Genomic DNA, 57,671 nt, shown 5'->3' on the forward strand with positions numbered 1-57,671 from the left:
CGCTATAGCGTTGGCGCGTGAACGAACGATCGGTCGGGGACGACGTCCGCGACGCCCGTGCGAGGCTCGCCCTCGTCGGCATCGACGGACCGGATGCAGAGCTGCTCGCGGCATGGGCTGCGGGGAGCGGGGTCGGCGCGATCCGCGTCGACATGGCGATGGGCCGCCCGTTCGAGCCGGATGCGCTCGACCGGTTCCGCACCGCCGTCGCCCGCCGCGAGGCGCGCGAGCCGCTGCAGCACATCACCGGCCTCGCGCCGTTCCGGCACGTCGAGCTGCTGGTGGGCCCCGGCGTCTTCACGCCGCGGCCGGAGACCGAGCTGCTCGTCGAGGTCGCCCTCGACCACCTCCGCGCAGCGGTCGCGCCGACCGTGCTCGACGTCGGCACCGGCTCCGGCGCCGTCGCGATCGCGCTCGCCCGGGAGGCGGGGGCGCGCGTCGTCGCCGTCGAGCAGAGCCCCGCTGCCTTCTCGTGGGCGCGCCGCAACATCGCCGCGCTCGCCCCGGGCATCGTGCTGCTGCACGCCGACGCGCGCGACGCCGCGGCGCTCGCGGCGGTGGGCGTGCACGCGGGCTCGCTCTCGGCGCTCGTGTCGAACCCGCCCTACGTGCCGCACGCATCCGTGCCCGCCGACCCGGAGGTGCGCGGCTTCGATCCGGCGCGCGCGCTGTACTCGGGCGTCGACGGGCTCGAGCTCGTGCGGGACCTGGCGCCGCTCGCGGCCGACCTCGTCGCCCCCGGCGGGCTCGTCGCGTTCGAGCACGCGGAGCACCAGTCGGCCGCGATCCGCGAGATGCTCGAGGATGCGGGCTTCCACGACGCGCGCACGCACCGCGACCTGACCGGCCGCGACCGCGTCACGGCGGCCATCCGCTGACGACGTCCCGATCCGGTGCGCCGGTACGATGAGCGGGTGCCCGCCATCCACGACTGCGCCGATCCGATGTCCCTGCTCGACGGCGTCCGCGCCGCCCGCACGGCCATCGCCGCCGGCCGCTGCATCGTGATGCCGACCGACACCGTCTACGGCATCGCGGCGGACGCGTTCTCGCACGCCGCGGTCGCCGGGCTGCTCGCCGCGAAGGGCCGCGACCGGGGCTTCCCGCCGCCTGTGCTCGTCGCCGACCGCGCCATGGCGAGCGCGCTCGCGGAGTCGGTGCCCGCAGAGCTCGAGCCGCTGCTCGACGCGCACTGGCCGGGCCCGCTCACCGTCATCCTGCGCGCGCAGCCGTCGCTCACCTGGGACCTCGGCGACACCGGCGGCACCGTCGCCATCCGCGTGCCCGACCACCCCATCGCGATCGGCCTGCTGCGCGAGACCGGCCCGCTCGCGGTCTCGAGCGCCAACCTGCACGGGCGCCCTGCGCCGACCGAGGCGGCTGCGGCGGCCGAGATGCTCGGCGACAGCGTCGCCGTCGTGCTCGATGCCGGCACCGTCGGCGGCACCGCCGCGGCGGGGGAGCAGAACGGCTCGACGATCCTCGACTGCTCGACCCCCGGCACGTTCCGCATCGTGCGCCAGGGCGTGCTGCCGCGAGCCGTGATCGCCGAGGCGCTCGGCGACCTGCTCGTCGACGGGTGATGCCGTGATCTTCCTGGCCGTCGCGGCCGTCGCGGCGGTCATCACGTTCCTCACCAGCCGGGTCGTGCTGCGCCTCGCGCTGCGATTCGGCATCCACCCGCCGGTGCGCGACCGTGACGTGCACTCGCGGCCGACGCCGCGCCTGGGCGGCGTGGCGATGTGCCTGGGGCTGCTCGGCGCGTTCGGCGTCGCCGCGCTCATCCCCGAGCTGTCCGGCGTCTTCGCCGAGCCGGTGCGCATCTGGACGCTGCTCGCAGGCGCCGTCGCGATCTGCGCGATCGGCGTGCTCGACGACCTCTACGACCTCGACTGGATGCTGAAGCTCGGCGCGCAGATCCTGGTCGCCGCGGGCGTCGCGATCTTCGGCGTGCAGATCGTCAGCCTCCCGATCGGCGGGCTCACCGTGCCGTCGTCGACGATGGCGATCAGCCTCACCGTGCTGCTCATCGTGCTCGTCATGAACGCGGTGAACTTCATCGACGGCCTCGACGCCCTGGTCGCGGGCACGACGATCATCGGCTCGACCGCGTTCTTCGGCTACATCTTCATCATCAGCGCCAACCAGGGCCAGCAGAACGCCTACTTCTCGCTCGCGAGCCTCATCACGTCGATCATCGTGGGCGTCTGCCTCGGCTTCCTGCCCGTCAACTGGCACCCGGCGCGCATGTTCATGGGCGATGGGGGAGCGCTCATGCTCGGGCTCATGACCGCGGCGAGCGCGATCGCGGTCACGGGCCAGATCGACCTCGCGACCATGGGCGGGCGCAGCCAGATCCTGCCGGCCTTCATCCCCATCCTGCTGCCGCTCGCGATCCTGCTGCTGCCGCTCACCGACTTCGTGCTCGCCGTCGTGCGCCGGCTCGTGAACGGCTCGAGCCCCTTCGCCGCCGACCGCAAGCACCTGCACCACCGGCTGCTCGACATGGGCCACTCCCACCTCGGCGCCGTGCTGATCTTCTACGCGTGGACCGCCGTCGTCTCGATCGGCTGCCTCATCTTCCTGTTCCAGCCCTGGTGGGTGGCGATCGGTATCATGGTCGCGGGATTCCTCGTGTGCGCGGTGCTCACCGCTGCGCCGGTCAGCCGGCGCGTGTGGCAGACGCTGCTGCGCGTGCTGCGCGAGCGCCGAGCTGCGCGCAGGGGACTCGAGCCGATCGACACGCAGCGCAGCCAGACCATCGACACACGAGGAGACAGCCGGTGACCACGACCGCGATCATGCAGCGGATCCTGCTCTGGGGAGGCATCCTCGCAGCCGCGGTCGCCGTCGTCGGCGGGGTGGTCGGATGGCTGCTCGCCGCAGGCGCCGGCCTCGCGTCCGCGCTCGTCGGCACCGCCCTCGCCATCATCTTCTGCATGCTGACGGCCGTGAGCATCCTGCTCGCCTTCAAGGCATCGCGCGGCGTCATGATCTCCGGCGCCTTCTTCGGCATCGTGCTGGGCGGCTGGCTGCTGAAGTTCGTGCTGTTCATCGTGCTCGTCTTCGTGCTCGGCGACCAGGAGTGGCTGCACCGCGGCGTGGCCTTCGGATCGCTCGTCGCCGCCGTCATCGGCTCGCTCGTGATCGACTGCGTCGTCATCGCCACGAGCCGCCAGCCGACGATCGACAGCGACGCCGACGACGAGACGCAGGGGCGCCCGGCATCGGGCGCACGGGCGTGATGGAGGCGTCGTCGGGGCCCGCTGCCGCCCACCTCTCTGATAGTGTCGTACCTGCTCCCCCCACTGCCGCGCTCAGCTTCGAGCGTGCCCGCGCGAGGGGGTGCACCGACGTCGAACCGGCGCCAGGCGCCCTGAGGTTGAGGAAGACACGCTGAACGCCTTGCTGACGCCGCTGGCTGCCGCTGGAACCGAGCCCGAGCCGTTCCATCCGCCGTCGATCGCGGACTTCTTCCCGGACATCGTGCTCTTCGCCGACCCGACGATCGAGTGGTTCGGCAGCGACGAGCCGATCTTCGGCATCAACCGCATCATGCTCATCCGAATGCTGTCGGCGCTCGTGATCATCCTGATCTTCGTGCTCGGCACCCGGAAGATGCGCCTCATCCCGACGCGCGGCCAGAGCATCGTCGAGATGGGCCTCGGCTTCGTCCGCGACGGCATCGCCTACGACCTGCTCGGCGAGAAGGACGGCCGGCGCTTCCTGCCGCTCATCACCACGATCTTCTTCATGGTGCTGTCGATGAACATCACGGGCATCGTGCCGTTCCTCAACATCGCGGGCACCGGCGTCATCGGCGTGCCGCTCGTGCTGGCGCTCGTCGCGTACGGCGCGTTCATCTACGCCGGCGTCAAGAAGCACCCGGGAGCGTTCTTCAAGAACGCGCTCTTCCCGCCGGGCGTGCCGTGGCCGCTGTACATCATCGTGACGCCGATCGAGTTCGTCTCGACCTTCGTGCTGCGCCCCATCACGCTCACGCTCCGACTCATGATGAACATGGTCGTCGGGCACCTGCTGCTCGTGCTGTTCTTCGCGGCCACGCAGTTCTTCTTCTTCTCCGCCGGTGGCTTCTACACGCTCTTCGGCGTGGGCACGTTCGCCTTCGGCTTCGCCTTCACGCTCTTCGAGGTCCTCGTCGCGGTGCTGCAGGCCTACGTCTTCGCCCTCCTGACCACTGTCTACATCCAGCTCGCGCTGGCTGAAGAGCACTGACCCTTCCGGGCAACCGGAACCGCAGAAAGGAACCACCGTGGACAACGCCACGACCATCCTCGCCGAGATCAACGGCAACATCGGCACCGTCGGCTACGGCCTCGCGGCCATCGGCCCCGCCATCGGCGTGGGCATCGTCGTCGGCAAGACGATCGAGTCGGTCGCCCGCCAGCCGGAGCTGCAGGGTCGCCTGACGGTGCTCATGTACATCGGCATCGCCTTCACCGAGGCGCTGGCGTTCATCGGCATCGCCACGTACTTCTTCATGACGAACTGAGCCACGGATGCTCACCACTCCTCTCTTCCTCGCGGAGGAGTCGGGGGAGGCCACACCGAACCCCCTGCTTCCCGCGCCGTACGACATCCTGTGGTCGGCGGTCATCTTCGTCGTCCTGCTGCTGATCTTCTGGAAGGTCATCCTCCCGCGCATGCAGGCGCTCCTCGACGAGCGCTCCGCAGCCATCGAGGGCGGCATCAAGAAGGCGGAGGCCGCGCAGGCCGAGGCCGCTGCCGCGCTGGAGTCGTACAACACCCAGCTCGCTGAGGCCCGTGCCGAGGCCGGTCGGATCAAGGACCAGGCTCGCGCCGACGCCGCCAAGATCGAGGCCGACCTCAAGGCTCGCGCCAACGACGAGGCCGAGCGCATCACCGCCCAGGCGCACCAGCGCATCGAGGCGGAGCGCCAGGCTGCCTTCACCTCGCTGAAGACCGAGGTCGGCACGCTCGCCCTCGGCCTCTCCGAGAAGGTCGTCGGCGAGTCGATGGACGACGCGCGGTCCGCCGCGATCGTCGACCGCTTCCTGGCCGAGCTCGAGCACGACGGGGCGAACCGCTAGTGGGCAGCGCGACCAGCCAGGCGCGGACCGCCATCGACGAGGCACTCGTGCGCCAGCCGCAGGCCGGCCTCGACGACGCGCGGGACCTGTTCCAGGCATCGCGCGCCATCGAGCGCAGCCCGCAGGTGCTCGCGGCGCTCGCCGACCCGGTCTCGGCTCCGGATGCGCGGGCGGCACTCGCCGAGCGCGTGCTCGGGCAGCTCGGTGCACCGGCGGTCTCGATCGTCGCGCACCTGGCGCGCCAGCGCTGGTCCGACGCCGCCGACATCCTCACCGCCATCGACGACGCGGGCATCCGCATCGCCGTGCGCGGGGCGGCCGGCGCCGACGTCGCGGGCGAGATCGCCTCGTTCTCGCGCATCGTGTCCTCCGACCCGCAGCTCGAGCTCGCGCTCGGCGGCGTGCTCGGCAAGGCCGACGACAAGGCCGCGCTGCTGCAGCGGCTCATCGGCGGGCGAGCGAGCGAGGCGACCACCGTGATCCTCGACCACCTCGTCCGCGTGCCGCGCGGCCGCCGCATCGGGCAGCTGCTCCGCGGCGCCGCGACCGAGGTCGCAGCCGCCGCCGGTCGCTCGATCGCGACCGTCACCTCGGCCCGCGAGCTCCCGACCGCTCAGCTCGACCGGCTCCGCGCCGGCCTCGAGCGCCAGTACGGCCGCACGCTGCAGCTGCAGCAGGTCGTCGACCCGGCCGTCGTCGGCGGCCTCAGGGTGGCGATCGGCGACGACGTCATCGACGGCACCGTCCGTTCCAAGTTCACCGACCTGCGCCTGAAGCTCGGCTAGGTCGAAGGCATTCGAAGAGGAAGACACATGTCAGAGCTCACCATCAGCCCCGACGAGATCAAGGGCGCACTCGCCGACTTCGTCTCGTCCTACGAGGCATCCACGTCGACGACGGCCGAGGTCGGCCACGTCATCGACGCCGCCGACGGCATCGCCCACGTCGAGGGCCTGCCCGGCGTCATGGCCAACGAGCTCGTGCGCTTCGCGGACGGCACGCTCGGCCTCGCGCAGAACCTCGACGAGACCGAGATCGGCGTCGTCGTGCTCGGTGAGTTCGGTGGCATCGTCGCCGGCATGGAGGTCACCCGCACCGGTGAGGTCCTCTCGGTCCCGATCGGCGAGGGCTACCTCGGCCGCGTCGTCGACCCGCTCGGCAACCCGATCGACGGCCTCGGTGAGGTCGCCTCGAGCGGCCGCCGCGCCCTCGAGCTCCAGGCGCCGGGCGTCATGCAGCGCAAGTCGGTGCACGAGCCGCTCCAGACCGGCATCAAGGCCATCGACGCGATGATCCCGGTCGGCCGTGGCCAGCGCCAGCTGCTCATCGGCGACCGCCAGACGGGCAAGACGGCGATCGTGATCGACACGATCATCAACCAGAAGGCCAACTGGGAGTCGGGCGACGTCAACAAGCAGGTCCGCTGCATCTACGTCGCGATCGGCCAGAAGGGCTCCACGATCGCCGCCGTCAAGGGTGCGCTCGAGGACGCCGGCGCCATGGCGTACACGACGATCGTCGCGTCGCCCGCGTCCGACCCGGCCGGCTTCAAGTACCTCGCGCCGTACGCCGGCTCGGCCATCGGCCAGCACTGGATGTACGAGGGCAAGCACGTCCTCATCATCTTCGACGACCTGTCGAAGCAGGCAGAGGCCTACCGCGCCGTCTCGCTGCTGCTGCGCCGCCCGCCGGGCCGCGAGGCATACCCGGGTGACGTGTTCTACCTGCACTCCCGCCTGCTCGAGCGCTGCGCGAAGCTGTCCGACGAGCTCGGCGCCGGATCGATGACGGGCCTGCCCATCATCGAGACGAAGGCGAACGACGTCTCGGCGTACATCCCGACCAACGTGATCTCGATCACCGACGGCCAGATCTTCCTGCAGTCCGACCTGTTCAACGCCAACCAGCGCCCTGCGGTCGACGTCGGCATCTCGGTCTCGCGCGTCGGTGGCGACGCGCAGGTCAAGTCGATCAAGAAGGTCTCCGGCACGCTCAAGCTCGAGCTGGCGCAGTACCGCTCGCTCGAGGCGTTCGCGATGTTCGCCTCCGACCTCGACGCCACGTCGCGCCGCCAGCTCGACCGAGGCGCTCGCCTCACCGAGCTGCTGAAGCAGCCGCAGTACTCGCCGTACCCCGTGGAGGAGCAGGTCGTCTCGATCTGGGCCGGCACGAACGGCAAGCTCGACACGGTGCCGGTGAACCAGGTGCTGCAGTTCGAGTCGGAGCTGCTCGAGCACATGCGCCACAACGGCACGGTGCTGTCGACGCTGCGCGAGACGAACGTGCTCGACGACGCGACGCTCGCGAGCCTCGAGTCCGAGGTCGACGCGTTCGTCAAGAACTGGCAGTCGAAGCCGGAGTCGAGCATCACCGACCCGGGCACCGAGTCCGACACGCCGATGGTCGAGGACGTCAACCAGGAGCAGATCGTCAAGGGCCGTCGCTGACGCGAGCTCGCTGAGGAGGCGACATGGGAGCCCAGCTCCGGGTCTACACGCAGAAGATCAAGTCTGCGCAGACGACCAAGAAGATCACGAAGGCGATGGAGCTCATCGCTGCATCGCGCATCCAGAAGGCGCTCGCACGCGTGCACGCCTCGACGCCGTACGCTCGCGCGCTGACGCGCGCCGTCAGCGCGGTCGCCACGTACTCCAACGAGGCGCACCCGCTGACGGTCGAGCGGCCGGAGCTCAAGCGCGCGGCGATCGTCGTGCTGACGAGCGACCGCGGCCTCGCCGGCGCGTTCAACTCGCAGATCCTGCGCGAGGCGAGCGAGCTGCGGGCGAAGCTCGAGGCTGAGGGCAAGGAGGTCGACCACTACCTGGTCGGCAATAAGGCCGTCGGCTACTTCCGCTTCCGCAAGCGCACCGCGGTGCGCGAGTGGACGGGGCAGTCGGAGACGCCGAGCCCGGAGCTCGCGCAGGAGATCGCCGATGCGGTGCTCGAGGCGTACGTCTCGGAGCAGGTCGACGAGATCCACGTCGTCTACAACCGCTTCGTCAGCATGATGACGCAGGACCCGACCTCGGTGCGGCTGCTGCCGCTCGAGATCGTCGAGGCCTCGGGCGCCGAGAGCGCCGAGCAGTTCCCGCTCTACGAGTTCGAGCCGGAGCCCGCGGGCGTGCTCGACGCACTGCTGCCGGTCTACGTCGAGAGCCGCATCTTCAACGCCCTCCTGCAGTCGGCCGCCGCGAAGCAGGCAGCCACGCAGAAGGCGATGAAGTCGGCCTCCGACAACGCCGACAAGCTCATCACCGACTACACCCGCCTGCGCAACAACGCGCGCCAGGCCGAGATCACGACGCAGATCTCCGAGATCGTGGGCGGCGCGGACGCCCTCGCCTCGGCGAAGTAGCCACGAAAGGCAAGCACCATGACCATCACTGACACCACAGAGGCCTCGCAGAAGCAGGCCGGCGTCGGCCGCGTCGCTCGCGTGACCGGGCCCGTCGTCGACATCGAGTTCCCGCACGACGCCATCCCCGGCATCTACAACGCGCTCAAGACGACCGTCGACTTCGGCGACGGCACCGAGCCGCAGGAGATCACGCTCGAGGTCGCGCAGCACCTCGGCGACGACCTCGTGCGCGCCATCGCCCTCAAGCCGACGGACGGCCTCGTCCGCGGCCAGGAGGTGCGCGACACGGGCGACCCGATCATGGTGCCCGTCGGCGACATCACCAAGGGCAAGGTCTTCAACGTCATCGGCGAGCCCCTCAACCTCGGTGAGGGCGAGACCCTCGAGGTCTCCGAGCGCTGGTCGATCCACCGCAACGCGCCGTCGTTCGACCAGCTCGAGTCGAAGACGCAGCTGTTCGAGACCGGCATCAAGGTCATCGACCTGCTGACGCCCTACGTGCTCGGCGGCAAGATCGGCCTGTTCGGTGGCGCCGGCGTCGGCAAGACGGTGCTCATCCAGGAGATGATCCAGCGCGTCGCGCAGGATCACGGCGGTGTCTCGGTGTTCGCCGGTGTCGGCGAGCGCACCCGTGAGGGCAACGACCTCATCCACGAGATGGAGGAGGCGGGCGTCTTCGACAAGACCGCCCTCGTCTTCGGCCAGATGGACGAGCCGCCGGGCACGCGCCTCCGCGTCGCGCTCTCGGCGCTCACGATGGCGGAGTACTTCCGCGACGTGCAGAACCAGGACGTGCTGCTCTTCATCGACAACATCTTCCGCTTCACGCAGGCCGGCTCCGAGGTCTCGACGCTGCTGGGCCGCATGCCCAGCGCCGTCGGCTACCAGCCGAACCTCGCCGACGAGATGGGCATCCTGCAGGAGCGCATCACGTCGACCCGCGGCCACTCGATCACGTCGCTGCAGGCCATCTACGTGCCGGCTGACGACTACACCGACCCGGCCCCGGCCACGACGTTCGCGCACCTCGACGCCACGACGGAGCTCTCGCGAGAGATCGCGTCGAAGGGCCTCTACCCGGCCGTCGACCCGCTCACCTCGACGAGCCGCATCCTCGACCCCCGCTACCTGGGCAACGACCACTACCGCGTCGCGACCACGGTCAAGCAGATCCTCCAGAAGAACAAGGAGCTGCAGGAGATCATCGCGATCCTCGGTGTCGACGAGCTCTCGGAGGAGGACAAGATCGTCGTGTCGCGTGCACGCCGCATCCAGCAGTTCCTCTCGCAGAACACCTACATGGCGAAGAAGTTCACCGGTGTCGAGGGCTCGACCGTGCCGCTCAAGGAGACCGTCGAGTCGTTCGACGCGATCGCCAAGGGCGAGTTCGACCACGTGGCGGAGCAGGCGTTCTTCAACGTCGGCGCCATCTCGGACGTCGAGGCCAAGTGGGCGCAGATCCAGAAGGAGAACGGCTGATGGCTCTCGCCGTCAGCATCGTGTCGGCCGCGGCCGAGGTCTGGTCGGGCGACGCCTCGCAGGTGGTCGCGCGCACGACCGAGGGCGAGATCGGCATCCTGACGGGCCACGAGCCGCTGCTCGCCGTGCTCGCCGAGGGCCAGGTGCGCGTCACCGACGCGTCCGGCACGGTGCACAAGGTGGATGCCGAGGACGGCTTCCTCTCGGTCGACCACGACCGCGTGGAGATCGTGGCCAGGAACGCCAAGCTCGCGTGATCGTCCTGCTGCCGCCCAGCGAGACGAAGGCGGCAGGCGGGACGGGTGATCGCCTCTCGACGGCCGGTCTGGGATACCCCGGGCTGGCCGTCGCCCGTTCGCGGGCACTGGCGGCGCTCGACCGCCTCGTCGCCGAGGGGCAGGACATCTCGACGCCCGCGAAGGCGCGCGCCGCGGCCGACAACGCCGCCGTGCGCACGTCCGCGACGATGCCCGCCATCGAGCGCTACACCGGCGTGCTCTTCGACGCGCTCGACGCCGCGTCGCTCGCGCCCGATGCGCGCGCGTGGCTCGACAGCCACGTCGTCGTGCAGTCGGCGCTGCTCGGCTTCCTGCGCGCCTCCGACCGCATCCCCGCCTACAAGGTGTCCGAGCACACGAAGCTGCCGGGGGAGCGGATGCGCGATCTGTGGTCCGGTGCCGGATCGGTCATCGAGGGCTTCGCGCTCGACCTGCGCTCGAAGGCCTACGCGTCGCTCGCGCCCGTCGCGGGCGCCGTGCCGGTCGAGATCGTCTCGCCAGACGGCAAGGCGCTGAACCACTGGAACAAGGCGGGCAAGGGCGCGCTGGTGCGCGCGCTCGCCGAGTCGCGCGTCGTGGCGGACTCGGCGGATGCGCTCGTCGCGTGGGCCGCGTCGTCGGACGTGCCGCTCGCGCGCACGGATGCCGGCCTGCGCCTGACGGTGCAGGATCCGCGCCTCGTCGCCGCCCGCTGACCAGCAGCATCGGGGTACAGCGCACGTGCGGGTACGTGCTCCTAGCATCGCTGCATGCCAGATGTACCCCAATCCGACGCCATCGCCGCCGCTGCCGCCGACTTCGGATGGTCGGAGCTGCGGCCCGGGCAACGGGAGGCGGTCCAGGCCGCGCTCGACGGGCGCGACGTGCTCGCGGTCATGCCGACCGGCCACGGCAAGTCGGCGATCTACCAGCTCGCCGCCGGCCTCACCGATGGCCTCACCATCGTGGTGTCGCCGCTCATCGCGCTGCAGCGCGACCAGGTCGAGCAGCTCGGCGAGCTGGGCGCCGATCCCGCCGTCGCTGTGAACTCGTCGCAGCGCGCGACCGAGACCCGCGAGGCATGGGAGGAGCTCGAGGCCGAGGAGGCCGGCTTCCTCTTCCTGGCGCCCGAGCAGCTCGCCCGCGATGAGGTCGTCGAGCGGCTCCGCGGGCTGCGCCCGACGCTGTTCGTCGTCGACGAGGCGCACTGCGTCTCCGCGTGGGGCCATGACTTCCGTCCGGACTACCTGCGGCTCGGCCACGTGATCGAGGCGCTCGGGCATCCGACGACCATCGCCCTCACGGCCACGGCCGCGCCGCCGGTGCGTGACGAGATCGTCGAGCGCCTGCGGATGCGCGACGCGCACCAGGTGGTGCGGGGCTTCGACCGCCCGAACATCTTCCTCGAGGCGCACCGGGTGGCCGACGACGACGAGCAGCGGCGGGCGGTCGTCGAGCGCGCGAGCGCCGAGGCGAAGCCGGGGCTCGTCTACGTCGCCACCCGCAAGCAGGCGGAGCAGCTGACCGACGAGCTGCGGGCGGCCGGCATGCGCGCGGAGACGTACCACGCAGGGCTCTCCCGGGCCGAGCGCGAGCGGGTGCACGACGCCTTCACCGACGGCAGCGCCGAGGTCGTCGCCGCCACCTCGGCCTTCGGCATGGGCATCGACAAGGCCGACGTCCGGTTCGTGCTGCACGCCGCGGCGCCCGAGTCGCTCGACGCGTACTACCAGGAGATCGGGCGCGCGGGCCGCGACGGCGAGCCGGCCCTCGCGGCGCTCTACTTCCGCCAGGAGGACTTCGGGGTGCACCGGTTCCGCACCGGGGGCTCGGCCGATACCGACATGCTGTCGAAGGTCGCCTCGCGGATCCGGCGCGCGAAGCAGCCGGTGCCGCCCGAGCGGCTGCGGGAGCGGCTCGAGGTGGGAGCGAGCCGGCTCACCTCCGCGGTCAACCTGCTCGAGCAGACCGGCGCGCTCGAGACCAACGGGGACGGCGACCTCGTGTGGCGCGAGGGCACCGTCAAGCCCGCCGTCGCCGAGGCGGCGAGGCTCGCGGAGGCGCGGCGCCGAGTCGACCGCTCGCGCATCGACATGATGCGGGGCTACGCCGAGACGGGCGGCTGCCGCAGGCGGTTCCTGCTCGGCTACTTCGGCGAGGACCTGCCCGAGCGCTGCGGTGCGTGCGACACGTGCCGGAGCGGGTCGGCCGCGCGCGTCGAGGAGGCGCGCGGCGAGGGGGACGCGGACGCGAGCTGGCCCGTGGGGCTCGAGGTGCGCCACGAGGCGTGGGGCGAGGGCAGCGTCGTCAGCGAGGACGGCGACCGCATCACCGTGCTGTTCGACGAGGAGGGCTACAAGACCCTCGCGGTGGAGGCGATCGAGCGCACCGGCGTGCTGCAGCCGCTGCCCGCTGCTTAGCCGCCACCAAGGAACCGTCAAGGTGCGCCTCACGGCGCGGCGGCACGATGCCGGAGGGCACGCATCGGCGGCCCGATCATCCGCTCGAGAATCCGGTTGACTATGGCCATGACCCCGACCAGCCCGCGCACCCCGCTCGTGCGCCCCGACGGGATGCCCGTCCGCGCGCTCGTCGTCGACGACGAGGTCAACCTGAGCGAGCTGCTGCGCATGGCGCTGTCGAACGACGGGTGGGAGGCGCGGACCGCGGGCAACGGGCAGGAGGCGCTCAACGCCGTCCGCGAGTTCCAGCCCGACATCATCGTGCTCGACATCATGATGCCGACGATCGACGGCATGGAGGTGCTGCGCCGCATCCGCGCGACGGGCAACGACGTGCCCGTGCTGTTCCTGACCGCGAAGGACGCGGTCGAGGACCGCATCGCCGGCATCGACGAGGGCGGCGACGACTACGTCACGAAGCCGTTCAACCTCGAGGAGGTCATCGCGCGGCTCCGGCGGATGGCGCGCCGCCACGTCGCGATCGCCGACGTCGACCCGCGGCTCCAGGTGGGCGACCTCGTGCTCGACGAGGAGACCTACGAGGTCGAGCGTGCAGGCACGGCCGTGACGCTCACCGCGAAGGAGTTCGAGCTGCTGCGGTTCCTGATGCGCAACCCGCGGAGGGTGCTCAGCAAGGCACAGATCCTCGAGAGCGTCTGGAGCTACGACTTCGGCGGCAAGTCGAGCATCGTGGAGATCTACATCTCGTACCTGCGGAAGAAGATCGATCAGCTCGGCGAGCCGATGATCCACACGGTGCGCGGGGTCGGCTACACGATCAAGCCGACGTGAAGCGCCGCGCCCCCCGTCGCGCCTGGACGCTGCGCCGCACGATCGTGACCGGCGCGAGCGTCCTGGTCGCGCTCGCGCTCCTCCTCACGAGCATCATCACGATGTCGGCGCTGCGATCGGCCGAGATCGAGCGGCTCGACGAGCAGGTGCTCGCAGGCCTGGACTTCGCCGCCGGCCCCCGGGGCGAGCCCGACGGCGGTCCCGGTGGACCCGGCGGCAGCGGCTTCGAGCCGGCCGCGCGGATCGGCACGCTGCAGGTGGTGGTCGACGGCGCAGGCACCGCGACGAGCGCCACCTACGCGGGCGTCGACGGCGAGGAGGTGCCACTGGCGACATCCCAGCTCGAGGCGCTCCTCGCGGCCGACCTCGGCGAGCGCGCGCCCACGACCATCGACCTCGGCGGTGAGCTGGGGACCTTCCGGGTCGCGGCGGAGGCCCGAGACGGCCGCACCATCATCTCCGGCAGCTCGCTCGACGACGTCGATGCGACGACGGGCGCGATCACCGGCATCCTGGCGGTCGTGATGGGCGCGGCGCTCATCCTCGTCGTCGTGGGCCTCGCCCTGGTCGTCACGCGCGCGCTGCGGCCGCTCGAGCGCGTGACCGGCATCGCGCAGCGCGTCGCCGAGCGGCCGCTCGCGGCCGGCGCGGTGGAGCTGCCGGACCGCGTCGCCGCCGCAGACACCGACCCGCACACCGAGGTGGGGCGCGTCGGGCTCGCGCTCAACACGCTGCTGTCGCACGTCGAGACCTCGCTCGCAGCACGCGAGCGCAGCGAGCAGCAGCTGCGCCGCTTCATCGCCGACGCGAGCCACGAGCTGCGCACGCCGCTCGCCTCGATCCGCGGCTACGCCCAGCTCTCGCAGGGCGAGGACGCGCCCATGACGCCGACGCAGGAGCGCTCGCTCGAGCGGATCAGCGCTGAGGCGGTGCGCATGAGCTCGCTCGTCGACGACCTGCTGCTGCTCGCGCGGCTCGACGCCGGCCAGCAGCTGCGGCGCGATCCCGTCGACCTCGCGCTCGTGCTCGTCGACGCCGTCAGCGACGCGCACGCAGCAGCACCCGACCACGAGTGGATCCTCCACGTCGACGAGACCGTCGAGGTGCGCGGTGACGAGGGCCGCATCCGGCAGGTGATCGCGAACCTGCTCGGCAACGCCCGCGCGCACACGCCGGCGGGCACGACCGTCACCGCGTCGCTCGCGCACGACGCGACGCACGCCGAGATCCGCGTCCTGGACGACGGGCCGGGCATCGACCCGGCGCTGGGGTCGCGCCTCTTCGAGCGCTTCGTGCGCGGCGATGCGTCGCGCCACCGCGCGGCGGGCAGCACGGGGCTCGGGCTCTCGATCTCGCAGGCGATCGTCGCCGCGCACGGCGGCACGATCGAGGTCGACAGCGCGCCCGGACGCACGGAGCTCATCGTCCGGCTCCCGCTCAGCTGACCGCGCGGCCTAGCATCGAGCCGTGACGAACCGGCCAGAGACCCTCGATCGCATCCGCGCGGCGTTCGAGCCGCTGCCCGTGCGGCTGCAGCCCATGTTCGGCGAGCAGGCCATCTACTGCGACGACCGGATCTTCGGCTTCGTCTGCGACGACACCCTGCTGCTCAAGCTGGTCCCGGAGGCGGGCGAGCTCACCGAGCACCTGCCGCGCGGCGAGGCATACCCGGGATCGAAGCCCTACGGGATCGTCGACGACGACGCGCTCGACGACACCGACTGGCTCCACGAGGTCGCCCAGACCATCGCGAGCACGCAGCCGCACAAGCCAGCGAAGGCACGGCGGCCGCGACCCTGAGGGCCAGTGCATAGCCGACGCACTGCTGGCGGCTCGACGGCGCTCATGCGCGACCAAGCATCGCTTCTGCTCCGGGTAGGGAGCGATCCGTAGACCTGGAGGCATGCACTCCGCACCGCCCAGCACCGCTGTCCGCCGCCCGCTCTCCACTCGCATGCGCCTCGCGATCGCCGGGGCCCTCGTCGCGTGCATGACCGTCGTCGGCGGCGTCGCGTGGGCGCTCGACCGCTTCGTCGTCGAGCACGTCGAGGTCGTGAGCGCCTCCGCCGCAGAGGGGTCGTCGGCGGTCACCACGACGACCGAGGCGGCCGCGTTCGCGGTCACGACCGAGACGGTCGGGAGCGGCACCGACGCGGCGGTCGTCACGACCGCCGTCATCGACCTCGATGCCATGACCCAGCTGCGCAGCGCGTTCGCCGACGACGCCTTCGGCGAGAACATCACCGAGCTGCCGAGCGTGATCGCGGAGGGCGTCGGCGCGAGCCTGGCGATCAACGGCGACTACTACGGCTTCCGCGACTCGGGCATCGTCATCCGCAACGGCGTGCTGTACCGCGACGAGGGCGCGCGCGAGGCGCTCGTGCTGTACCGCGACGGCACCGCGGCCATCGTCGACGAGACCGCCACGACGGGCGAGGAGCTGCTCGCGGACGGCGCGTGGCAGACCCTCTCGTTCGGGCCGGCGCTCGTCGAGGACGGCGAGGTCGTCGCAGGCATCGACGCCGTCGAGGTCGACACGAACATCGGGAACCACTCGATCCAGGGCGACCAGCCCCGCACCGCGATCGCGGTGCTCGCCGACGGCAGCGCCGCGTTCGTCGTGGTCGACGGCCGCAGCGACGCGAGCGCGGGCATGACCCTCTCGGAGCTCGCCGCCTACGTGCAGGGGCTCGGGGCGGTCACCGCGTACAACCTCGACGGCGGCGGGTCCTCGACGATGGTCGTCGACGGCGAGGTCGTCACCGAGCCGTCGAACGGCGGCGAGCGCGCCACGAGCGACATCCTGTACGTGGCCGGCTGATGGCCGTCGTCCTGATCTGCGCGCTCGACCCCGACGAGCGCCTCGAGCTGCTCGTGGAGGCGCTCGCGCCCCGGCACGTCGTGGTCGTCGACGACGGCAGCGGCCCGGACTCCGCCGCCGTCCTCGCCGGGGTGCGGCGGCGCGGCGCGACCGTCCTCGCGCACGAGCGCAACCGGGGGAAGGGCGCTGCGCTCCGCACCGGCATCGCGCACGTGCGCGCTGCCCACCCGGGCGCCGACATCGTCACCGCCGACTGCGACGGCCAGCATCGGCCCCAGGACGTCGCCGCCGTCGAGGCCGCGATCGTGCCCGGTGCCATCGCCCTCGGCGAGCGCCGCTTCACCGGGGCGGTGCCGGTGCGCAGCCGGGTCGGCAACACCGTCGCCCGCTCGCTCTTCGCGCTCGCCTCCGGCGTCCTGGTGGGCGACGCGCAGACCGGCCTCCGGGGTCTCCCGAGCGACGCGCTGCCGTGGATCGCAGCCGTGCCGGGCGATCGGTTCGACCACGAGCAGCGCGTGCTGCTCGAGGCGTCGAGGCGGCGGGTGCCGCTCTGCGGCGTACCGATCGCGACCATCTACCTGGCCGGCAACGCGTCGTCGCACTTCCGTCCGCTCATCGACTCCGCGCGCGTCGTCGCGCCGCTGCTCGCGCCGATCGGCCGCTTCCTCGCGCTCGGCGCCGCCTGCTTCGCGCTCGACGCGCTGCTCGTCGTCGCGCTGTCCGCGGTGCTCGGCGTCGCCGGCATCGCGGCCGTGCTGGCACGGGCCGCGAGCGGCGCCCTGCACTTCGCCGCCGGCCGCCGATGGGTGTTCGTCGCGGCCGGCTGCGTCCGTGCCCAGGCGCGTCGCTACGCCCTGCTCGCGGCGGGCACGATCGCCGTCGGCGCGACCGCCCTGCAGCTCGCGGTCTCCGCCGGCGCGGCGCTCCTGCCGGCGAAGGTCGGCATCGACCTGGCGCTCGCCGCGGCGACCTACCTCGCGCAGCGCTTCGGCGTCTTCGCGCCCGTCCAGGACCCGACCCCCACGACCGAACCGCACCCGCAACGCTTGGAGCACCAGTGAACGACATCCTCATGATCGGCATCGACGCGATCGCGATCGCCATGATGGCCTTCGGCCTCTACTTCCGTCGCCACCGCCGCCGCGACCTGCTGGTCGCCTTCGTCGGCGTGAACGTCGGCGTGCTCGCCGTCAGCCTCGTGCTCGCGAGCGCCACCGCCTCGATCGGCGTCGGGCTCGGCCTCTTCGGCGTGCTGTCGATCATCCGGCTCCGCTCGACCGAGATCTCGCAGCGCGAGGTGGCGTACTACTTCGCATCCCTCGCGATCGGCCTCGTCGCGGGCCTCGGCGGCAGCAGCCTGCCGGTCGCGATCGGCCTCATCGCGCTCGTCATCGTGGCGATGGCGATCGTCGACCATCCGCGGCTGCTCGCGGGGCACCGCCAGCAGATGGTGCGCCTCGACCGCGCGGTCGTCGACGAGCTCGAGCTCGTCGCCGAGCTCGAGCGGCTCACCGGAGGCCGGGTCCGCCAGGCGACCGTCGTCGAGCTCGACCTCGTCGACGACTCGACGCTCGTCGACGTGCGATGGAGCCCTGCTCCGCGCGCGCGGCAGGCGGTCGCAGCATGAGCGGCGTCGCGCAGGCGCTCGGCCGCCTCGAGCCGGTCTCGCTCGACGAGCTCACGGCAGCCGCAGCGCTGCTGACCCGCGTGGACCGCAAGTACGCGCTCGACGCGGGCGATGCCGGCGCCGTGCTCGGCCGGCTGCCCGAGGGCACCCGGGCGCTCGAGATCGACGGCGAGCGCTCGCTCGCGTACGCATCCTGCTACTTCGACTCGCCGGACCTGCTCGCCTACCGCCTCGCCGCGCACGGCCGGCGGCGCCGCTTCAAGCTGCGCACCCGCACCTACGTGGACGCCGGCCGCTCCTACCTCGAGCTCAAGACGCGCGGCGGCAGGGGCACGACCGTGAAGGAGCGCATCGAGTACGCGCTCGACGACCGCGAGGTGCTCACCGACGACGGCCGCGCCTACGCCGACGAGGGCCTCGCGGCGATCGGCCTCGCAGCGCCACCGCTCGCCCCCGTGGTCGAGACGACCTACCGGCGCACGACCCTGCTGCTGCCCGACGGCGCCACCCGTGCGACCGTCGACACGGAGCTCGCCTGGCAGCTCGACGACGGCACGACGATGCGGACGCCCGGCCTCGTCATCGTCGAGACGAAGGCCTCGAGCGGCGCCGGTCCCGTCGACCGGCTGCTCTGGCGCGCCGGGCACCGTCCCGACCGCGTCAGCAAGTTCGCCACAGGCCTCGCCGCGCTGCGCCCGGACCTGCCCTCGAACCGCTGGCACGGCGTGCTGCGCCGGTGCTTCGCCGATGCCGAGCGCATCGCCGCATGACGACCACGACCGACCATCATCACCACCACCACCAGGAGAGACCCATGGACACCACCAGCATGCGCACCGGCCGCCTCGCACGCCTCCGGCGGCGCGGGTTCGCGCCCGCCCTCGCGATCGTCGCGAGCGGCATCCTGCTCGCCGGCTGCACCGCGGTCGAGGCCGGCCTGACCCAGGTCGCGGCCGGGGCGAGCGGCACCAGCGGCACGACGACGTCGGTCGTCAGCGCGACCCTCGACGAGCTCGCATCGGCGAACGAGGACGGCACGGTCGTGCGCGAGGACGAGTGGAGCGTCGACGACGCCATCGACGTCACGCTCGCCGGCACCGGCGCGACCGCGGCGAGCGGCGTGACGAGCGCCGACGGCATCGTCACGATCACGGAGGCCGGCGTCTACCGGCTCTCCGGCTCGCTCGACGGCCGCATCGTCGTGGCGGCTCCCGAGGACGCCCAGGTCGTCCTCGTGCTCGACGGCGCCGCGATCGCCTCGGACGCCGGCCCGGCCATCGAGGTGCAGACGGCGGACGACGTGGCGATCCACCTCGCCGAGGGCAGCGAGAGCTCCATCGTCGACACCTCGACGTACGCCGAGGACGCAGAGGCGAGCGCGGCCATCTTCTCGGAGGCGGACCTGACGCTCTCCGGCACCGGCTCCCTGCGCCTCGAGGCATCCGGCGACGGCATCACGAGCGAGGACGACCTCGCCGTCGTCGGCGGGACGATCGCCGTCACCGCCGCCGACGAGGCGCTGCGCGGCAAGGACTCGATCCAGGTCGAGGACGGGACGCTCGCCCTCTCCGCCGGCGGCGACGCGCTGCAGAGCGACAACGCGGACGAGGCGGAGCGCGGGTGGATCCGCATCGAGGGCGGCACGATCACCGCCACGGCCGGCGACGACGGCCTGAACGCCGTGAGCGACATCCTCGTCGCGGGCGGCACGGTCACGGTCGACGCCACGGGCGACGGCCTGCACGCCGACGTCGCGCTCGCGATCGCGGGTGGCACGATCACCGTCGAGGGCTCCGACGAGGGCCTCGAGTCGGCGCTCGTGCAGATCGACGGCGGCGCGGTGGACGTGACGGCTGACGACGACGCGATCAACGGATCCGCGGGGTCGTCGGCGGCAGACGCGGGCGCGGGCGGGATGGGCGGCGGCATGGCCGACTCCGGTGAGCTGGTCGCGATCACCGGCGGCGAGGTGACGCTCCGCTCGGGCGGCGACGGCCTCGACTCCAACGGCTCGATCGAGGTCTCGGGCGGCACGGTCGTGGTCTGGGGGCCGTCGAGCGACGGCAACGGCGCGCTCGACGCGAACGGGGGGCTGACCGTCACCGGCGGCACGCTCCTCGCGGTCGGCGCCGCGGGCATGGCGGAGTCGCCGGACGCCGCGTCGACGCAGCCGTGGCTGCAGGCGCAGGCGACCGGCGACGCCGGCTCGACGATCGAGGTCCTGGACGCGGAAGGCGCGACGATCGCGACGTTCGACGCCGAGGCGGCGTTCTCGAACGTGGTGTTCTCGGCCGCCGGGCTGACCGGAGACGCCGCGACGGTCGTCGTCGACGGGACCGAGACGGCCGTGACGCTCGGCACCGCGACCGGCGGTGGCGGCGGCATGGGCGGCCAGGGCGGAGGCGCAGGCGGCGGCATGGGCGGCCCCGGCGGCCGCCCGTAGCGGCGCGGCCTCGATGCCGACGGGTCCTAGGGTGGAGGCATGACGCGCACGCTCGGGAACAGCGGCATCGAGGTCTCGCCCATCGGCCTCGGATGCAACAACTTCGGCCGCAGGGGCACGGCGACGGAGGATCAGGCGGGCACCGACGCCGTCATCCACGCGGCGATCGACCACGGCATCACGCTCTTCGACACCGCCGACATCTATGGCAACCCCGCCACGACCTCCGAGACGCTCATGGGCGTCGCGCTCGCGAAGGCGGGGAGCGCCGGGCGCGACAAGGTCGTGCTCGCGACGAAGTGGGGCCACTCCGGCTTCGCGATCGAGGGCACCGAGTCGTGGGGCCCTAAGGGCGCGCGCACGTACATCCGCAACGCCGTCGAGGCGTCGCTGCGCCGCCTGCAGACCGACCGGATCGACCTCTATCAGCTGCACACGCCCGACGATTCGACGCCCATCGAGGAGACGGTGCGCGCGCTCGACGAGCTCGTCGCCGAGGGCAAGATCCGCGCGTACGGCCACTCCAACTTCTCGGCCGAGCAGATCGGCGAGGCGGCCGAGGTCGAGAGCGAGCACGGCTTCGTCTCGGCGCAGGACGAGTACTCGCTCGTCGCCCGCGAGGTCGAGCGCGAGGTGCTGCCCGCCGTGCTCGAGGTGGGGATCGGCTTCCTGCCCTACTTCCCGCTCGCCAACGGCCTGCTCTCGGGCAAGTACTCGCAGGGCACCGGCCCCGAGGGTGCGCGGCTCACGGCGCTCAAGCCGCAGCTGCTCGAGGAGACCGACTGGTCGCGCATCGCCGAGTACGAGCGGATCGTCCGCCGCGCCGACCGCACGATGCTCGACGCCACCTTCCAGTGGCTGCTCGCGCAGCCCGCGGTCACGAGCGTCATCGCCGGCGCGACGCGCCCCGAGCAGGTCGCGCAGAACGCGGCGGCCGGCGGCGGCGAGCTCGAGGCCGAGACGGTCGAGGAGATCTCGGCGCTCTTCGCCTGAGCGGGCGGGCTCACCGCAGCGCGGCGTAGCCCTGCTCGTCGCGCGCGTTCGACGCGGCCCGGATGGTGCCGTCGGGCTCGTGCGACGCGAACGAGAGCCGGCCGAGCGACCACGGGCCGGCATCCGTCACGACGTGCCCGCGGCGGCGGAGCTCAGCGATCGTCGCGTCGCCCAGGCGCGACTCGACGTGCAGGCCGCCGGGCTCCCACGTGCGCGGCTCGAACGACGACACGAGGTGCGTGACGTGCCACGAGGGCGCGTCGATCGCCGCCTGCGGGTCGAGGCCGAGCACGCGCAGTCCCAGCAGCATCGCCAGCTGCCACTGGTCCTGCTGGTCGCCGCCAGGCGTGCCGAGCGCGGCGGTCGTCCCGTCGTCGTCGACGAGCATCGTGGGGGAGAGGGTCGTGCGCGGGCGGATGCTCGGCGCGAGGCTCGTCGGCAGGCCGGGCTCGAGCCAGAGCATCTGCGCCCGCGTGCCGAGGCAGAAGCCCAGCTCCGCGATCGCGGGGCTCGACTGCAGCCAGCCACCGGAGGGGGTCGCGGATATCACGGTGCCCCACCGGTCGACGACGTCGATGTGGCAGGTGTCGCCGCGAGTGGGCTCGCCGGTGCCGGCGGCGCGGGTCGCCGGCGCGCCCTCAGGCATGCGCGCCAGGCGCGGGTCCCCGCGGAGCGGGCCCGGCCGCAGCTCGAGCGAGGCCGTGCCGTCGATGAGCGCCCTGCGCTCGGCGAGGTAGTCCGCGTCGAGCAGCCGCGACAGATCGGCGCCGTCGCCGAACCAGGCGTCCCGGTCGGCCAGCGCGAGCTTCGTCGCCTCCGCCGCGACGTGCACGAGGTCGGCGTCGAACGCCTCCGCGCGATCGGGCAGCAGCGGGTCCATGATGCCGAGCGCAGCGAGCAGCGCCGGGCCCTGCGACCACGCGCCCGCCTTGTGCACGGTCGTGCCGCGCCACTGCATCGCGACCGTGTCCTCCCAGGTGGGCCGCCAGGCGGCGAGGTCGTCGCCGGTGAGGAGCCCCGCGTGCGCAGCGCCGGTGGAGTCCATCGCCGGCTGCCGCGCGTGCCGGTCGATCGCCTCGGCGACGAAGCCCTCGCTCCAGGCGGCGATCGCCGCATCGCACGCGGCCTTGCGGCCCTTGCCGCGGCCGGCGTCGGCGAGCCGGCGGTAGGTCTCGGCGAGCACCGGGCTGCGGATGACGTCCCACGCGGCGGGGGCGGGGTCGGCCCACAGCGCCGCGGAGGAGGCCCAGTGCTCGCGGAAGAAGTCGGCCCGCCCGGCGATGGTGCGGGCGACGCGGGGGAGCACGCGGTGGCCGCGCTCCGCGAGCTCGATCGCGAACGCGAGCACGTCGGCGGGCGCCCAGGAGCCGTGGTCGCGCACGAGGGCGAGCCACGCGGGCACCGCGCCCGGCACGACCGCCGCGAGCAGCCCGGTGCCGGGGATGTGCTCGATGCCCTCCGCGCGCATCCGCTCGATCGTCGCCGACGCAGGCGTGACGCCCTGACCGGCGAGCACCTGCGGCGGCTGCCCCGGGCGACGGACGATGGCGGGCAGATCGCCGCCCGGTCCGTTGAGGTGCGGTTCGACCACGTGCAGGACGAAGCCCGCGGCGGCCGCGGCGTCGGCGGCGTTGCCGCCGCGCTCGAGCACGGCCATGCCGCTCGAGGACGCGAGCCAGTGCGTCGACGCGACCGCTCCGAACGAACCCTGCAGCGGCGGTCTGGTGCGCATCATGGGCCACAGGCTAACCGGCGCGCGCTGACCTCCGGCCGGAGGCGTACCCTCCCGTCGCCGTTGTCCACAGCCGGGTGCCCGCGGCAAGCGACGGATGACGCGGGTGCCGCAGAGTGCGCGCCATGGACACCGTCCGCATCAGCACCCCGCAATCCCTCCTCCGGCTGCTGCCGCGCCTCGTCGGGGCGCCCGAGCCGCCCGCGCTCGTCGCGCTGCCGTTCCGCAGCGGCAGGTCGGGCATGCCGATGGTGCTCGACCTCCCCGCCCGGCGCTCCGTCCCCGCGATCGCCCGCGCGATCCGCACGGGGGCGCAGGGCGCCGACGCCGTGGTGCTCGTCGCGTGCCTCGCCGAGCCGCTCGGCGCGGCGCCGCTGCCGCTCCATGCGGCGCTCACGACCCTCGCCGAGCGGCTCGCGCGCGACGGCATCCGCTGCCTCGAGCTGCTCGCGCTCGCGCCCGACGCGTGGGGCGACTACGCGATGCCCGAGGGCGCCCGCGGACCGCTCGCCGAGCTGGACCTGCTCGACGACCCGGCGCCCGGCGTGCCGGAGCTCCCGCCGCTGCCCGGTGCGCCGAGCGGCACCGACGGCCCCGCGGCGCTCGCCGTCGCGCGGTGGCTCGACGCGCTCGGCGTCGTCGAGGTCGAGGCCGCGGCGCAGGCGGCGATCCCGGCGCTCGAGCGCGCGGTGGACCTCGCGCCGCGGCTCGATGCCGGTCCGGGGCCGCTCGGCATCGACCCGGCGAAGGCCGCGGCCGTCGCCGTCGCGCTCGTCGCCCGGCCGGTGCTGCGGGACATCGCGATCGAGCTGGCCCTCGACGGCCCCGACGCTGCCGCGGCGACGCTCGCCGCCATCGACCGCGACGGCGCGCTCGCCGCCGACGACGCGGCCGAGCGCTTCCTGGGCTGCGGTCCGGCGCCCGATGCCGACCGCCTCCACGAGCGGCTGCGCCGCTGGACGGCCATCGCCGAGGCGACGCCGCTCGACGCGCGGGCGCCGCTGCTCGTGATCGTCGGCTTCCTGCACTTCTTCGTCGGCCGGGGCCGCACCGCCGGCCGCTGCGCCGAGCTCGCGATGGCCATCGACCCCGGCCTCTCGATGGCGCCGCTGCTGCGCGACATCGTCGACGCGAAGGGCGCTCCCGACTGGGTGCTCGGGCAGAGGTCCGGGGAGTAGCGTCGCGGCATGACGAGCGAACGCGTGCACGACGTCCTGGTGGTCGGGGGCGGCAACGGCGGCCTGTCGGCGGCCGCCCACCTGCTCCGCAAGGGCTGCAGGGACGTGGGCATGATCGAGCCCGCCGACCGGCACGTCTACAAGCCGCTGCAGCACTACGTCGGCACGGGCCGCGCGCGCCCGGAGGAGCTCGTCCGGGACCAGTCCTCGCTCGTGCCCGACGGCGTCGAGTGGTACCGCACCGCCGCGGTCGCGATCGACCCGGTGCGCCGCATCGTGCGCTGCGCCGACGGCCGCGAGGTGCGCGGCGCCGACATCGTGCTCGCCCCCGGCGCCCGGATCGACTGGTCGCTGCTCCCCGGCGCGGAGCGCGCGCTCGCCGAGGGCACCGCGATCACGACGTGGGACGACCGCGAGCTCGACCGCGCGCGGTCCCGCATCGCCGCCCCGACGAGCGGCCGCGCGATCTTCCACGTGCACGGCCAGCCGGCCTCCGGCCAGGAGACCGCCTTCAAGCCGCTGTTCATCGCGTGCGACACGTGGCGCGCCGCCGGCGTGCTCGACCGCATCGAGGTCGTGCTCGTCCACGAGGGCGCACGGCTCCACCAGGTGGAGGCGATCGAGCGCGAGATCCGCCGCCACCTCGACGACTACGGCGTCGACGCCCGGCTCGGCACCCGCCTCCAGAGCATCGACGGCGACGCGGTCGCGCTCGTCGGCCCCTACGGCTCCGGCACCGAGCACGCCGACCTCATCGTGCTCCACGCCCCGTACGCGCCCCACGCGTTCATCGCGGCGTCCGGGCTCGACGCCGAGGGCACCGGCGGCTTCGTGGCCGTCGATCCCGAGACGCTCCGCCACCCCGAGCACCCGCGCATCTGGGCGGTCGGCGACGGCGCCGACCTCGGCGACGCGCGCACCGGCGGCGCCCTGCGCAAGCAGGTCACGACGGTCGTCGAGAACATCCGCCGCGCTCGTGGCGGGCAGCCGCTGCAGCGGTACGACGGCTACACCGTCGCACCGATCATGACCGCGCGACGCAGCCTCTCGTTCGGCGAGTACGACCGGGAGCTCCGCGTGCGGCGCAGCCTGCCGGTGCCGGACGAGATCCGCTCGAGCCCGCTCTGGTACGCGCTCGACCGCTACGCGCTCCCGCAGGTGTACTGGCACCGGATCCTCAAGGGCCGGCTCTAGCTGGACGGCGTGCGCGCGCGATGCGGGCGCATCAGCCACGGCATGGAAGACTGGGGATCGTGACCCACATCGGAGCGGCGACCGGCGAGCACGCCACACAGGGGCCTGAGGGCCGGCAGTTCGCGGTGCGCTGGGCAGGCGCCACCGACACCGGCTTCCGGCGCCAGCACAACGAGGACTCGCTCGTCACGCAGCCGCCGGTGTTCGCGGTGGCCGACGGCATGGGCGGCCACTCGCACGGCGACCTCGCGAGCAAGGCCGTCGCCGAGCAGCTGGGCGGCCTCGGCTCGCTCGAGTCGGTCGAGCCGATCGACGTCGTCGAGGCGCTCCGCCGCGCGACCGACGAGATCGAGAAGCTGGGCGACGGCGAGGGATCCGCCGGCACGACCGTGACCGGCTGCGCGTTCGCGATGCACGAGGGGGCACCGCACTTCGCCGTCTTCAACGTCGGCGACTCGCGCACCTACGCGATGCTCGGGGAGCGGCTCACCCGCATCACGATCGACCACTCCGTCGTGCAGGAGCTCATCGACGCCGGGCTCCTCACCGAGGAGGAGGCCGAGACGCACCCGGAGGCCAACGTCGTCACGCGCGGCGTCGGCGCCGGCATCGACCCGGTGCCCGACTACTTCCTGCTGCCGATCATGCCGCAGCTGCGGCTGCTCGTGTGCTCCGACGGGCTGACCAAGGAGGTGCACGACATCGAGATCGAGCGCATCCTCTGGGAGCACGACGAGCCCGCCGCCGCCGCCTCCGCGCTCGTCTCCGCCGCCCTCGACAGCGGCGGCCGCGACAACGTGACCGTCATCGTCATCGACGTGACGAAGGCGCCGACGGTCGACGACGTCGACCGCACCGTCCCGCGGACGACGCTGCGCGACGAGGAGACCAGGCGGTCCTGATGGCGAGGCGGCTCCCCTCAGCGCCGCCGGTCCTCCCCGGCTACTCGCACCTGCACGTACTGGGCACGGGCGGCTACGCCGACGTGTTCCTGTACGAGCAGGCGCTGCCGCGCCGCCCCGTCGCGGTCAAGGTGCTGCTCGCCGAGCTCGTCGACGAGGACGTCCGCCGCTCGTTCCGCAGCGAGGTCAACCTCATGGGGCGGCTGTCGTCCCATCCGGGCATCCTGACGGTCTTCGGGGCGAGCGTCGCGAGCGACGGCCGGCCCTACCTCGTGATGGAGCTCGCGAGCCCCGAGCTCGGCGAGCGCTTCCGCACCGAGCCGCTCGCGCCCGAGGCGGCGCTGCGCGTCGCCATCCGGGTCGGCGCGGCGATCGAGACCGCGCACCGCGCGGGCGTGCTGCATCGCGACATCAAGCCCGCGAACATCCTGACCACCGCGTTCGGCCACCCGGTGCTCAGCGACTTCGGCATCGCCGGGCTCCAGCACGACGCGACCGAGACCGCGGGCGTCTCCGTGCCCTGGGCCGCCCCCGAGGTGCTGCGCGGCGAGACGGGCGGCACGATCGCGACCGAGGTGTGGTCGCTCGGCGCGACCCTCTTCTCGCTCGTCGCGGGCCGCAGCCCCGCCGAGCACCCCGGCAGGGCCAACGACCACGCCGCCCTCACCGAGCGGATCATCGCCCACGACCTGCTGCCGTCCCGCGCGATCCCGGCGCCGCTGCGCCGCGTGCTCGACCGCGCGCTCGCGGCGAGGCCCGCGGACCGCTTCGAGAGCGTCGAGCAGATGCTGCTCGAGCTGCAGGGCGTGCAGCGCGAGCTCGGGTTCGACGAGACGCCGATCGAGGTCGAGGTCGACGCGTGGGCGGCGGCGCCGCTGCCCGAGACGGCCTCGGACGAGGACGCCGATGCCCTGCGGCTGCGCCAGCGCCGCTCGCGCCGGTCGCCGGGCATCACCGGCAGCCGCATCGACATCTCCGCCTCGACCGGCAGGCGGCAGCCGCAGCAGCCGAAGCGGTTCGCGGTCGGCCTCGGCGTCGGCCTCGCGAGCGTCGTCGTGCTCGGCATCGTCGCCGTCGCGGCCGTGGCGCTCTCGAGCGTCTCGCAGCGCATCCCGGTGGTCGCCGACGTCGCCGTGACGCCGGAGTCGGGCCGCGTGGTGTTCGCATGGCCAGACCCCGGCCTCGTCGACACCGACACCTACCACGTGCGCACGTCGACGGGCGATGCGCTCATCCAGGGCGGGCGCGAGTTCACGATGACCGGTGACGCGGGGGAGCGGCTCTGCATCGACATCGCGGTGAACCGCGACGGCTCGACCGGCGACGTCACGACCGCGTGCGGGGAGCCGCTGCCGTGAAGCGGCGCACCGCCGGCGCCGCGCTGGGCACGCTGCTCGTCGCCGGCGTCGTCGCCGGTGCGGTGCTGAGCCCGGGCTACGTCGCGGTGCAGCCGCAGCTCGACGGGTCGAGCGTCTGGGTCGCCAACGGCGGTGCCGGCGCGATCGGGCTCGCGAACACCGCGAACGGCACCATCGAGCGCATCGTGCGGGTCGGAGGCGTCGACGAGGCGCACCAGAGCCCGAGCGGCACCGTCCTCGTCGATCGCGACGCCTCCACCGTGCGCGTCGTGCGCGACGGCGAGGCGCAGCCCGGGCCGGCCGTTCCGATCGTCGCCGGCGCGGTCGTGGGCGTGCGCGACGACCGCGTCGTCGTCACCGCGCCGAGCACCGGCGACGTGTGGCGCACCACGACCGGCGCGATCGCGGAGGGCGCGCAGCTCGGCGAGCCCGTCGTCGCGCTCGGCCGCGGCGGCGTCGCGGTGCTCGGCGAGCACAGCCTGCTCGCCGCCTCGCCCGGCCTCGGCCGCGTGCTGCGGTTGGACGAGGCGGGCGAGACCGTCGCGAGCGAGCGCGCCCCCGTCTCGCCGTCGGCGCCGGCCCTGCAGCTGACGGCGCTCGGCGACGAGTGGGTGCTCTTCGACGCCGGATCCGGCGTGCTCTCGACGCGGACGTGGCAGACCTCGGTCGAGGGGGAGGACGTGCGCCTGCAGGAGCCGGGGCCGAGCGCGAGCGCCGTGCTCTACGCGACCGGCGACGCGCTCGTGCGCCAGGCGCTCGGGGTGCCGACCCAGGAGGTGCTCGCATCCGGCTCCGGCGGCGTGCCGGCCGCGCCGGTCGTGCGCGAGGGATGCACGTTCGCGGCCTGGAGCGACGGCGTCGGCTGGCGCGACTGCGCCGACGCAGAGCCGGTCGTGCTCGGGCTCGACGAGGTCGCGCTCGACCCCGACCTGCGCATCCTGCAGCGCGGCAGCGCGACCGCGCTCGTCGACGACGGCAGCGGCGACGCGTGGGCGATCGACCACGACGGCGAGCGGATCGTCGGCTGGGAGACCGAGGGCGACAGCCCCGCCCCGGAGCAGCCCGCGGAGGGCGAGACCGTCGAGGAGGTCGTCGAGGCCGCGCCCGCCCCTCCGATCGCCGAGGACGACGCGCTCGGTGCACGGCCGGGCGCCGTCACGCTGCTGCCGGTGCTGCTCAACGACACCGACGTGAACGGCGACCCGATCGTGCTCACCGAGGTCGAGTCGGACCGCGCCGACGCGGCCGCCTCGATCGCGCCCGACGGCCGCAGCATCCGCCTCGAGGCGCCGGAGGAGGGCGTGACGCGGATCGCGTACGAGATCTCCGACGGCACCGCGACGGCGGCTGCGGCCGCGACCGTCACCGTGCGCGGCGGCAACGAGCCGCCCGTGCTCGAGCGGCCCGTGCAGGCGACCGTCGCCGCCGGCGGCACGCTCGCGCTCGACGCGCTCGACGGCTGGGTCGATCCCGACGGCGACCCGCTCGCGGTCGTCGACGCGACGGTCGACGCTCCCGACAGCGTGAGCGTCCGGGCGGACGGGCGGCTCGAGTTCCGGGACGGGCTCGCGGGCGCGCAGCGCGAGATCGAGGTGACCGTCTCGGACGGGCGGTCGACGTCGACGGAGGCGATCGCCGTGACCGTGCACGCCGGGTCGGTGGCGATCGCCGCGCAGCCCGTGACCGCGGTCACCCGCGTCGGCCAGCGCCTCGTGCTCGAGCCGCTGCTCGCCGCGCAGGGCGGCGCCGGCCCCCTCAGCCTCCACAACGTCGTCGCGGCGTCCCAGCCGGTCGAGCCCAGCTTCGCCGACGACACGATCGTCGTCACGCCGACCGAGCCCGGCCTCCTGCGGTTCGACTACGTCGTGACCGACGGCCAGGCCACGCAGGAGGGCGCGGTCGTCGTCCGGGTGCTCGACGGCGCCGACGCCTCGTCGGCGCCCGTGACCATGCCGGAGCGGGTCGCGCTCCCCGCGATCGGCACCGTCGCCATCGACGTCGATCGGCTCGCGCACGACCCCGCCGGCGGCGTCATCGCGCTGCGCACGGCCGAGAGCGACTCGGCCGCGGTGCGGGCAGAGGTCGTCGACGCCGAGCGGCTGCGGCTCACGCTCACCGACGACCTCGCCGAGCAGGCGACGGTGCGGTACACCGTCACGAACGGCGTCGCCACGACGACCGGCGAGGTGCTCGTCTCGTCGGCCGCCGCCGCATCGGTGCAGCCGCCGATCGCGCGCGACGACGAGGTGACGCTGCGCCCTGGCGGGCTCGTCGAGATCCCCGTGCTCGTGAACGACGAGCAGCCCGACGGGCTCGCGCTCACCCTCGACACCGAGATCGTCGCCCCGCCCGAGGCCGGCATGCTCTTCGTCGACGGGGAGCGGATGCGGTACGTCGCGGGCGACGCGGCCGGCACCTTCACCGCCACCTACGGCGTCCGCGGCCCCGACGGCCAGACGGCGACCGCCGACATCACGCTCCGGGTCGCGGCGCAGGCGAGCACCACGAACGCCGCGCCAGACGCGCCGACCGTGGAGGCGCGCGTCGTCGCGGGCGCGAGCATCGACATCCCGCTGCCGCTCTCGGACGCCGATCCGAACGGCGACCCCGTGCAGCTGCTCGGCCCGTCGTCGGCCCCGGCGCTCGGGTTCGTGACGCGGGAGGGCCGATCGACGCTGCGCTACCAGGCGGGCGACTACTCCTTCGGCACCGACGCCTTCCGCTACCGGGTCGTCGACGACCTGGGCGCGGTGAGCGAGGGCACCGTGCGCGTCGCGGTCGTCGAGCCGGACGCCGCACTGCCGCCGGTGCTGCGCCCCGACGAGGCGGTCATGCGCCCCGACTCCACGCTCGTCGTGCCGGTGCTCGACAACGACAGCGACCCCGCCGGGCTCCCGCTCGAGATCGTGGGCGTCGAGACCGGCTCGCCGGGTGCGTCCGCCGAGGTGCGCGACGGCGCCGTGCTCGTGACCGCGGGGCTCGAGGCGACGAGCATCGGGGTCGTGGTGACCGTCGAGAACGCCGCCGGCACGAGGTCGTCGAGCTGGCTGCGCATCGAGGTCGACCCCGCGGCGCCGCCGCCGGTGGCCGACGTCGACGACGTGCAGGTCGACATCGAGTCGATCGCCGACGCCGACGCGGTGCGCATCTCGCCGCTCGCGCACGCGTCCGTGCGCGACGGCCGCACCGACGTGCTCGAGGCCGACCTCCCCATGGCCGTCGAGGGCGTCGCGCTCCGCGACGACGGCACGATCGAGATCGCCGTCGCCGACCGCACGCGCTTCGTGCCCTTCTCGGTCTCGCGCACCGACGCGCCCGGCGAGGTCGCGACCGCCGTGATCGCCGTGCCCGGCAGGCTCGATGCGCTGCCGCAGCTGCGGCCGGGCGTCGCGCCGCTCACGGTGGCAGCCGGGGAGACGCTCGAGATCGACATCGACGCGGTGGTCGTCACCGTCGACGGCGACGGCGCGCTGCTCACCGACGCGAGCGCCGTCGAGGCGTCGCCGACCGACGGCTCGAACCCGGTCATCGACGAGCGCACGCTGCGCTTCGTGCCGCCGCCCGGCTACTTCGGCCCGGCGAGCATCACCTTCGAGGTGACCGACGGCGACAGCCCCACCGATCCCGACGGACGGGTCGGCAGGATCGTGCTGCCGATCGAGGTGACGGCGGGCGACGACGTGCCGCTCACGGTGCTCGGCTCCTTCGTGCAGCTCGAGCCCGGCAGCGAGCGCACGATCGACCTCGCGCGCGTCACGCGCGCCCCGGACCCCGCGCGGCTCGCCGCCGCGACCTGGTCGCTCGTCGACGGGACGCCGGAGGGCTTCGAGGCGTCGGTCAGCGGCTCGGCGCTCACCGTGCGCGCGCTGCCCGACACCGATCCCGGCACCACCGCCGAGCTGCAGGTGGGTGCGCGCGACGGGGCGGGCGCCGGCGTGCCCGGCACGGTCGTGCTGTCGGTCATCTCCACCACGCGGCCGCTCGTCTCACCGGTCGCCGACGCGGTGACCCTGCAGCGCGGCACGAGCGGGCAGGTGGCGCCGCTCGAGAACGACGAGGCGTCGAACCCGTTCCCCGACGCGCCGCTGCGGATCGGCGCGCTCCGCGCCACCGGCGCCGCCGCGCGCGGCATCGACGCCGGGCTGCAGGACGGCGCCGTGACGCTGTCCGCCCGCCCGGGCGCCGTGATCGGAGCGACGATCGTGCAGGTGCTCGTGCTCGACATCACCGGCGATCCGCGGCGCGGGGTATGGAGCCCGATCACGATCACCGTGCAGGACGTGCCGGATGCGCCGGCGCCCCCCGTGCAGGTGTTCGACGAGCACGTCGACGGCGTCGTGAGCATGGCGATCGACCCGCCGGTCGACAACGGCAGCCCGATCACCGGCTACCGCGTCGTCGGTCCCGGCGTCGACGTGGCGTGCGGTGCGCAGCCGCGATGCACGATCGAGGGGCTCCAGGCCGGTGTCGAGCTGCGGCTCCGCGCGATCGCGACGAACGCGCTCGGCGAGAGCGAGCAGTCCGCCCCCTCCGAGCCGGTGCACGCCGACCGGCTGCCGGCCCTCGTGCAGGGCGTGGCCGCGGTGCCCGACGCGGAGCCCGGTGCCGTTCGCGTCGCGTGGCGCGCCGTGCCGCAGCCGCAGGGCGGCACGCCGATCGAGGCGTACCTCGTGCGCATCACGGGCAGCGGCACGGATCGGCTCGTGCGGGTCGGCGCGGCCGAGCGCACTGCGGTGATCGCGGGGCTCACGCCCGGTCGGCCGTACGCGATCGAGGTCGCGGCGGCCAACGACGCGGGCGTCCCGGACGACGCGTGGCGCTGGCCCGCCGCACCGGTGCCGTTCACCGCGGTCGGCGAGCCGGGCACGGCGCCCGTGCTCATCACCGACCGCAGCGGCGGCAGCGTGACCGCGCGCTGGTCGGCGGTCGACGCCGGCGGCGCCGCGAGGGTGCGCTACACCGCCCGCATCGTCGCCGCGGCCGACGTCCCGTCGCTCGGCTGCTCGAGCGCCGGCACGGGGGAGCCGGCGGGCACCGCGGCGCTGAACGCGACCCTCACGATCGCCGAGGGCGCGCGCGCCGTCGTCGCCGTCACGGCGGACAACGGCTGGCACTGCGCCGTCTCGGTCTCGGACCCCGTGTTCGGGCGGCCGTCCCCCGTCGCGCCCTCCGACGTCACCATCGCGGCGGGCGAGGCGCAGGTGCGCGACGACGCCCGCGACGTGCAGATCGTCGCGATCCCGTCCGCCGCCGACGGCCTCTGGTTCGAGGCGCGCACCGTGCAGTCGCCGCAGGCGACGGATCCGGTCTGGCAGCGGATCGGCGTGGGGTCGTGGGTGACGCCCACCACCACCTCCTTCACGTACGGGCGCGAGGCCTCCGTCGACGTGCGCGTCTGCGCGCCGTCCGGCGCCGGCTCCGGGGCCGTCTGCTCCGAGCCGACGACGGTGGGCAGCGCGATGCCGCTCAGCCTGCGGGCGACCGTCGACGCGTGCACGCCGCTCGTGCCGCTCGACGCGCGCGCGCCCGTCAACGCCACCTCGGATGCGCGGGGGAGCGTCGTCGCCCGGTACCTCGTCGACGGCCGGTGGACCGACGAGCGGCCGTCGACGTCGCGGGTGCCCGCCGGGGCGACCAGGGTCGAGGCGTGGGGCGTCGTAACCTATCTGGAGTCCGATCCCCTCCGGGATCCGTCGCCCACCGTGGCGGGCTGCGGGCTGTGAACAGAGGGGAGCCGCCCGTGGGCGTCGACGTCGCGAGCATCCAGGAGCTGTCCGAGCGAGTGGTCGAGCGGGTCGAGCGGGTGCTCGTCGGCAAGCCGCACGTCGTGCAGCTGTCGCTCACCGCGATGCTGAGCCACGGCCACCTGCTCATCGAGGACAACCCCGGCACCGGCAAGACGTCGCTCGCCCGCGCGCTCGCGGCCTCGATCTCGGGCACGGCGACGCGCATCCAGTTCACGCCCGACCTGCTGCCCGGCGACATCACCGGCGTGAGCGTGTGGAGCCAGGGCGCCGGCGAGTTCGAGTACCGGCAGGGCCCGGTGTTCGCGAACGTGGTGCTCGCCGACGAGATCAACCGCGCGAGCCCCAAGACGCAGTCGGCGCTGCTCGAGGTGATGCAGGAGGGCCGGGTCACGGTCGACGGCGTGCCGCACTCGGTGCCGCAGCCGTTCATGGTGATCGCCACGCAGAACCCGATCGAGCACGCCGGCACCTACGAGCTGCCCGAGGCGCAGCTCGACCGGTTCGCCCTCAAGGCGTCGATCGGCTACCCCGACCACGCGTCGACCCTCCGCATCCTCGCCGACTCCGGCGACGAGGTCTCGCCGGACGACATCCGCCCGGTGACGGATGCGGCGACGGTGCAGGCGATGGCGGCCGTCATCCGCGGCGTGCATGTCGAGCCCTCGATCGTCGACTACGTCGCGCGGCTCGTGGAGGCGACGCGCGAGGCCGACGAGGTGCGCCTCGGCGTCTCGGTGCGCGGGGCGCTCGCGCTCGTCCGCACGGCGCGGGCATGGGCGGCGATCCACGGGCGCGACTACGTGACCCCCGACGACGTCAAGGCGCTCGCGGTGCCCGCGCTCGCGCACCGCCTGGTGCTGCAGCCCGAGGCGGAGTTCGACGACGTCCGGCCCGAGAGCATCGTGCAGCAGCTCATGCTCACCGTGGCGCCGCCCAGGCGCTGACATGCGCTGGCTCGACGGCGCCCTGCGCGCGCTCACCCCGTGGGGGTGGACGCTGCTGGCGACCGTCGTGATGGGCATCGTGCTCGCCCGCACGCTCGGCTGGAGCGAGGCGATCGTCGCGGCCGTCGCGGCCGGATGCCTCATGCTCGGCGCGATCCCGTGGATCGTCGGCGAGCGGTGGGCGCGCGCCAGGATCGGCCTGAGCGCCGAGCGCGTGCCGGTCGGCTCGGAGGCGCTCGCGCTCGTCGAGATCGCCCGTCCGTCGCGCGCCGCGACGCCCCGCCAGGTCGACCTCAACGTGGGCGACGAGGAGGCCGTGCTCGAGATCCCGCCGCTCGAGGTCGGCGCGAGCGTGCTGCGCAGCGTGCCGCTCGACACCTCGAGGCGCGGGCTGCGCACGATCGGCCCTGCCACGATCCTCCGCACCGACCCGTTCGGCGTGCTCGAGCGTCGGCACCACCTGACCGAGACGCGCACGCTCGTCGTGCACCCGCGCGTCGTCCGGCTGCCGGGCGGTGCTGGCGGCATCGTCCGCGACCTCGACGGCGAGGCCGCCGCCGAGCGCACCGCCGACGACGTCTCGTTCCACAGCCTGCGCGAGTACTCGCCGGGCGACGACCGGCGGCTCGTGCACTGGCGCTCGAGCGCGCGGCACGGCACCCTGCTCGTGCGCCAGTTCGAGCCGTCGCGCCGCGCCGACACGCTCATCGTCGTCTCCACCGACCCCTCCGAGTACGACGGCGACGACTTCGAGCTCGCGCTCTCGCTCGTCGGCACCCTCGCGCTCGCCGCGATCGCGGACCGTCGCACCGTGCGCGTCGTCGAGAGCCCGGCGACCGAGCGCGGCGCGGCGCAGCCGATCGACGCCGCCACGCGCGAGCGGCTGCTCGACGCGCTCGCGGTGCTCGAGCCGCGCAGCGCCCACGGCATCGCGCAGGCCTCCCGCGCCTCCCGCGGCGGGGCGCCCGGCAGCGTCGCCTGGCTCATCACCGGATCGACCGTCGCGCCGCGCACGCTCCGCACCGCCGCGAACGGCATGCCGGCGGGCGTGGTGTCGATCGTCGTGCGGGCGGCCGTCGGCGCGGCGCCGGCGCGCTCGCGGCTCGGGGACGCCGACGTCGTGACGGTCGGCGCGATCGAGGACCTCGCCCGCGGCATCCGCCAGTCGAGGTCGCCGTGATCGCCCGCGCACCCGGCGCGGGCCTCGTGATGCTCGCGATCGCCGCCGCGTGCGTGCCGATGTGGTGGATCTTCGGCACGCCCCAGCTCGTCGTCGCGCTCGCCGTGGCGCTGCTCGTCGGCGCCGCGATCGCGGCGGTCGGCGCCTGGCGCCGCTGGAGCAAGGCGCTGCTCGCGACCATGGGCGTCGTCGCGCTCGCGCTGCTGGCGGTGCCGCTCGCCGCCCCGCAGCGCATACCGCGCGGCGAGTGGCTGCCCGCCTTCGCCGACGCGAGCGCCGCGCTCGTGCTCGCCTGGCGGCGGCTGCTCACGATCGGCCTGCCCGTCGGCACGGGCGACTCGCTGCTCATGGCGCCGATCGTGCTCGTGCTCGCGGGCACGATCGTCGCGGTCACGCTCGCGCTGCGATCGCGCCGCGCGGAGGCCGCGGCGCTCGTGCCGGCGCTCCTCGCCATCTGGGCGATCCTCTGGGGACCGACCGACCTGCCCGCGCCCTGGCTCACGGGACTGCTGACGATCGTGCCGATCACGGCGTACGTGACGGTCGTGCGGCAGGCCCGCCGCCGCAGCCGGGCGCCGCGCGCCCTGTCGTCGCTCGCGCGCCGCGTCGGTGCCGGTGCGCTCGTCGCGCTGCTCGCGGGCGGCGGCGGGGCGGCAGCGGGCGCCCTCCTGCCGCTGCCCGAGCGCGTGGTGCTGCGCGGCGACAGCGCGTCGTCGGTGACGCTCGAGGGCGCCTCGCCGCTCTCGGGCTACCGCGCGAACTGGGCGATCGACGCGCGCGAGGCCACGCAGCTGACCGCGACCGGCCTCGAGCCGGGCGACCGCATCCGCGTCGCCGCGCTCGACGACTACGACGGCGAGGTGCTCGGCGTCGGACGGGCCGCCTTCGAGCGCGTCGCGAGCGCCGAGGAGGGGCGGGGCCGCATCGTCGGCATCACGATCGGCGAGCTGCGCGGCCCGTGGCTGCCGAGCGTCGGCGTGGCGTCGGGGATCCGGTTCGTCGGCCCGCGCTCCGACCTGCTCGCCTCCGGGCTCCACCGCGACGCGGCGCTCGGCGCGCTCGTCGTGGCCCCGGGGCTCGGCGCCGGCGACGGCTACCAGCTGCTCGTCGAGCCCGGCACGCCGGTGGTCGCTGGCGAGGGCGTGGCGGCGCTCGAGCCCGCCGATCCCGCGCAGGGCTCCGAGGTGCTCCCGGACGCGATGCTCGAGGCCCTCGCCTCGTGGACGGGCGAGGCGAGCACGCAGGGCGAGCGGCTCGCCGCCATGGTCGACGGCCTCCGAGCCGCGGGCTACGTCAGCCACGGCGTGCTCGAGGAGGAGGCGCCGTCGCGCCCCGGCCACTCGCTCGAGCGGCTCGAGGAGCTGTTCCGCGAGCCGATGATCGGCGACGCCGAGCAGTACGCGACGGCCGCGATGCTGCTCGCCCGGCAGCTCGGCTTCGACGCGCGGGTCGTGGTCGGCTACACGCCCGACGTGGTCGCGGCCGGCGTGCCGACCGTCGTCCGCGGCGCCGACGCGGATGCCTGGATCGAGGTGCGCACCACCTCCGGCTGGGTCGGCATCGACGTGGTGGCGGACGAGCGGCCCATCCCCGAGGAGGAGGACGGCGCGCCGTCGGTCGTCGAGGAGCCGCCCGCGCAGCAGGCGCCGGTGCCGGCCCCGGGAGGACAGGAGCAGGGCGCCGACCCAGCGGCGCCGAGCGCGCCGCAGGACACCGGCGACCCGGCCTCGCGGCTGCTGGCCGTGCTCGGCGCCGGCGCCGCCGTGCTGGGGCTGCTCGCCCTCGTCGCGGCGCTGCCCGTCGGCCTCGTCGTCGCGAAGGTCGTGCGGCGCCGGAGGCGGCGGCGCGCGGACGCGCCGCGCGACCGCGCGGAGGGGGCATGGACCGAGCTCGTCGATCGGCTGCGCGACCGCGGCGAGCCGCCGCAGCCCGACGGCACGCGGCTCGAGCAGGCGGCCGCCGACGAGCGGATGCGCGAGCTCGCCGCCCGCGTCGACCGGGCGGTCTTCGCCGCGGCGCCGCCGACCGACGCCGAGGTGGACGACGCGTGGCGGCTGAGCGACGACGTGCTCGCCGCCCGCGACGCCGGCGCGGGCAGGCTGCGCCCGCTGCTCGCGAGCCTCAACCCGGCGTCGCTCGTGGGCCGCTGAGGCCGCTCTCCACAGGGTCGGGACGGCCGACGACGGCCCGCCCTCCGCGGCGGCCATCCTGCCGGCATGGAGACGCGCATCGCCCTGCCGCGGGCACCGTCGGAGCCCGAGCCCGCGTCGTTCCCGCTGCTCGCGAGCCTCGCCCCGGTGCTCGGCGCCGGCGCGCTCTGGCTGCTGCTGCAGACGCCGACGGTGCTCGTGCTCGCGCTCCTCGGCCCCGTGATCGCGCTCGCGAGCCTCGGCGACGGGCGACGTGTGCGGCGCCGGCGTCGGCGGCGCGAGGAGGAGCGCTGGCGCGCGGAGCTCGCCGCGGTCGCCGACCGGGTCGATGCCGCGCTCGACGAGCGGCGTGCGGCGCTCGCCCGCGCGCATCCGGGACCTCGCGCGCTCGCGGCCCGGCCCGCGCACGATCCGCACCGCTGGCGGGCGGTGGCGGGCGATGCCGGCCTCCCGATCGTGCTCGGCATCGGCGCGCTGCCCTCGGGCGTCGCCGTCGACGGCGCGGTGCCCGCGAGCGACCGGCTCGTGCGCAGCATCGGCGCCGCGGCCGAAGCCGAGCGGCTGCGCTCCGCCGCCGCCACGCTGCTCGGGCCGGTGCTCGTCGATGCGAGCGATGGGCTCGGGCTGGTCGGGCCCGCGCCCATCGCCCTGGCCGTCGCTCGAGCCGCGGTCGTGCAGCTGCTCGAGACCGTGCCGCCGGATGCCGCTGCGCTTATCGCGCCGGACGACCCGGCGTGGGACTGGCTCGCGGCGGCGCCGCACCAGCTCCACCGCGAGCCGGGCGCGACCGTGCGGCTCGTGGGCGAGGGGTTCGAGGCGACGGTGGCGATCGCACCGGTAGCGTCGGCACTGCCGCGCGAGTGCCGCGTCGTGGTGTACGTCGCGCTCGACCGCGCGCGGCTGCGTCCGTCGGATTCCGGCGACCGCACGTGCGCTCCGGTGGCGCTCGCCGAGCGGGAGGCGGCGGCCGCGGTCGCGCTGCTCGCGCGTGCCGCGGCGCACGCGGGCATCCGTGGTGCGGGCGGGACCGGGCGCGTCGAGCTCGAGGCGCTGCCGGTCGCGACCGGCGGGCTCGCCGCGATCTTCCTCGCCGACGACGCGCCGATCGAGCTCGACCTCGTGCGCGACGGCCCGCACGCCGTCGTCGGCGGCACGACCGGCTCGGGCAAGAGCGAGCTGCTGCTCGCCTGGGTCGCCGCCATGGCGACGGGCAGGTCGACCGCCGAAGTCGCGTTCCTGCTCGTCGACTTCAAGGGCGGCGCCTCGTTCGCGCCGATCGCGGCGCTCGCGCACTGCGTCGGCGTCATGACCGACCTCGACGAGGCGGGCGCGAGGCGCGCGATCGAGAGCCTGCGGGCCGAGCTCCGGCGGCGAGAGCGGATGCTCGCGGCCCAGGGGGCGCGTGCGGTCGACGAGGCGGCGGGGCTCGGGCGGCTCGTGATCGTCGTCGACGAGTTCGCGGCGATGCTGCAGGAGCTGCCCGACCTGCACCGGCTGTTCGTCGACCTCGCCGCGCGCGGTCGCTCGCTCGGCGTGCACCTCGTGCTGTGCACGCAGCGGCCCGCCGAGGCCGTGCGCGACGCGCTGCTCGCGAACTGCGGCATCCGGATCTCGCTGCGGGTGACCGAGCCGCACGACGCGCTCGCGATCACCGGCACCGCCGAGGCGGCCGCGATCCCGCTCGAGGCGCGCGGACGATGCGTCGTCCGCGTGAGCGGCGGCGCGACGTGCACGGCGCAGGGGGCCATCGCCTCCCCGGCGCACCTCGCGCGGCTCGTCGCCGCTGCTGCCGGGCAGCCGCGCCCGCCGCGGCCGTGGTGCGAGCCGCTGCCCGAGCGGCTCCCGCTCGCGGCCGTACCGGGTGACGGCATCCGCCTCGGGCTCGTCGACCTGCCGGCCGAGCAGCGCGTCGCCCCTGCCCGGTGGCGGCCCGCGACCGACGGGCCGCTGCTCGCGATCGGCGGCGCGGCGAGCGGCAGGACGGGGCTCGCCGACCTGCTCGCGACGCAGCTCGGCTGCCCGGTCGTCGACCGCGAAGATGCGCTCTGGGACGCGCTGTGGGAGCCGCAGACGGAGCGCGCGGGCGCCGCGCCGCTCGTCGTCGACGACCTCGACCTGCAGCTCGCCCGGCTGGCGGAGGAGCAGCAGGCGATCGTCGTGCAGCTGCTCGCGCGCAGGATGCGCGAGGGGGCGCCGGTCGCGCTCACCGCGCGGCGCGCCTCGAGCGCGATGGGGCAGCTCGCGCCGCTCGCCGAGCTGCGCATCCTGCTGCGGATCGCCAGCCGCCAGGAGCACCTCGTGGCGGGCGGCGCCGGCGCGCTGCACGACGGCACGCTGCCACCCGGGGCGGGCTGGCTGCGCGACGAGCGCATCCAGCTCGCGATCGCGGAGGAGCGGGCGCCGCGCCGGGCGCCGCGCTCGGTGCCGATGCCGACCGGCCGCGCTGCGATCGTGCTCGGGCCGGCCGCGGCGATGCCCGCGGTCGCCCGCGAGGCGGCGCGGCCCGGCCAGCCCGGCGACGTCGTCGCGGGCACCGTCGCCGAGTGGGAGGCGGCGTGGGGCGAGCTCGACCGGCTGCGGGCAGACCGGCCGGTCGTCGTGCTCGGCGTCGACGAGCGGGCGCTCCGGCAGGTGCTGCGCAACGCGCCGCCGGCGCCGCCGATGCGCGCAGCACCCGCGTGGGTGCTCGCCGACGGGCGCCTCGAGCGGCTGCGCTACCCGAGCAGCGAGGCGACCGGCACGGCCTGAGCGCCGAGCGACGAGGCGACGCCCGGGTGGACGACCTGCCCGCCGCTCGTGTTGAGGCCCTGTGCGAGACCAGCATCCGCCCGCAGCGCCTCGCGCCAGCCGAGGTCGGCGATCCGCGTGGTCGCCGCGAGCGTCGCATTCGTGAGCGCCGACGTCGAGGTGCGCGGCACCGCGCCCGGCAGGTTCGCGACGCACGCGAAGACCGAGCCGTGCACGCGGAACGTCGGCTCGCGGTGCGTCGTCGGCCGCGAGTCGGCGAAGCAGCCGCCCTGGTCGATCGCGATGTCGACGAGCACCGAGCCGGGGCGCATGCCCTCGACCATCGCGCTCGTGACGAGCTTGGGCGCCTTCGCCCCGGGGATGAGCACCGAGCCGATCACGAGGTCGGCGTCGGCGACCGACTCGGCCACGGTGACGAGGTTGGAGTGCAGCGTCTGCACCCGTCCGCCGTAGACGACGTCGAACTGGCGCAGCCGCGGCAGCGAGACGTCGAGCACGGTGACGCGCGAGCCGAGGCCGACCGCCATCTCGACGGCCGCGGTGCCTGCGACGCCGCCGCCCAGCACGACGGTGTGACCCGCGCGCGTGCCCGGCACGCCGCCGAGCAGCAACCCGGCGCCGCCCGCCGGCGCGGTGAGGAGCGACGCGCCCTGCGTGACCGAGAGCCGGCCGGCGACCTCGCTCATCGGCGCGAGCAGCGGCAGCGACCCGTCGGGCGCGCGCACCGTCTCGTAGGCGATCGCCGTCGTGCCGCGCTCGAGCAGCGCCTGCGCGAGCTCCGGGGACGCCGCGAGGTGCAGGTAGGTGAAGAGGGTCAGGTCGTCGCGCAGGAAGCCGAGCTCCGCGGGCGTCGGCTCCTTGACCTTCACGACGAGCTCCGAGGCCCACGCCTCGGCGGCCGTCGCGACGGTGCGCGCGCCGGCCGCGACGTAGGCCTCGTCCGGGATCCCGCTGCCGAGGCCCGCGCCGGCCTCGACGACGACCTCGTGGCCACGGGCGACGAGCTCCGCCGCACCGGCGGGCGTCAGCGCGACGCGCGCCTCGTCGGCCTTGGTCTCGCGCGGGACCCCGACGAGCATCACACGGACTTCGTCGAGGCGATCGCGCGGCCGATGACGTCGACGGCCTCGCGCAGCTGGTCGTCGGTGATCTTCAGGCTCGGCAGGAAGCGCAGCACGTTGTAGTCGGTGCCGGCCGTGAGCACGAGCACGCCGTCGAGGCCCGCCGCCTGCGAGATCGGCGCGGTCGGGATGGGCGCGCCCGACTCGGGGTCGATGAACTCGATCGCGAGCATCGCGCCGCGACCGCGCACCTCGATGATCTCGGGGTGCTGCTCGGCGAGGCCGTCGAGCAGCGGGCGCAGGACGCGCTCGATGCGCTGCGCCTCGGCGTTGAGGTCGTTCGCCTCGATCTGCTCGAAGACCGCGACCGCAGCGGCGCACGCGACCGGGTTGCCGCCGAACGTGCCGCCGATGCCGCCGACGTGCACGGAGTCCATGATCTCGGCGCGGCCGGTGACGCCGGCGAGCGGCAGGCCGCCCGCGATGCCCTTCGCCGAGAGCACCATGTCGGGCACCCAGCCCAGCTGCTCTGAGGCGAACGTCGTGCCGGTGCGGCAGATGCCGGACTGCACCTCGTCGGCGATCATGACGACGCCGTTCGCGGTGCACCACTCCTGCATCGCCGGCAGGTAGCCGTCGGCGGGCACGATGAAGCCGCCCTCGCCCTGGATGGGCTCGATGACGAGGCACGCGAGGTCGGAGACGCCGACGTGCTTCTCGAGGTAGTACTGGGTGCGCTCGGCGGCCTCGACGCCGTCGAGCTGGTCCTGCAGCGGGTAGGAGCCCGGCGCGTGGAAGATGTCGGACGCGAGCGGGCCCATGCCGGTCGCGTACGGGGCCGGCTTGTAGTTCATGGTCATCGTCAGGTTCGTGCGGCCGTGGTAGCCGTGCTCGACGACGGCGACCGCGCGGCGGCCGGTGAACTTGCGGGCGACCTTGACGCCGTTCTCGACGGCCTCCGAGCCGGAGTTGACGAAGAACGTCTTCTTGTCGTGGTCGCCGGGGGTGTGCGCGGCGAGGTACTCGGCGACGCGCACGTACGGCTCGTAGGGCGTGGTCCCGAACAGCGAGTGCGTGAGCTTGCCGACCTGCTCGCGCACGGCGGCGACGACGGCGTCGTTCGTGTGGCCGACGGTGGTCACGCCGATGCCGCAGCCGAGGTCGATGAAGCGGTTGCCGTCGACGTCGGTGATGATCGCGTCGTGCGCGGACTCGATGAAGACGGGCAGCTGGTGGGGGATGCCCTGCGGCACCGCCTTGGCCTTGCGCTCGAGCAGCGCGCGGCTCTTCGGGCCGGGGATCTCGGTGACGACGGAGCGGGACGGCGCGGAGATGGCGATGTCGGTCATGCGCTCGATCCTACGCCGGGCAGCGAGCCGGGAGCGTGCGACGCCTACGCTGATGCCATGCCGATGCAGCACGCCTACGCCGTCGAGGTCGAGTGGACCGGGGCCGGCGACGAGGGCACGAGCACGTACCGCTCCTACGCTCGCGACCACGTCGTCCGCGTCGACGGGCTCCCCGACATCCTCGGCTCCGCCGACAGGACCTTCCGCGGCGATCGCGGGCGCCACAACCCCGAGCAGCTGCTGCTCGCCGCGCTCGCGCAGTGCCACATGCTCTCGTACCTGCACCAGGCGGCGAGCCGCGGCATCGTCGTCACCGCCTACCGCGACGCCGCGACCGGCACGATGGTGACCGAGGGCTCCGGCGGCCGCTTCACCGAGGCGGTGCTGCACCCCGTCGTGACGATCACCGACGCCGCGCGGGCGGCGGATGCGCTCGACGCGCACGGGCAGGCCGGCCGCGACTGCTTCATCGCTTCGTCCGTCGCCTTCCCGGTGCTGCACGAGCCCACCATCGTCGTCGCGGGCGAGCAGGGGGAGCGCTGATGCGCCGCCGCGTCATCATCCTCGGCTCGACCGGGTCGATCGGCACGCAGACGCTCGACGTCATCCGCGCCAACCAGGACCGCTTCGAGGTCGTCGGGCTCGTCGCCGGCAGCGACCGGGCGGGGCTCGAGGCGCAGCAGGCGGCCTTCGGCGGCGAGGCGGCCCTCGGCGCCGACGCGGCCGTGACGATGATCGAGTCGGTCGACTGCGACGTCGTGGTCAACGGCATCACCGGCTCGGTCGGGCTCGCGCCCACGCTCGCCGCGCTCGACGCGGGCAGGACGCTCGCGCTCGCGAACAAGGAGTCGCTCATCGCCGGCGGCGACCTCGTCATGCGGCGGGCGGCGCCCGGCCAGATCGTGCCGGTCGACTCGGAGCACTCGGCCATCGCCCAGTGCCTGCGCGCGGGCGACCACGGGGAGGTGCGTCGCCTCGTGCTGACGGCATCCGGGGGGCCGTTCCGCGGCTGGTCCCGCGAGCGGATGGCCGACGTCGACCCCGCGGAGGCGCTCGCCCACCCCACGTGGGACATGGGGCCGATGGTGACGACGAACTCCGCGACGCTCGTGAACAAGGGACTCGAGGTGATCGAGGCGCACCTGCTGTTCGACGTCCCGCTCGCGCAGATCGACGTCACGGTGCACCCGCAGTCGATCGTGCACTCGATGGTCGAGTTCGCCGACGGCTCGACGATCGCGCAGGCCTCGCCGCCCGACATGCGGCTGCCGATCTCGCTCGGCCTCGACTGGCCGCACCGGGTGCCCGGCGTCGGGGCGCCGCTCGACTGGACGACCGCCTCGAGCTGGACGTTCGAGCCGCTCGACGAGACCGCCTTCCCCGCGGTGGCGCTCGCGAAGCGGGTCGGGCAGCTCGGCTCCACCTACCCGGCCGTCTTCAACGCCGCGAACGAGCAGGCGGTGCACGCCTTCCACGCCGGCGAGATCGGCTTCCTCGACATCATCCCCGCGATCGAGCGGGTGCTCGAGCAGCACGAGCCCGGCGAGCTGACGCTCGAGCTCGTCCTGCAGGCGGAGCGCTGGGCGCGCCGCGTCGCCGACGACGTCTGCGGCGTCGGCCGGTAGCCCTAGGCCCGCTCGACGACCACCACGACGCCCGCCCGGTCGATCGCCGCGACCACCTCGGCCGCGTCGTCCCACCAGCGGGCGTAGTGGTTCGGATCGCGGTTGATCTGCACCGCGTGCGCGACGAGCGTCGGCTCCATCGCGTCGCGCCCGCCGACCTCCGCGAGCGCTCGGTAGAAGAGCACGGCCGAGCCGTAGGCGTCCATGCGCACCTCGTAGGGCCCCCACGGGTCGCGCTGCTGGAACAGGCCGCGCGAGTCGGGGCCGGCGTCGTCGCCGCGGTCGAGCACCCGCAGGCTCGACTCGCCCATCGCGGTCATCACCGCGACCTGCACGTCGCGCTCGGTCATGCCGAGGTCGCGGCCGGCGCGCATGACGATCGCCGCGTGCTCGAGCTGCTCGCCGCTCCACGACCCGACGGGCCCGGGCACGCCGCCCTCGACGGTCGCCGTCTGCCGGACCGGGTCGGCGTCCGGCCGGGTCATGATCCAGGCGAGCAGCAGCACGAGCGCGAGGCCGACCACGCCGAGCACGATGCCGCGGCCGTCGGATGCCTGCTTGGGGATGCGCTCGGCGACCGCCCTCGCGCGGGTCGATGCTGGGGCGCCTGCCATGCGCCACAGCGTAGGGACATCGGCTATGCGGCTAGCCTGAGCGGCGATGGAACCCGTGCTGCTCTACATCGTCGGCGTGCTCGTCGTCGTCATCGGCCTCGCCGTATCGATCGGCCTGCACGAGCTGGGCCACCTGTGGCCCGCGAAGGCGTTCGGCGTGCGCGTGGGCCAGTGGATGATCGGCTTCGGCCCGACCCTCCTCTCGTTCCGCAAGGGCGAGACGGAGTACGGCGTCAAGGCCATCCCGCTCGGCGGCTACATCTCGATGTCGGGCATGTTCCCGCCGCTGCGGCCGGGCGGGGAGTCGCGCGACGCCTCGACCGGGTTCCTCGACACGCTCGTGCAGGACGCGCGCGACTCGAGCGCCGAGACGATCCACGAGGGCGAGGAGCACCGGGCCTTCTGGCGGCTCGCGACCTGGAAGCGCATCGTCATCATGCTCGGCGGGCCGACCATGAACCTGCTGCTCGCGACCGTGCTCTACGCGCTCGTGCTGTGCGGGTTCGGCATCGCCGTGCCGTCGACGACCGTCTCGGCGGTCTCGGAGTGCGTGATCTCGGCGACCGAGGAGCGCACCGAGTGCGCGCCCGGCGATCCCGAGGCGCCCGGCGCGGCCGCCGGCATGCTGCCAGGCGACACGATCGTGCGCATCGACGGGCAGCCCGTCGCCGGCTGGGCCGACGTGCAGGCCGCGATCCGCGACCGCGCCGGCGTCGCGACGTCGTTCGACATCGAGCGCGACGGCCGCGAGCTCGCCCTCGAGGTCACGCCGCTCGCCACCGAGCGCTACGTCTTCGACGACCGCGGCGAGCGCGTCGAGTCGGGCGGCGCCCCGGTCACCGAGACCATCGGCTTCGTCGGCGTCGGGCCGCTCTACGTCATCGAGCAGCAGCCCGCATCCGCCGTGCTCCCCGCGGTCGGCGACAACGTCGTGCGCGTCGGCGAGCTCATCCTCAACCTGCCGCAGCGACTCGTCGACGTCGCCGAGGCCGCGTTCGGGCCGGGGGAGCGCGACCCGAACGGCCCCATGTCGGTCGTCGGCGTCGGGCGCATGGCGGGCGAGATCGCCGCGCTCGACCAGGTGCCGGTGCTCGAGCGCGTGAGCGCGATGGTGCAGCTGCTGGCGAGCCTCAACGTGGCGCTCTTCGTCTTCAACCTCATCCCGCTCATGCCGCTCGATGGCGGCCACGTGCTGGGCGCCATCGTCGACGCCGTGCGCCGCGGGTGGGCGCGGCTGCGCGGCACGGTCGCGAAGCCGCTCGACACCGCGAAGTGGGTGCCGGTGACGCTCGTCGTCACCGGCGTGCTCGGCGTCATGAGCGCGCTGCTCATCTACGCCGACATCGTCAAGCCGATCAGCGTCTTCGGCGGCTAGGCCTTCTACGCGCTGCGGGTGCCGACCGCGATCAGGTACTCCTTCTCGAACCGGGCGCGGCCGTCCGAGCCGCGATCCCACTCGTCGCAGAACGCGTCGAGGGCGGCGTCGAATTCCTCTGCCCTGCCCTCGCGCTCGGCGTTCGCGCGGGCCGCGATCGTCGGGCCGTAGTTGGCCTTGAAGTGCACGGCGTAGTCGCGCGGCTGCGCGAAGGCGGTGATCTGGAGCGTGTCGCGCTCGAGCGTGTGGAACCGGACCCGGTCGCCGAACAGCTCGGCGAGGTGCGCCTCGCTGCCCCAGAGCGGCGGGGGCTGCGCGCCCGAGGGCGGCGGCGCCGCGAACGGCTTCATCGTGCGGAAGAGCGCACCGAGCATCCCCTCCGGCGTCCAGCTCAGCAGCGCGACGGTGCCGCCGGGCGCGCACACGCGCACGAGCTCGTCGGCCGCTGCCTGGTGGTGCGGGGCGAACATGACGCCGATCGACGACAGCACGACGTCGAACGACGCGTCCGCGAACGGCAGAAGCTCGGCGTCGGCCTCCACCCACGCGAGCTGCAGCCCGGCCTCCTCGGCACGGCGGCGGCCGGCCTCGAGCAGCTCGGGCGTGAGGTCGCTCGCCGTCACCTCGGCGCCGGCGGCGGCCGCGGGGAGCGACGCGTTGCCGGTGCCGGCCGCGACGTCGAGCACGCGCGCGCCGGCCTCGACGCCCGCGGCGGCCACGAGCCGCGGCCCGAGGGGCAGCAGGAACGTCTCGACCATGGTCGGGTAGTCGCCCGAGGCCCACATCGTCCGATGCTTCGCCTTGAGCGCCTGATCATCCGGTTCGGGCACCATCCGCATCCTCCATCCCGTGGCCGCGAGCGGCAGGGGCTGCGGTGCAGCGGGCTCGTGGGCACCGCCCACTGAACTCCGGTCGCCGCGTCGCCACCAGATGCGATCGTGGCAGCGGCTATCCCTGCAGCGGCGTGCCCTGGTGGAACCGCTGGCGCCAGCTCCCGTCGGCGCGCACCCACAGCGAGCTGCGCAGCGCCTCGGTCGCGCCCGTGCCGCGCCAGACGATGAGGAGCGCGTCGGCTGCGACGCGGTGGGCGGCGAGCAGCTCGAGCTCGACCGGCGAGGGGAGCGGGGCGACCTCGGCGAGCAGCTGCTCGCGGCTCCAGCGGCGGCCCGACGCGCCGATCTCCTCCCACTCGGGATGCAGCAGCGCCGCGACGCGCGCGCGGTCGGCGCGCACGTCGTCGCGCAGCAGCTCCCGCTCGAGGCGCACGACGGCCGCCTCGTCGGGGTCGGCGGCGGGCTCGGCGGCCGGGAGGACGTCGTCGGCCCCGAAGCCGTCGAGGTCGTCGAACAGGCCGACGGACGTCGACGGCCGAGCGGGTGCCGGCGTGGGCGCTGCGGGTCCCGGCGCGGGCGTGGCAGCGGCAGGCGGCGCGGGCGCGCGCGTCACGCCGCCGAACCCGGGTCCCGCATCCGGCACCGCGCCGCGCTGGTAGGCGGTCGCGGCGCCGTTCGCGAGCCGGTCGGCCTCCTCGTTGAGCGGATGCCCCGCGTGGCCGCGCACCCACTCGAAGCGCACCACGCCGCCGGCCGCCTTCCGCGCCGTCATGAGGCGGTCGAGCTCCTCGAGCAGCTCGCGGTTCATCACCGGCTTGCCGTCGGCCTTCCGCCAGCCCTTGCGCTTCCAGCCGGGCATCCACTGCGTGATCGACTTGATGACGTACTGGCTGTCGCACAGGATCAGCAGCTCGTCGACGCCCTCGGTCTGCTGCAGCAGGTCGATCACCGCCGAGAGCTCGCCGATGTTGTTCGTGCCCTGCCGCTGGCCGCCGGCCGCCCAGCGGGCATCGTCGATGTACCAGCCCCAGCCGGTGGGCCCGGGATTGCCGAGGGAGGAGCCGTCCGCTGCTGCCGTGATCACGCCTCGATCATCGCAGTCCCGGACCCGGCGACCGGCCCGGCGGTCGGGCGGCGCGGCTCTCAGGGCCAGCGCGCGTAGGCTTGCGACCATGGCAGCCATCAATCTCGGCAAGCCCGAGCCGCTCACGCTCGCGCCCCGTCGCAAGAGCAGGCAGATCAAGGTCGGCAAGGTGCTCGTCGGCGGTGACGCGCCCGTCTCGGTGCAGTCGATGACCACGACGAAGACCACCGACATCAACGCGACGCTCCAGCAGATCGCCGAGCTGACGGCGACCGGCTGCGACATCGTGCGCGTCGCGGTGCCGAGCCAGGACGACGCGGATGTGCTGCACATCATCGCGAAGAAGAGCCAGATCCCGGTCATCGCCGACATCCACTTCCAGCCGAAGTACGTCTACCAGGCGATCGACGCGGGCTGCGCCGCCGTGCGCGTCAACCCGGGCAACATCCGCAAGTTCGACGACCAGGTCGGCGAGATCGCGAAGCGCGCGAAGGCCGCGGGCGTGAGCCTGCGCATCGGCGTCAACGCCGGCTCGCTCGACCCGCGCCTGCTCGAGAAGTACGGCAAGGCGACGCCCGAGGCGCTCGTCGAGTCGGCGGTCTGGGAGGCGAGCCTGTTCGAGGAGCACGACTTCCACGACTTCAAGATCTCGGTCAAGCACAACGACCCGGTCGTCATGGTGAAGACCTACCGGATGCTCGCCGAGCGCGGCGACTGGCCGCTGCACCTCGGCGTCACGGAGGCGGGCCCGGCGTTCCAGGGCACGATCAAGTCGTCGACGGCCTTCGCGATCCTGCTCGCCGAGGGCATCGGCGACACCATCCGCGTCTCGCTCTCGGCCCCGCCCGCCGAGGAGATCAAGGTCGGCCTGCAGATCCTGCAGTCGCTCAACCTCCGCGAGCGCAAGCTCGAGATCGTGTCGTGCCCGTCGTGCGGCCGCGCGCAGGTCGACGTCTACTCGCTCGCCGACGCGGTCACCGAGGGCCTCAAGGACGTGCAGGTGCCGCTGCGCGTCGCCGTCATGGGATGCGTCGTCAACGGTCCGGGCGAGGCCCGCGAGGCCGACCTCGGCGTCGCGTCCGGCAACGGCAAGGGGCAGATCTTCATCAAGGGCGAGGTCGTCAAGACCGTCCCCGAGGCGCTCATCGTGCCGACGCTCATCGAGGAGGCGCGGAAGCTCGCCGCCGAGCAGGGCCTGCCCGCGGGCGAGGCCACCGTCGTCACGGCCTGAGCCTGCCGTGACCGCCGCAGGCGCACCGCACCCGTCGCAGCGCCGCACCCTCGTGGTGCTGTCGGCGGTGCAGGCGCTCGGCGGCGTCGCGAACGGCGTCGCCCTGGGCGTCGGCTCACTGCTCGTCGCGCAGGTGACCGGGCGCGAGGAGCTCGCCGGGCTCGCCGCGACGCTGCTCACGCTCGGCGGCGCCGGGCTCGCGCTGCCGCTCGCGCGACTCGCGCACCGGCGCGGCCGGCGCATCGCCCTCACCGCCGGCGCGCTGCTCGCGCTCGTCGGCACGGTGCTGCTCGCGGTCGGCGGCGCGCTCGGCTCGCCGTGGATCGTGCTGCCCGGCTTCCTGCTGCTCGGCGGCGCGATGGCCGTCAACCTGCAGTCGCGCTTCGCCGCCACCGACCTCTCGCAGCCGTCGCGGCGCGGGCGCGACCTCGCCCTCGTCGTCTGGATGACGACGATCGGCGTGATCGTCGGCCCCAACCTCATCGCGCCGGGCGACGCGCTCGGCACGGCGCTCGGGCTGCCGCACCTCGTCGGCGCCTACGTCATCTCCGGCGCCGCGACCGCGCTCATGGCGGCGGTGCTGTGGCTGCTGCTGCGGCCGGACCCGCTGCTCGAGAGCCGCGCCGACGCGCCCGCCGCGGTCGGCCCGACCGCTCGGCTGCGGCTGCGCGACCACCCGCGCGCGGTCGCGGCCGTCGTCGCGGTCGCCGCCGCCCACGCCACGATGGTCGGCGTGATGGCGCTCACGCCCGTGCACCTCGAGCACGCCGGCCACGCGCTCGCGCTCATCGGCTTCACGATGAGCGCCCACACCGCCGGCATGTACGCGCTCTCGCCGGTCTTCGGCTGGCTGACCGACCGCGTCGGCCCGCGCGCGACGACGCTGCTGGGCGCCGTGATCCTGCTCTCGTCGGTCATCGCGAACCTGCTGCTCGGGCCCGACCTCGCGCCCGTGGGGCTCGCGCTGCTCGGCCTCGGCTGGAGCGCCGCGACGGTCGCCGGGTCGACGATCGTCGCGGGCGCCGTCGTGCCGGCGCTGCGGCCGGCGCTGCAGGGGCGCAGCGACCTCGTGATGGGCCTCGCGGGCGCCGCCGCGGGGGCGGCGGCCGGTCCGCTGCTCGGGCTCGCCGGCTACGGCGGCCTCAACCTCGCGATGCTGCCGGTCATCGCGACGGTCGCGATCGCGGCGGTGCTCGCCACCCGTCGGACGGGCGGCGGCGCCGACGACGACGCTCCGTCCAGCGGCCGTCCAGCGGCTCGCACCGGCCGCCGGGTACCGTGAGCGAGGCGACCGCCGCCGCCACCATGCCAGAAGGAGCGCCCGTGTCGAACGCAGTCCCCGGCCGGGACCCCATCACGCCCGAGGAGCTGGAGCGCGCGAAGCGCATCATCCGCGCGGTCGAGCAGTCGTTCCAGTCGACGGTCGTCGGCCAGCACCAGCTGCTGCGCTCGCTGCTCGTCGCGCTGCTCACGGGCGGCCATGTGCTCATGGAGTCGGTGCCGGGGCTCGCGAAGACCACCGCCGCCGCGACGCTCGCGCGATCGGTGACGGCGTCGTTCCACCGCATCCAGTGCACCCCCGACCTGCTGCCGAGCGACATCGTCGGCACCCAGATCTACGACCAGCACTCGGGCGACTTCCGCACGCAGCTCGGGCCGGTGCACGCCAACTTCGTGCTGCTCGACGAGATCAACCGCTCGAGCGCGAAGACGCAGTCGGCGATGCTCGAGGCGATGCAGGAGCGCCAGACCTCGATCGGCGGGGAGACGCACCGGCTGCCGGAGCCGTTCCTCGTGCTCGCGACGCAGAACCCGATCGAGCAGGAGGGCACCTACACGCTGCCCGAGGCGCAGCTCGACCGCTTCCTGCTGAAGGAGATCCTCACCTACCCGTCGCCGACGGAGGAGGCCGAGATCGTGCGCCGCGCCGAGACGGGCGTCTTCGAGGCACCGGACGAGCCGGTCGCGTCGCTCGACGACGTGCGCTTCCTGCAGGCGCTCGTGAAGCGGGTCTACGTCGACCAGGCGATCACGAACTACGTCGTACAGCTCATGTACGTGACGCGGCACGCGAAGGACTACATCGGCGCGCAGCTCGCCGGCTACATCGAGTACGGCGCGAGCCCGCGCGGCTCGCTGTCGTTCGCGCAGGCGTCGCGCGCGCTCGCGCTCGTGCAGGGCCGCGACTGGGTGATCCCGGAGGACGTCAAGGACCTGCGGCACGCCATCCTGCGGCACCGCCTCATCCTCGGCTACGAGGCGGAGGCCGACGGCGTGACGAGCGAGGAGATCATCGACGCGATCTTCGCCGCTGTGCGGACCCCGTAGGACCCGTCGTGGAGCGACGACTGCGCAAGGTGAAGACCACCATGTCGATCCACGCGCACCGCCGCACCCTCGAGCTGCTCGACGGCGAGTACGCGTCGATCCACCACGGCCGCAGCCACGACTTCGACGACCTGCGCGAGTACCAGCCGGGCGACGATGTCAAGGACATCGACTGGAAGGCGACCGCGCGCAGCCACGTGCCGCTCGTGAAGCGGTACATCGCGTCGCGGCAGCACACCCTGCTGCTCGTGGTCGACTCCGGCCGCAACATGGCGGCGACGGCGGAGTCGGGGGAGACGAAGCAGGAGATCGCGATCCTCGTCGCGGGCGTGCTCGGCTACCTGGCGACCCGGCACGGCGACCGCGTCGGCCTGCTCATGGGCGACGCCGACCGGCTCGAGAGCATGCAGGAGGGCGGCTCCGAGTCGCACCTCGAGCGCATGCTGCGCCGCGTCGACGAGACGATCGCGCTCGAGGGGCCGCGCTCCGACCTCGAGGGCGTGCTCGGGCAGGCCGTGCGGCGGATGCGCCGGCGCTCGATCATCGTCGTGATCGCCGACGACCTCGCCTACACGCACGACCTCGACGTGCACCTCGGCAGGCTCCACACCCGGCACGAGGTGCTGTGGGTGTCGATCGGCGACGCCGACCTCATGTCGCGCCACCGCGACCACCGCGAGCTCGTCGGCGTCGACTCCGGGCTCGGCCTGCCGCCGTTCCTGCGCCGCGACCGCGGGCTCCGCAGGGCGTTCGACGAGGCCACCGCCGAGCGGCGCCAGCGGCTCGAGGCGGGCCTGCGCACCCTCGGCATCGCCTCGGTGCGCATCGGCGACAGCGCCGGCGCGATCGGCGGGCTGTTCCGGCTGCTCGAGAGGCACCGCCGTGCGCGCCGCTGATCTGGTCCACTCCCTGGCGGCGGCGCTCGCGCAGCTGCCGGCACCCGACACGTACGGGCCGTTCGGCTACGGCCCGTGGTGGCTGCTCGGCGCGGCCGCGCTGCTGCTCGTGCTGGCCGCCTACGCCTTCGCGTGGCTCTGGACGCGCCCCCGCGGCATCCTCGAGCCGCCGCCCCCGCCGCCCGTGCCGATCGACGTGCGCAGCGTCAAGCAGAAGTACCTCGGGATGATCGAGGAGGTCGCCGAGGAGCACGAGCGCGGCGATCTCGACGCCCGCGGCCTCGCGCAGCGGCTCAGCCTCGTGCTGCGCTTCTTCGCGCACGAGTCCACCGGCGTCGTCGCCGAGGTGATGACCCTGCGCGACCTGCAGGGCGCCGACCTGCCGAGCGTGCACGGCGCGGTCGAGCAGTACTACCCGTCGTCGTTCCGGCGCGCGGCGAAGCACGACCCGGATGCGGCGATCGCCTCCGCGCGCCAGGTGGTGTCGACGTGGATGTGACGCTGCTGTGGCCGTGGGTGCTCCCGATCGCGATCGGCATCGGGCTGCTGCTCGCCGCGCTCGGGCTCTGGCTGCCGCGGCGCAAGCGCGATCGCGGCCTGCCCGTCGCCCACGTCGACCGGATGACGTCGCTCGCCGCGTTCCGCGGCGCGCTGCTGCGCTACCGGCTCTGGATCGGCGGCGCGCTCGTCGCGTCGCTCGTCGGGGTCGCGGTCGCCGGCGCGATCGGCTCGCGCCCGTCCGGCATCAGCGCGAACCAGGAGGAGGACTACAAGCGCGACATCGTGCTGTGCCTCGACGTCTCCGGGTCGATGGTCGACGTCGACGCCGAGATCCTCGGCGTCTACCAGCAGATCGCGTCCGAGCTCGACGGCGAGCGCATCGGCATGCGCATCTTCGACGCGTCGAGCGTCATGGCCTTCCCGCTCACGAGCGACTACGAGTACATCGCCGGCCAGCTCGGCCGCTACCAGCGGGCGCTGAGCGGCACGCTCGGCCCCGACGAGCAGTTCAACTACCTCGCGGGCACCGCGAGCGGCCTCGGCGCATCCCTCGTCGGCGACGGGCTCGCCTCGTGCGTGCTCGACTTCGCCGACCTCGAGGCGAGCGAGCGGCCGCGGTCGATCATCCTCGCGACCGACAACGTCGTGAACGGCCAGCAGATCTTCTCGCTGCCGCAGGCCGGCCAGCTCGCCGTCGACAACGAGGTGCGGGTGTACGCGATCAACCCGTTCGACTTCGGCGGCGACATGGCCTCGCAGGAGCTGCGCGAGGTCTCCGAGGGCACCGGCGGCGCCTACTTCGCACTCGACTTCGCCCAGACCGTGCCGCAGATCGTCGACCGCGTCAATGCGATCGAGGCCGGCTACATCGAGACCCCGCCGCAGGTGCAGATCATCGACCGGCCAGGCGCCCTGCCGCTCATCGTGCTCGTGCTCGTCGCGGGCGTCTGCCTCGCAGCCTGGAGGGTGCGCCTGTGATCACCTTCCACCCGACCCTGCCGATCGTCGTCGCCGTGCTCGGCGTCGCGATGCTCGCGCTCTGCCTCTGGCAGCTCGTCGCGGTGCGCGGCCGCCGCCTCGCGTGGCTGCGGCGCTCGCTGCTCGTGCTGCTCGCGGTCGCGATGGCCTTCCGGCCCGCCCTGCCCGGCGGCGAGGTGCCCACCGCGACCATCCAGGCTCGCGTGTTCATCATGATCGACACGTCGCAGTCGATCGCCGCCGAGGACTGGGGGAGCGACCCTCGGCTGACCGGCATGCAGGAGGACGTCGTCGAGATCGCGCGCGCCTTCGCCGGCGCCGACCTCTCGGTCATCTCCTTCGACTCGCAGGCGATCCTGCGGGTGCCGCTCACCGACGACGGCTCCGCCGTGATCGAGATGGTGCGGGCGCTGCGCCCGGAGATCGCGCAGCAGTCGCGCGGCACCTCCGTCGCCGTCGCCCACGACCTGCTCAAGACCGAGCTCGAGCGCAGCCAGGCGGCCGAGCCGGACTCGCCCGCGATCGTGTTCTACCTCGGCGACGGCGAGCACACCGCCGAGGATCAGCCGCAGTCGTTCGACGACGTCGCCGGGCTCGTCGACCGCGGGCTCGTGCTCGGCTACGGCACCGAGCAGGGCGGGCGGATGCGGGTGTCGAGCTTCGACCCCGCCGCGCAGGACCAGTACGTGCAGGACCCCGCCGGCGGCGACGCGCTCTCACGCATCGACGAGGGGCAGCTCGGCGCGATCGCCGACCAGCTCGGCATCACCTACCTGCACCGCGCGCCGGGCCTGCCCATCGCCGACGCGCTCGGCCCGATGGCGGCGGCCGACGGCGAGGCGAACCTCGACCGCACCGAGGAGGCGCGGCTCGAGATCGCCTGGGTGCTCGGCGTGCCGATCGCGCTGCTGCTCGCGTGGGAGGCGCTCAGCCTCGCCCGCTCGCTCCGCGGGACCCGCGGGATCCTCAGCAGGGAGGGGTCGCGATGACCCGCCGTCGTCGTGTGCTCACCGACGGCCAGCGCCGCACGCTGCGCTGGTGGCTCATGCTCGGGCTCATCCCCGTGGCGCTCGCGGTGCTCGTCGTCGCGACGAAGCTCATCAGCGTCAACGTGCTGTCGCAGACCGCGATCGACCGCTTCGAGGCGCGCGCCTACGCGCAGGGCGCCGAGGCGGCCCGCGGGCTCGACCTGTGGAACTGGGTCGAGCCGTGGAAGGGCCCGTTCGACCTCGGCGTGAGCCTGGCGATGGCCGGATCGCTCGAGGAGGGCCGCGCGGCGCTCGAGCGGTCGCTCGAGCTGCACGGCGAGCCCGTCACGCCGCCGCAGGTGCACGAGCACTGCATCATCGTCGCCTCGCTCGTCACCACGATCGAGAAGCAGGGCGACGTCGCGCGCGAGGCCGACGACGCGCAGACCGCGAACGGCTTCTACGGCGAGGCGCTCGCGCTCATCGACGGGGTGCCGGACGGCTGCCTCGACGAGCCGCTGCCGAACGAGGCCGACACCGCCGAGCAGCTCGAGGCCGCGACCCCGCGCATCGAGGAGAAGATCGAGGACCCGTCCGGCGACGGCGACGGCGAGGGCGAGGGCGAGGGCGACAGCGAGGGCGAGCCGCAGACGCCCGAGGAGCAGCTCGAGGAGCAGAACCAGGACGCGCAGGAGGAGCAGCAGCAGCAGGACCAGTACGACCAGGGCGAGGACGGCGGCGGCACCGGCGTCGACCGCCCCTGGTGAGCCCGCGACACCGTGAGCCCGCGACACCGGCGAGTCCCTAGACTCGCAGGGTGATCCGCCTCTCCGAGCTCTTCTTCACCACCCTCCGCGAGGACCCGGCCGAGGCCGAGGTCGCGAGCCACCGGCTGCTCCTGCGCGCGGGCTACATCCGCCGCGCCGGCGCCGGGCTCTACTCGTGGCTGCCGCTCGGCCTGCGCGTGCGCCGCAACATCGAGCGGGTCGTGCGCGAGGAGATGGAGGCCGCGGGCGCGCAGGAGGTGCTGTTCCCCGGCCTGCTGCCGCGCGAGCCCTACGAGCGCACCGGCCGCTGGACCGAGTACGGCGACGGCATCTTCCGCCTGCAGGACCGCAAGGGCGCCGACCACCTGCTCGCCCCCACGCACGAGGAGGTCTTCACGCTGCTCGTGCAGGACCTCGTCTCGAGCTACAAGGCGCTGCCGCTGACGATCTTCCAGATCCAGGACAAGTACCGCGACGAGGCGCGGCCCCGCGCGGGCCTGCTGCGGGCGCGCGAGTTCACGATGAAGGACGCCTACTCGTTCGACGTCGACGACGCCGGCCTCGACGCCTCCTACCAGCGCCAGCGCGACGCCTACGAGCGCATCTTCCAGCGCCTCGGCCTCGAGTACGTGATCGTCTCGGCCGACGCGGGTGCGATGGGCGGCTCGAAGTCCGAGGAGTTCCTGCACCCGACGCCCGTCGGCGAGGACACGATCGTGCGCTCGGCAGGCGGCTACGCCGCGAACGTCGAGGCGTTCGAGACGGTGGCGCCCGAGCCGCTCCCCATCGAGGGCCAGCCCGCGGCGGTCGTGCGCGACACCCCCGACACGCCCACGATCGACACCCTGGTCGCCGACGCGAACGCGCGCTTCCCGCGCGAGGACGGCCGTGCATGGACGGCGGCGGACACGCTGAAGAACGTCGTGCTGCGGCTCACGCACCTCGACGGCAGCCGCGAGCTCGTCGTCATCGGCCTGCCCGGCGACCGCGAGGTCGACCAGAAGCGCGTCGAGGTGGCGTTCCAGCCCGCCGACGTCACCGCGGCCGACGAGGACGACTTCACGGCCAACCCGGGCCTCGTGAAGGGCTACATCGGGCCGTGGTCGACCGCGGGCGCGGTGCTCGGCGAGGAGGCCTCGACCGGCATCCGCTACCTGCTCGACAAGCGCGTCGTCGACGGCTCGAGCTGGATCACCGGCGCGAACGAGCCGGGCAAGCACGTCTTCGGGCTCGTCGCGGGCCGCGACTTCGCGGGCGACGGATGGGTCGAGGCCGCCGACGTGCGCCCCGGCGACCCCGCGCCCGACGGCTCCGGTCCCGTCACGCTCGAGCGCGGCATGGAGGTCGGCCACGTCTTCCAGCTCGGCCGCAAGTACGCCGAGGCGCTCGGCCTCAAGGTGCTCGACCAGAACGGCAAGCTCGTCACCGTCACGATGGGCTCCTACGGCATCGGCGTCACGCGCAACCTCGCGGCGATCGTCGAGCGGTCGCACGACGAGAAGGGCATCATCTGGCCGCGCGAGATCGCGCCGTTCGACGTGCACGTCGTCGCCACCGGCAAGGACGCGCGCGCCTTCGAGGTCGCCGAGACCGTGATCGCGGGCCTCGAGGCGCGCGGGCTCGA

50 protein-coding genes (1 of these 50 running past the window's edge) are annotated in these 57,671 nt (G+C 74.0%); 44 read left to right on the forward strand and 6 right to left on the reverse strand.

Going from position 1 to position 57,671, the window contains the following annotated elements; translation table 11 throughout:
- Window positions 1-17: 17 nt before the first annotated feature.
- From prmC to ACVWW9_RS09675, 23 genes are all read left to right on the forward strand, one after another.
- Window positions 18-878 (forward strand): peptide chain release factor N(5)-glutamine methyltransferase, encoded by an 861-nt coding sequence (gene prmC, locus ACVWW9_RS09565; RefSeq protein ID WP_456515304.1) that lies wholly within the window; start codon window positions 18-20, stop codon window positions 876-878.
- 36 nt (window positions 879-914) lie between these two features.
- Complete coding sequence (locus ACVWW9_RS09570; protein WP_123697445.1) at window positions 915-1,583, forward strand: L-threonylcarbamoyladenylate synthase; 669 nt, start codon at window positions 915-917, stop codon at window positions 1,581-1,583.
- 4 nt (window positions 1,584-1,587) lie between these two features.
- Window positions 1,588-2,787 (forward strand): MraY family glycosyltransferase, encoded by a 1,200-nt coding sequence (locus ACVWW9_RS09575; RefSeq protein ID WP_456515305.1) that lies wholly within the window; start codon window positions 1,588-1,590, stop codon window positions 2,785-2,787.
- Window positions 2,784-3,245 carry a hypothetical protein gene (locus ACVWW9_RS09580; protein ID WP_123697447.1) on the forward strand — a complete coding sequence of 154 codons (462 nt, stop codon included), beginning with the start codon at window positions 2,784-2,786 and terminating at the stop codon, window positions 3,243-3,245. Before ACVWW9_RS09575 ends, ACVWW9_RS09580 begins: the two co-directional genes overlap by 4 nt.
- Window positions 3,246-3,405: 160 nt before the next feature.
- A complete protein-coding gene (gene atpB, locus ACVWW9_RS09585) occupies window positions 3,406-4,236 on the forward strand; it encodes a F0F1 ATP synthase subunit A (protein ID WP_425453433.1) in 831 nt (276 codons plus the stop codon).
- Between the two features lie 37 nt (window positions 4,237-4,273).
- Window positions 4,274-4,513, forward strand: a complete 240-nt coding sequence (gene atpE, locus ACVWW9_RS09590) for an ATP synthase F0 subunit C (protein ID WP_123697449.1) — start codon at window positions 4,274-4,276, stop codon at window positions 4,511-4,513.
- 7 nt (window positions 4,514-4,520) lie between these two features.
- Entirely contained in the window at window positions 4,521-5,072 is a 552-nt protein-coding gene (locus ACVWW9_RS09595) for a F0F1 ATP synthase subunit B (RefSeq protein ID WP_123697450.1), read from the forward strand.
- Window positions 5,072-5,857 carry a F0F1 ATP synthase subunit delta gene (locus ACVWW9_RS09600; protein ID WP_354255407.1) on the forward strand — a complete coding sequence of 262 codons (786 nt, stop codon included), beginning with the start codon at window positions 5,072-5,074 and terminating at the stop codon, window positions 5,855-5,857. Before ACVWW9_RS09595 ends, ACVWW9_RS09600 begins: the two co-directional genes overlap by 1 nt.
- 27 nt (window positions 5,858-5,884) lie before the next feature.
- Complete coding sequence (gene atpA, locus ACVWW9_RS09605; protein ID WP_354255404.1) at window positions 5,885-7,519, forward strand: F0F1 ATP synthase subunit alpha; 1,635 nt, start codon at window positions 5,885-5,887, stop codon at window positions 7,517-7,519.
- A gap of 23 nt (window positions 7,520-7,542) precedes the next feature.
- Window positions 7,543-8,427: a F0F1 ATP synthase subunit gamma gene (locus tag ACVWW9_RS09610; protein WP_354255401.1), complete on the forward strand. Its 885-nt coding sequence runs from the start codon at window positions 7,543-7,545 to the stop codon at window positions 8,425-8,427.
- A 24-nt stretch (window positions 8,428-8,451) separates the two neighbouring features.
- A complete protein-coding gene (gene atpD / locus ACVWW9_RS09615; protein ID WP_456515418.1) occupies window positions 8,452-9,909 on the forward strand; it encodes a F0F1 ATP synthase subunit beta in 1,458 nt (485 codons plus the stop codon).
- Entirely contained in the window at window positions 9,909-10,166 is a 258-nt protein-coding gene (locus ACVWW9_RS09620; protein WP_123697454.1) for a F0F1 ATP synthase subunit epsilon, read from the forward strand. The genes atpD and ACVWW9_RS09620 overlap by 1 nt, the downstream gene beginning before the upstream one ends.
- Window positions 10,163-10,882, forward strand: coding sequence for a YaaA family protein (locus tag ACVWW9_RS09625; protein WP_456515306.1), 720 nt, complete (start codon window positions 10,163-10,165; stop codon window positions 10,880-10,882). The genes ACVWW9_RS09620 and ACVWW9_RS09625 overlap by 4 nt, the downstream gene beginning before the upstream one ends.
- Window positions 10,883-10,936: 54 nt before the next feature.
- The gene (locus tag ACVWW9_RS09630) at window positions 10,937-12,586 is read left to right on the forward strand and encodes a RecQ family ATP-dependent DNA helicase (RefSeq protein WP_456515307.1); all 1,650 of its coding nucleotides are present in this window, start codon (window positions 10,937-10,939) and stop codon (window positions 12,584-12,586) included.
- Between the two features lie 108 nt (window positions 12,587-12,694).
- Window positions 12,695-13,420, forward strand: coding sequence for a response regulator transcription factor (locus ACVWW9_RS09635; protein WP_456515308.1), 726 nt, complete (start codon window positions 12,695-12,697; stop codon window positions 13,418-13,420).
- Window positions 13,417-14,865, forward strand: coding sequence for a sensor histidine kinase (locus ACVWW9_RS09640; RefSeq protein ID WP_456515309.1), 1,449 nt, complete (start codon window positions 13,417-13,419; stop codon window positions 14,863-14,865). Before ACVWW9_RS09635 ends, ACVWW9_RS09640 begins: the two co-directional genes overlap by 4 nt.
- A 22-nt stretch (window positions 14,866-14,887) precedes the next feature.
- A complete protein-coding gene (locus ACVWW9_RS09645; protein ID WP_123697457.1) occupies window positions 14,888-15,220 on the forward strand; it encodes a TfoX/Sxy family protein in 333 nt (110 codons plus the stop codon).
- A gap of 103 nt (window positions 15,221-15,323) precedes the next feature.
- Window positions 15,324-16,241 carry a phosphodiester glycosidase family protein gene (locus tag ACVWW9_RS09650; protein ID WP_456515310.1) on the forward strand — a complete coding sequence of 306 codons (918 nt, stop codon included), beginning with the start codon at window positions 15,324-15,326 and terminating at the stop codon, window positions 16,239-16,241.
- Window positions 16,241-17,302: a glycosyltransferase gene (locus tag ACVWW9_RS09655; RefSeq protein ID WP_456515311.1), complete on the forward strand. Its 1,062-nt coding sequence runs from the start codon at window positions 16,241-16,243 to the stop codon at window positions 17,300-17,302. The genes ACVWW9_RS09650 and ACVWW9_RS09655 overlap by 1 nt, the downstream gene beginning before the upstream one ends.
- The gene (locus ACVWW9_RS09660) at window positions 17,299-17,868 is read left to right on the forward strand and encodes a DUF4956 domain-containing protein (RefSeq protein ID WP_245989831.1); all 570 of its coding nucleotides are present in this window, start codon (window positions 17,299-17,301) and stop codon (window positions 17,866-17,868) included. Before ACVWW9_RS09655 ends, ACVWW9_RS09660 begins: the two co-directional genes overlap by 4 nt.
- Window positions 17,865-18,638 (forward strand): polyphosphate polymerase domain-containing protein, encoded by a 774-nt coding sequence (locus ACVWW9_RS09665; RefSeq protein ID WP_456515312.1) that lies wholly within the window; start codon window positions 17,865-17,867, stop codon window positions 18,636-18,638. Before ACVWW9_RS09660 ends, ACVWW9_RS09665 begins: the two co-directional genes overlap by 4 nt.
- A gap of 44 nt (window positions 18,639-18,682) precedes the next feature.
- Window positions 18,683-20,311: a carbohydrate-binding domain-containing protein gene (locus tag ACVWW9_RS09670; protein WP_456515313.1), complete on the forward strand. Its 1,629-nt coding sequence runs from the start codon at window positions 18,683-18,685 to the stop codon at window positions 20,309-20,311.
- A 39-nt stretch (window positions 20,312-20,350) separates the two neighbouring features.
- Window positions 20,351-21,304 carry an aldo/keto reductase gene (locus tag ACVWW9_RS09675; protein WP_456515314.1) on the forward strand — a complete coding sequence of 318 codons (954 nt, stop codon included), beginning with the start codon at window positions 20,351-20,353 and terminating at the stop codon, window positions 21,302-21,304.
- Between the two features lie 10 nt (window positions 21,305-21,314).
- Here ACVWW9_RS09675 and ACVWW9_RS09680 read toward each other — a convergent pair whose 3' ends face one another.
- Entirely contained in the window at window positions 21,315-23,039 is a 1,725-nt protein-coding gene (locus ACVWW9_RS09680) for a gamma-glutamyltransferase family protein (protein WP_456515315.1), read from the reverse strand.
- A gap of 122 nt (window positions 23,040-23,161) precedes the next feature.
- Here ACVWW9_RS09680 and ACVWW9_RS09685 point away from each other — a divergent pair, with 122 nt between their 5' ends.
- The 9 genes from ACVWW9_RS09685 to ACVWW9_RS09725 all read left to right on the forward strand — a co-directional run bounded on the left by ACVWW9_RS09685 (window position 23,162) and on the right by ACVWW9_RS09725 (window position 40,437).
- On the forward strand, window positions 23,162-24,214 hold the full coding sequence (locus ACVWW9_RS09685; RefSeq protein WP_456515316.1) for a hypothetical protein: 1,053 nt from the start codon (window positions 23,162-23,164) through the stop codon (window positions 24,212-24,214).
- Window positions 24,215-24,223: 9 nt separating this feature from the next.
- A complete protein-coding gene (locus ACVWW9_RS09690; protein ID WP_456515317.1) occupies window positions 24,224-25,408 on the forward strand; it encodes an NAD(P)/FAD-dependent oxidoreductase in 1,185 nt (394 codons plus the stop codon).
- Window positions 25,409-25,467: 59 nt separating this feature from the next.
- Window positions 25,468-26,310 (forward strand): PP2C family protein-serine/threonine phosphatase, encoded by an 843-nt coding sequence (locus ACVWW9_RS09695; RefSeq protein ID WP_123697464.1) that lies wholly within the window; start codon window positions 25,468-25,470, stop codon window positions 26,308-26,310.
- A complete protein-coding gene (locus ACVWW9_RS09700) occupies window positions 26,310-27,668 on the forward strand; it encodes a serine/threonine-protein kinase (RefSeq protein ID WP_456515318.1) in 1,359 nt (452 codons plus the stop codon). The genes ACVWW9_RS09695 and ACVWW9_RS09700 overlap by 1 nt, the downstream gene beginning before the upstream one ends.
- A complete protein-coding gene (locus tag ACVWW9_RS09705) occupies window positions 27,665-33,391 on the forward strand; it encodes an Ig-like domain-containing protein (RefSeq protein ID WP_456515319.1) in 5,727 nt (1,908 codons plus the stop codon). The genes ACVWW9_RS09700 and ACVWW9_RS09705 overlap by 4 nt, the downstream gene beginning before the upstream one ends.
- Before the next feature lie 17 nt (window positions 33,392-33,408).
- Window positions 33,409-34,359: an AAA family ATPase gene (locus tag ACVWW9_RS09710; RefSeq protein ID WP_456515320.1), complete on the forward strand. Its 951-nt coding sequence runs from the start codon at window positions 33,409-33,411 to the stop codon at window positions 34,357-34,359.
- A gap of 1 nt (window position 34,360) precedes the next feature.
- Entirely contained in the window at window positions 34,361-35,539 is a 1,179-nt protein-coding gene (locus ACVWW9_RS09715) for a DUF58 domain-containing protein (RefSeq protein ID WP_354255348.1), read from the forward strand.
- A complete protein-coding gene (locus ACVWW9_RS09720; RefSeq protein ID WP_456515321.1) occupies window positions 35,536-37,689 on the forward strand; it encodes a transglutaminase-like domain-containing protein in 2,154 nt (717 codons plus the stop codon). Before ACVWW9_RS09715 ends, ACVWW9_RS09720 begins: the two co-directional genes overlap by 4 nt.
- Before the next feature lie 66 nt (window positions 37,690-37,755).
- Entirely contained in the window at window positions 37,756-40,437 is a 2,682-nt protein-coding gene (locus ACVWW9_RS09725; protein WP_456515322.1) for an FtsK/SpoIIIE domain-containing protein, read from the forward strand.
- On the opposite strand, the gene ald is transcribed toward ACVWW9_RS09725, so the two are convergent.
- Window positions 40,404-41,516: an alanine dehydrogenase gene (gene ald / locus ACVWW9_RS09730; RefSeq protein WP_354255339.1), complete on the reverse strand. Its 1,113-nt coding sequence runs from the start codon at window positions 41,514-41,516 to the stop codon at window positions 40,404-40,406. The two genes, ACVWW9_RS09725 and ald, sit on opposite strands and share 34 nt — an antisense overlap.
- Window positions 41,516-42,847 (reverse strand): aminotransferase class III-fold pyridoxal phosphate-dependent enzyme, encoded by a 1,332-nt coding sequence (locus ACVWW9_RS09735; RefSeq protein ID WP_456515323.1) that lies wholly within the window; start codon window positions 42,845-42,847, stop codon window positions 41,516-41,518. Before ACVWW9_RS09735 ends, ald begins: the two co-directional genes overlap by 1 nt.
- Window positions 42,848-42,904: 57 nt before the next feature.
- On the opposite strand from ACVWW9_RS09735, the gene ACVWW9_RS09740 reads away from it, so the two are divergent.
- A complete protein-coding gene (locus ACVWW9_RS09740) occupies window positions 42,905-43,390 on the forward strand; it encodes an OsmC family protein (protein ID WP_456515324.1) in 486 nt (161 codons plus the stop codon).
- The gene (dxr, locus tag ACVWW9_RS09745) at window positions 43,390-44,472 is read left to right on the forward strand and encodes a 1-deoxy-D-xylulose-5-phosphate reductoisomerase (RefSeq protein WP_456515325.1); all 1,083 of its coding nucleotides are present in this window, start codon (window positions 43,390-43,392) and stop codon (window positions 44,470-44,472) included. The genes ACVWW9_RS09740 and dxr overlap by 1 nt, the downstream gene beginning before the upstream one ends.
- Before the next feature lie 2 nt (window positions 44,473-44,474).
- On the opposite strand, the gene ACVWW9_RS09750 is transcribed toward dxr, so the two are convergent.
- The gene (locus tag ACVWW9_RS09750; RefSeq protein ID WP_456515326.1) at window positions 44,475-45,086 is read right to left on the reverse strand and encodes a peptidase M23; all 612 of its coding nucleotides are present in this window, start codon (window positions 45,084-45,086) and stop codon (window positions 44,475-44,477) included.
- 46 nt (window positions 45,087-45,132) lie between these two features.
- Between ACVWW9_RS09750 and ACVWW9_RS09755 the strand changes: the two genes are divergently transcribed.
- Window positions 45,133-46,461: a M50 family metallopeptidase gene (locus tag ACVWW9_RS09755; RefSeq protein WP_456515327.1), complete on the forward strand. Its 1,329-nt coding sequence runs from the start codon at window positions 45,133-45,135 to the stop codon at window positions 46,459-46,461.
- 5 nt (window positions 46,462-46,466) lie between these two features.
- On the opposite strand, the gene ACVWW9_RS09760 is transcribed toward ACVWW9_RS09755, so the two are convergent.
- Together ACVWW9_RS09760 and ACVWW9_RS09765 are read right to left on the reverse strand one after the other, a co-directional pair.
- On the reverse strand, window positions 46,467-47,291 hold the full coding sequence (locus tag ACVWW9_RS09760; protein ID WP_456515328.1) for a class I SAM-dependent methyltransferase: 825 nt from the start codon (window positions 47,289-47,291) through the stop codon (window positions 46,467-46,469).
- A 118-nt stretch (window positions 47,292-47,409) separates the two neighbouring features.
- Window positions 47,410-48,378, reverse strand: a complete 969-nt coding sequence (locus ACVWW9_RS09765) for an RNase H family protein (RefSeq protein ID WP_456515329.1) — start codon at window positions 48,376-48,378, stop codon at window positions 47,410-47,412.
- 88 nt (window positions 48,379-48,466) lie between these two features.
- Between ACVWW9_RS09765 and ispG the strand changes: the two genes are divergently transcribed.
- The 9 genes in view from ispG to ACVWW9_RS09810 are tightly spaced (at most 50 nt apart) and all read left to right on the forward strand, a layout consistent with a single transcriptional unit that may run on beyond the window.
- Window positions 48,467-49,609, forward strand: a complete 1,143-nt coding sequence (gene ispG / locus ACVWW9_RS09770; protein WP_123697476.1) for a flavodoxin-dependent (E)-4-hydroxy-3-methylbut-2-enyl-diphosphate synthase — start codon at window positions 48,467-48,469, stop codon at window positions 49,607-49,609.
- Window positions 49,610-49,616: 7 nt separating this feature from the next.
- On the forward strand, window positions 49,617-50,891 hold the full coding sequence (locus tag ACVWW9_RS09775) for an MFS transporter (RefSeq protein ID WP_456515330.1): 1,275 nt from the start codon (window positions 49,617-49,619) through the stop codon (window positions 50,889-50,891).
- Between the two features lie 23 nt (window positions 50,892-50,914).
- The gene (locus ACVWW9_RS09780; RefSeq protein WP_456515419.1) at window positions 50,915-51,937 is read left to right on the forward strand and encodes an AAA family ATPase; all 1,023 of its coding nucleotides are present in this window, start codon (window positions 50,915-50,917) and stop codon (window positions 51,935-51,937) included.
- A gap of 8 nt (window positions 51,938-51,945) precedes the next feature.
- Window positions 51,946-52,833 carry a DUF58 domain-containing protein gene (locus tag ACVWW9_RS09785; protein ID WP_456515331.1) on the forward strand — a complete coding sequence of 296 codons (888 nt, stop codon included), beginning with the start codon at window positions 51,946-51,948 and terminating at the stop codon, window positions 52,831-52,833.
- The gene (locus ACVWW9_RS09790) at window positions 52,820-53,332 is read left to right on the forward strand and encodes a hypothetical protein (RefSeq protein ID WP_456515332.1); all 513 of its coding nucleotides are present in this window, start codon (window positions 52,820-52,822) and stop codon (window positions 53,330-53,332) included. The genes ACVWW9_RS09785 and ACVWW9_RS09790 overlap by 14 nt, the downstream gene beginning before the upstream one ends.
- Window positions 53,323-54,312, forward strand: coding sequence for a vWA domain-containing protein (locus ACVWW9_RS09795; protein WP_456515333.1), 990 nt, complete (start codon window positions 53,323-53,325; stop codon window positions 54,310-54,312). The genes ACVWW9_RS09790 and ACVWW9_RS09795 overlap by 10 nt, the downstream gene beginning before the upstream one ends.
- Window positions 54,309-55,301: a VWA domain-containing protein gene (locus ACVWW9_RS09800; RefSeq protein WP_354255303.1), complete on the forward strand. Its 993-nt coding sequence runs from the start codon at window positions 54,309-54,311 to the stop codon at window positions 55,299-55,301. The genes ACVWW9_RS09795 and ACVWW9_RS09800 overlap by 4 nt, the downstream gene beginning before the upstream one ends.
- Window positions 55,298-56,047 carry a hypothetical protein gene (locus ACVWW9_RS09805; RefSeq protein ID WP_456515334.1) on the forward strand — a complete coding sequence of 250 codons (750 nt, stop codon included), beginning with the start codon at window positions 55,298-55,300 and terminating at the stop codon, window positions 56,045-56,047. The genes ACVWW9_RS09800 and ACVWW9_RS09805 overlap by 4 nt, the downstream gene beginning before the upstream one ends.
- A 50-nt stretch (window positions 56,048-56,097) precedes the next feature.
- Window positions 56,098-57,671, forward strand: partial view of a proline--tRNA ligase gene (locus tag ACVWW9_RS09810; RefSeq protein WP_456515335.1) — the 5' portion only. It continues 190 nt past the right edge of the window; only the first 1,574 of its 1,764 coding nucleotides appear in the window; it begins with the start codon at window positions 56,098-56,100; the stop codon falls past the right edge of the window.

It is taken from the genome of Agrococcus sp. UYP33, assembly GCF_054060915.1.

Excerpts from the sequence above, each read along its gene's own strand:
- ACVWW9_RS09595 (WP_123697450.1), top strand. The coding sequence starts at position 4,521 with ATGCTCACCACTCCTCTCTTCCTCGCGGAGGAGTCGGGGGAGGCCACA.
- atpA (WP_354255404.1), top strand. The coding sequence starts at position 5,885 with ATGTCAGAGCTCACCATCAGCCCCGACGAGATCAAGGGCGCACTCGCC.
- ACVWW9_RS09610 (WP_354255401.1), top strand. The coding sequence starts at position 7,543 with ATGGGAGCCCAGCTCCGGGTCTACACGCAGAAGATCAAGTCTGCGCAG.
- ACVWW9_RS09620 (WP_123697454.1), top strand. The coding sequence starts at position 9,909 with ATGGCTCTCGCCGTCAGCATCGTGTCGGCCGCGGCCGAGGTCTGGTCG.
- ACVWW9_RS09630 (WP_456515307.1), top strand. The coding sequence starts at position 10,937 with ATGCCAGATGTACCCCAATCCGACGCCATCGCCGCCGCTGCCGCCGAC.
- ACVWW9_RS09635 (WP_456515308.1), top strand. The coding sequence starts at position 12,695 with ATGACCCCGACCAGCCCGCGCACCCCGCTCGTGCGCCCCGACGGGATG.
- ACVWW9_RS09650 (WP_456515310.1), top strand. The coding sequence starts at position 15,324 with ATGCACTCCGCACCGCCCAGCACCGCTGTCCGCCGCCCGCTCTCCACT.
- ACVWW9_RS09655 (WP_456515311.1), top strand. The coding sequence starts at position 16,241 with ATGGCCGTCGTCCTGATCTGCGCGCTCGACCCCGACGAGCGCCTCGAG.
- ACVWW9_RS09665 (WP_456515312.1), top strand. The coding sequence starts at position 17,865 with ATGAGCGGCGTCGCGCAGGCGCTCGGCCGCCTCGAGCCGGTCTCGCTC.
- ACVWW9_RS09670 (WP_456515313.1), top strand. The coding sequence starts at position 18,683 with ATGGACACCACCAGCATGCGCACCGGCCGCCTCGCACGCCTCCGGCGG.
- ACVWW9_RS09675 (WP_456515314.1), top strand. The coding sequence starts at position 20,351 with ATGACGCGCACGCTCGGGAACAGCGGCATCGAGGTCTCGCCCATCGGC.
- ACVWW9_RS09680 (WP_456515315.1), bottom strand. The coding sequence starts at position 23,039 with ATGATGCGCACCAGACCGCCGCTGCAGGGTTCGTTCGGAGCGGTCGCG.
- ACVWW9_RS09685 (WP_456515316.1), top strand. The coding sequence starts at position 23,162 with ATGGACACCGTCCGCATCAGCACCCCGCAATCCCTCCTCCGGCTGCTG.
- ACVWW9_RS09690 (WP_456515317.1), top strand. The coding sequence starts at position 24,224 with ATGACGAGCGAACGCGTGCACGACGTCCTGGTGGTCGGGGGCGGCAAC.
- ACVWW9_RS09700 (WP_456515318.1), top strand. The coding sequence starts at position 26,310 with ATGGCGAGGCGGCTCCCCTCAGCGCCGCCGGTCCTCCCCGGCTACTCG.
- ACVWW9_RS09715 (WP_354255348.1), top strand. The coding sequence starts at position 34,361 with ATGCGCTGGCTCGACGGCGCCCTGCGCGCGCTCACCCCGTGGGGGTGG.
- ACVWW9_RS09725 (WP_456515322.1), top strand. The coding sequence starts at position 37,756 with ATGGAGACGCGCATCGCCCTGCCGCGGGCACCGTCGGAGCCCGAGCCC.
- ald (WP_354255339.1), bottom strand. The coding sequence starts at position 41,516 with ATGCTCGTCGGGGTCCCGCGCGAGACCAAGGCCGACGAGGCGCGCGTC.
- ACVWW9_RS09735 (WP_456515323.1), bottom strand. The coding sequence starts at position 42,847 with ATGACCGACATCGCCATCTCCGCGCCGTCCCGCTCCGTCGTCACCGAG.
- ACVWW9_RS09740 (WP_456515324.1), top strand. The coding sequence starts at position 42,905 with ATGCCGATGCAGCACGCCTACGCCGTCGAGGTCGAGTGGACCGGGGCC.
- dxr (WP_456515325.1), top strand. The coding sequence starts at position 43,390 with ATGCGCCGCCGCGTCATCATCCTCGGCTCGACCGGGTCGATCGGCACG.
- ACVWW9_RS09750 (WP_456515326.1), bottom strand. The coding sequence starts at position 45,086 with ATGGCAGGCGCCCCAGCATCGACCCGCGCGAGGGCGGTCGCCGAGCGC.
- ACVWW9_RS09755 (WP_456515327.1), top strand. The coding sequence starts at position 45,133 with ATGGAACCCGTGCTGCTCTACATCGTCGGCGTGCTCGTCGTCGTCATC.
- ispG (WP_123697476.1), top strand. The coding sequence starts at position 48,467 with ATGGCAGCCATCAATCTCGGCAAGCCCGAGCCGCTCACGCTCGCGCCC.
- ACVWW9_RS09780 (WP_456515419.1), top strand. The coding sequence starts at position 50,915 with ATGCCAGAAGGAGCGCCCGTGTCGAACGCAGTCCCCGGCCGGGACCCC.
- ACVWW9_RS09805 (WP_456515334.1), top strand. The coding sequence starts at position 55,298 with ATGACCCGCCGTCGTCGTGTGCTCACCGACGGCCAGCGCCGCACGCTG.